Here is a 55,179-nt window from a genome sequence, read left to right as displayed (position 1 = left end):
GGCTCCTGCGGCACCGCCGCCTTCTACGGCGAGCCGGTGCTGGCGCAAGATCTCGACACCGATCCGCGCTGGCAGCCCTACAAGACGCGCCCGCTCGAAGTTGGCCTGCGCGCCTGCTGGTCGACGCCGATCAAGGCCAAGGATGGCCGGGTCATCGCCACCTTCGCCTTCTATTTTCGCGAGCCGCGCGCGCCGAGCAACTGGCACCGCCGCATCGTCGACGCCTGCGTCGATCTCGGCGCCTTCGCGATCGAGCGCAAGGAGGCGCGCGCCGAGATCGCGCGGCTTGCCTATCACGACATCCTCACCGGCCTGCCGAACCGCGCGCAGCTGCGGCATCTCATCACCACTGCGATCGATGCCTGCTCGACCGGCAGTCACGTCGCGCTGGCCTTCCTCGACGTCGATCATTTCAAGGACGTCAACGACACGCTCGGCCACGCGGCCGGCGACGAGCTGCTGATCCAGCTCGCGCAGCGCCTGCGCGAGCATATCGGTCCCGAGGACATGCTGGGACGGCTCGGCGGCGACGAATTCGTCATCCTGCTGCCGAAGCGTAACGCGCAGGACGCCGAGCGCGTCGCGTCAGGAATCACGGAGGCGTTGGCCGCACCCTTGAGGCTCGGATCGAAACTGATGCCGATGTCGGCCAGCATCGGCATCAGCCTCTATCCCGACCACGCCACCGACATCGACACGCTGATGCAGCAGGCCGACGCCGCCATGTACATGGCCAAGCAGGCCGGCCGCTCCACCCATCGCATTTTCAGCGTCGAGATGAACGGCCTCGCCGAGCAGCGGCTGGCGCTGATCGCGGCGCTGCGCAAGGCCATCGCCGAGGGCGCGCTCAGCCTCAGCTATCAGCCGCAGATCCGCAGCTGTGACGGCGCCATCCACGGCGTCGAGGCGCTGGCGCGCTGGCACGATGCCGTGCTCGGCGACGTCTCGCCCGCAAAATTCATCCCGCTCGCCGAGGAGTGCGGCCTGATCGAGCAGATCGGCCTGTGGTCGGTGCGCGAGGCCTGCCGACAGATGGCGAGCTGGCGCCGCGCCGGGCTCAACATTCCCAGCGTCTCGGTGAACCTGTCGCCGATCAACTTCCGCAACGTCACGCTGGCCGCGCGGCTCAAGGATATCCTCGCCGAACACGATCTGCCGCCGGATGCCCTCATGCTCGAGATCACCGAGGGCGCGTTCATGCAGGACAGCGTCGCCGCGCTCGAGACCATGAACGCGATCCGCGAGCTCGGCGTCGGGCTTTCGGTCGATGATTTCGGCACCGGCTATTCCAGCCTCAGCCGTCTCGCCCATCTGCCGATCCGCGAGCTCAAGATCGACCGCAGCTTCATGCGCGACATCGAGAAGGACGCGGGCGCGCTCGCGATCGCCACCGCCGTGGTCCGTGTCGGCCAGGGCCTCGGCATGACCGTCGTCGCCGAAGGCGTCGAGACCGAAGGCCAGCGCAGGACGCTGGCCGAGCTCGGCTGCGACGTCGTGCAAGGCTTCCTCTACGCCCCCGCGCTCGCGCCGGTCGCGTTGGAGCGCTGGCTGATCGAGCACTGCGCCGAGCAGGCGAGGGCGATGCTCGGCCGGCTCGATGTGGCGGCGGGACGCGAGGCGGTGAAGCGGTCGGCGTAGCGCGGCCTGAGAGGTCGGCTCAGGCGTTCGGCTGCAGGAACGTGCCGTATTGCTTGCTCGCTGCGACCCCCGCGGCGGCCTGTCCGATGACACGCATCGCTGCCATCATGGGCCACGGCCCGAGACTCACCCGCCGAACGCCGACGCGGGCGAGATCGGGGATTTCGGGAACACCTTGCGTCACCATGATGTTGACCGGCAGCGGCGTGAGCTGAACCAGCTTCTCGATCAGCGCGAGGTCGGTGAGGCCGGGAACGAAAATCCCGTCGGCGCCGGCCTCGGCATAGACCTTCGCGCGCCGAGCCGCTTCGTTCAGGCATTCCTCCGGCGATCCGAATTTCAGCAGAAACGGATCGGTCCTGGCATTGATGAACAGGCGAACGCCGAAATCTTGCGCGGCCTTTCGCACCGCCTTGATCTTCGCGGCGTGCTGTTCGGGGCTGACGAGTTGGCGCTTTCCGCCGGAGAGCCCGTCTTCGATATTGATGCCGACGGCGCCGGCTTGCAGAATTTTCGTCGCCGACGTCGCGGCGGCATCCGGTGTGTCGCCATATCCCGCCTCCAGATCGATTGATACCGGAACCGGGACGGTCGCGGTGATCCGCGACACCAGGCCGGCCACCACGTCGAGCGGGACATTTTCTCCGTCGGCGTAGCCAAGGGCGGAGGCGACCGCTCCGCTGCTGGTCGCGATGGCGGCCGACGCCTTCGCAATCGCCTTGGCGGTAGCGGCGTCCCACGCGTTGAACAGAACGAGCGGATCGCCTGTCCTGTGAAGACCAAGAAACGTCTCTGCGTATTTCTGCTGTGTCCCGATGTCCATTGCGTGCACTCCTGCTGAGAGAATGAGATCGATCGTGCGGCGTCGTCCGGCGTCCGCGATTGCTTTCAGGCGGATGCGTGCGTCCTGAACCAGTCCATGATCAGGCCGGTGACTTCAGCCTCACGCTCGAGGTGCGGGAAGTGCCCGACATCAGGCAGAACGACGCGCTTGTGCGGTCCCTTGAACAGCCGCTCCTCTTTCACCGAATATTTCGCTGTCGGATCGTTGCTGCCATAGATCGTCAGCGTCGGCGTGTGCATGTCATTGATCGGCAGCCGGCCCATGCGGCTCGCTTCGGTGAGGCCGCCATAATATTTGAGCGCCGCCGCCATCGTGCCCGGCGAGCTGAGCGTCTCCTTGACCGAACGGAGATGCGCTTCGTTGTCGAAGGCCGGTGACCACAGCTTCCAGAGATAGTCGACGAAGGGCAGTCCCTCGATATTGACCGCCGACTCGGCGCCGATCAGCTGGAAGAAGTAGACGTGGAAGATGGATCGAACGATTTCGGGATCGCGCCTGATGCTCGAGAACGTGATCGGGTGGGCCGTGTTCATCACCACGGCGGCCTTGATCGACGATGGCGCCGTGGCCAGCGCCTGAAAGGTCGACGTGCCACCCCAATCCATGCCGACGACGCAGGCTTGTCCGTCCTCGCTCAGCGCCGCAATGAGCGCTTCGAGATCCCTGCCGAGCGCGATGGGGTCGAAAACATCGTCCGCGGGAATCCCGGTCGGCGCGTAGCCGCGCAGGAACGGCGAGACCGCACGATACCCGGCATCGGCGAAGACCTGCAGCTGCTTGCGATAGGACCAGGCGTTGTCGGGAAATCCGTGCAGGAACATCACGAGAGGACCGGTCCCCTGTTCGAGATAGGCGAACCGCACGCCATTGGCCTCTACGTATTTCAGGGCGGGTTCACCGACGGTGGCCGTTGGTGTCGTCCGCGCAGCGCTGCTCGGATTCATCGTCATTCTCCATGTCGTCGTTTCTTGCGCGCGAATATGTGCGTAGCACACATGTCTGGTCAAGTTGTTTTTTGTGCGCAGCGCACATATTGTTGCGGGTATGGAAACGGGAATCGCGAATTTGCTGGGAGCGCTCTCGCTCGCGGTCATGGATCGGATCGAGCAGGGCGCGCGCGAGGTCATAGGCCGGGGTGGCGAGACGCCCGCGGCGCTCGTCGTCATCGGCTACGGCCAGGGCATGACCAACGACAAGCTGCGGCGCATCCTCGGCCTGTCGCATTCCGGCACCGTCCGCCTGGTGGACCGTCTGGTCTCGGATCGGCTCGTCGAGCGCCGCGCCGGAAAGGACGGCCGCGAGATCGCCTTGCACCTCACCGCCACGGGCGCGGCGATGCGGAACGAGTTGATGACCTCAAGGATTTCAGCCGTCGCGTCGCTTCTGGATGTGCTGTCGCCTGCAGAGACGAAGCGGCTTGAGACGCTGATCCACGAGCTGCTGGCGAGGCAGGACACATCCGAGATGGATCGCTTCACGATCTGCCGGATGTGCGACGACAGCGTCTGCACCAATTGCCCCTTGCCCACGAACAAGGGCAAAAGCGGCCGCTGAGCGAGCTGCTGCGAGGGATGTGAGGGGGATCTCCGCGAACTCGGAATCGTAGGGTGGGCAGAGGCGCACTGCGCCGTGCCCACCACCTGTCAATGATTTCGAGAGAAATGGTGGGCACGCTTCGCTTTGCCCACCCTACGATACTGACGCGAAGGTCGCCGAGCCGAAGGATCTAGCGTATCGTCGCTTCGATGCGTTTCTTCGAACGCCATCGGGCCGGGGTACTTTTTCCGGATCGGAACGTCCGGCTATTCCCCACGTTGTTGCGGCCGGGCGGCTACCATCCAACCAACCGGCACAAGAGCAGCAACATGATGAAGAAGACCGCCGCAATCCTGATCATGCTCTGCGCGTTGCCGGCTGCCGCCGGCGCGGAGAGCTGGAGCAGCTATCGCATTCCCGAGAGCGGAACCAGTGTCGACATTCCCGCGTCCATCTTCACCGAAGAAGCGGGCCGGCCCGACGGATATGGCGTGCAGTACCGGACAGGCGACGGCCGTGCGGACCTCACGGTGCAGGCCGTCCCGAACGACGGCGGCTCACCGCGGGCGTTCCTGGCCAGGAAGAACCCGCCGGCCGGCATCATCTACAAGCGCGTCACACCGCGCTTCTTCGTGGTCTCCAGCATCCGGCGCGGCAAGATCTGGTACGACCGCTGCAATTTCGCCAGCCGCTACGTCCACTGCGTGCTGATCAACTATCCGGCCGCCGAGAAGCGGCAATGGGATGCGATCGTCACCCGGATCAGCAATACGCTGAACGGCGGCTGATTCTCGCGCTGCCGGGTCGCTTCTGCTCGCACGCAGAGATCGCCCTATGCGTCCGCCGCCGGCTCGTCCGTCGCGCCGAGCACGCCGAGCCGTTCGGCAATCCGGACCAGCTCCACCAGCGACTGGATCTGAAACTTTTCCATGATCGCGCGCCGATGCGCCTTGATGGTGCGCTCGGAGCTCCCAAGCTCGCGCCCGGCATGCTTGCTGGTCTTGCCCCGCACGATGATCTGGAAGACCTGCCGCTGGCGCGGCGTCAGCGTCAATAGCCTGCGCCGAAGCACCTCCACTTCGCCGTCGAGCGCGCGCGCGTTGCCATGCCGCGCCATCGCGCGTGCGATCGCCCGCAGCAGATCATCCGGGCTGACAGGCTTGATGAGGAAGTCCTCCGCACCCGCCTTGATCGCCGTCACGGTGATGCCGATGTCCGCGTAAGCGGTCAGGAAGATGATGGGCAGCGTCGAGCCGCGCTGCATCAGGCGCTGCTGCAGCTCGAGTCCGGAAAGGCCCGGCATCCGGACGTCGAGAAGAATGCAGCCTTTGCTTTCGTCTGGCGCCTGGTCCAGCAATTGCTGCGCCGACGCATAGATCGCGACGCGGTATCCGCTCGCCTCGAGAAGTTGCTGGATGGTCGTCAGATACGATGCGTCGTCATCCACGACATGGACGATGCCGGGCAATGATGTCTCCTGGACGAAAAGTAGCGCGTCGCTTGCTTTTCTTGCTTGTTGTTGCAGCGCCTTCTCGCCCGGCCATTGCCGGATCACGTCGCCCTTGATCGGCAGTTACGTTTTGGAAGCGCAGGGGGCAAATTAATTCTGTGTCAGTCAACGGCACCAATGCCGACTGTGCTCTTTTGATTGCAAATGCCTCGCAACTGCGTGCGGACGCGCGTGTGGGCGGCCAGGGCGCGCTAGCATCAGGTCTGCTTGCTACGGCCTATCGCTTTCAATGCGGCAGGCCGCAGAAAAAGAGCCCCGCCGGGAGGCGGGGCTCGGAAGCGCGTCAGTACTTCTTGGCCGGCTGCCCTGACGTCGAAGGCGGCGGGGCATTGTTCTGGTTGGTTTGTCCAGTCGGCGTGTTCTGGCTGGTGCCGGGCTGACTGGTGGACTGAGTGTTGCTCTGGGCCGGGGCCTGGCCGGTGGTCTGGCCCGATGGCGGTTGCGTGCTGGCCTGGCCCGGGTTCGCCGGCTGGTTCTGCTGAGCCTGGCCGGTCGTGGACGGCTGGTTCTGCGGAGCCTGACCTGTGGTCTGGTTCTGCTGCGCCGGCGCGTTGCTCTGGCCGGTGCTTTGCCCGGTCGTGCTCTGCGGCGTCGACTGGTTGTTGCCGCCCTGGCCGACGGTGGTCGACTGACCTTGCGTGGCGCTGATCTGGTTCGACACGCCGAGCGCAGTGACCGTGCGGGTATCGATCGAGCCGGTGGCCTGGAAGCCTTCCTGTCTCTGGAAGGTCATCAACGCATTGCGCGTATCCGTCCCGAGAACGCCGTCGGCTTCGCCGGACAGCATGCCGCGTTCGATCAGGACGCGCTGAACGACGCGAATCTCGTCCGGGCTGAGATCCAGCGCGGCAACGCTGCCGCCGCCACCGCTAACGGTCGAGCTGCTGCTCCGAGCATAGTGCGTCCGCGGTCCGGCGGGAATGACGTCGACGATCCTGCGGCTCCGGTCGGTGACGACGATCTCGTCATCGACGACGAAGAAGCTGTCGTCGCGGTAGTCAGGATAGACGTCGATCAGCGCGGGATAGGCCGAGACCGAAACCACGGAGATGTTCCGCGGCACGACCACGCCGGCATTGACGCGGAAGTTGAGCGAATTGGTGTTGACCCTCACGCGGTCCACATTGCGTGAGCTCAGCACCGACTGCTGCAGCTGGGTCTGCTGCTGGGCATTCACCTGTACGCGGCCGGACATGCTCTGCGTAGCCCCGCTCTGGGTCTGTGCCTGGGCGTTGGCCTGTCCTTGCGTGTTGGCGCCGGTCGTTGCGCCCTGCGTGTTTTGGCCTTGGGCGTTCTGGCCTTGGGCGTTATTGCCAGTGTTCGCGCCGGTGGTTGTCTTGCTCGGATCCTGCGCGGTCTTGCTCTGGGCGTCATTCCTGGTGTTCGCGCCGGTCGTCGTGGTGCTCTGACCCTGCGCATTCTTGCCCTGGGCATTCTTGTCTTGTGCGTTCTTGTCCTGTGCGTTCTTGTCTTGCGCAGCCTTATCCCGGGCATTGTCCCTGGTATTGCGCCCGTGGTCGTGCTCTTGTTCTGCTCTGCGCCTTGCGACTGATGCGTACGGTCGCGGTCGCTGCGGCTCTGTCCGACGGTCTGATCCTTTCCGCTCTTGTCGCTCTCGGACTTGGACTGACGCGCCTGGTCGCGATCGCCACGGCTCTGACCGATCGTCTGGTCCTTGCCCTGCTTGCCGGGTTCGGATTGCGACTGACGTGCGTTGTCGCGCTCGCGGCCCTGACCGATCGTCTGCTTGTCGGCCTTGTCGGCGGCCCGGCTGCTGTCTTGCGTCGCGGAGGAACCCTCGGCCCGGCCACCGCCGGCGCGGCCCTGCGTCATTCCTTCGCTGTGCGAGGCGCCACCTGCACCGTGCGAGCTCGCGCCGCTGGAGTGTTCCGCAGCACCTCCGCTGGCACCGCCAGCTGCGCTGCCACTTGCGCTGCCGCCCGCACTCATTCCGCCGCCAGCACCTTCACGCATGCCTTGCGCCGATGCCAGGCTGACACCAGCGAGCAGCACTGCTGTCGTCAGCAGGAACTTGTTCTTTCCCATGTTCATCTGAATCTCCTTGGGGTTGCTTGGTTGCAGTTGCGCGGTTGCGTAACGACGCGACCGCGCGCACGAACGCTCTCGATCGAAGCCGGATGCATCGATCTGGTTGTTCGGTTTCCGAGGCTCAGCGTTCCGCGCCGGGCCTGTCTTGGCGCTTCACATCACCAGTGATGGTGCCAACGATGGTGGTAGAAGTGCCGCCGCGGGAACGGTGCGCCGTAATAGGCGAAAGCGGGACGCACGACGCGGCGATAGCGGTAGCCGTAATAGGCCGGGGCATAACCCGAGCTGTAGTAGGTCGTGGTGTAGCCGCCCCAGGGATACGGCTCGTAGCCGCCGTAATACGCCGGCGCGTAGCCGCCGCCGTAATAGCCGTAACCAGGGCCATAATAGCCGTAACCCGGACCATACGCGTAAGCGGAAGAGGCGAGGCCGCCGAATATGGCGCCTGCGATCAACCCGCCTGCCAGCGCCGGACCGAAGCCGCCACGCCAGCGGGCTTCCGCGGGCGTTGGCGCTGCCACGGCGCTCACGCCGAGCGTGCCGACGGTTGCCAGAACCAACGCGGTCTTCTTCATGTGCCTTCCTCCCAGTTGGTGTTGCGATGCCGGGCCAACAGCAACGACGGGCAAAAGTTGCAAACGCGCGTGCGGGAGAGAGAAAGAGTCATGAAGATAAACGGCGCGTTCATCTCGACGGCTGCGCGTCTTCCGACGGAGGCCTTGTCGCTGATCGCGGTGATTGAAGAGATCGGCACGTTCCGCTGTTCCGCGGCCGATTCAGACCGCGTTGCGCAAGGCGTTCCCCGACTGCGACGGATTAGCGCATGCGAAGATTCTAGTCCGACGCCAGTCCCGTCCTGCGGCGCAAATCAGTGATCGCGCGCAAGAAGCTGTCGGCCGGCGTGGTCTCGGGATCGATCAGCCGGTGCAGGCGGAAGCCGTCTTCCAGCGCCAGTACGACGCTGGCCATCCAGGGCGGGTTTAGCGTCTCGCCGCTCGGCTTGTTCTTCAAGGTCGCCTCGACGATGTCGGCAACCAGCTTGCGCCGCGCGCGCAGCCGTTTTGCAAGCTCGGGACGGCGCTTCTCGGCGCGCGCGACGAACAGGATCATCTCCATGTGGAGCAGGGGTGAGCGGCCGAGGGGATCCTGCTTGCTGCGGTCCATCGATTTCAGTGCCGCGATGAAATCGTCGAGATTGTCGTGCTGGGCCAGGATGTCCATATTGCGCCGGATCGACTGCTCGACATGGTCCTCGAGCATGGCGATGATCAATTCGTCCTTGCTTTTGAAGTTCGAATAAAACGCGCCGCGGGTGAAGCCCGCCGCGGCCGCGATTGCCTCGATGCTGGCGCCGCCGATGCCGTCCGCCTCGAACACGCGCGCGGCCGCCTCGAACAGCTTGTCGCGCGTGTCGTCCCTGGTCGGCCTGGTTCTTACCCTTGACATCGGCGCAGTTTAGGGCAGAATGCAACTCGATACAACAATGTATCGAGTTGATGATTTCAGGGATGGTTACGCTGCGCGAAAGAGGGGCTGCCGGCGTATTCGTGTCATGCGGCAACCGATGTGAGGTCACCATGAACGAGCAAGTGCAACCCGCAGGCGGACCGCTGTTCGATCCGCTGTCGCCTGACTTCATCCGCGATCCCTATCCGCATTACGACCGGCTGCGTACGATCGATCCGGTCCATGTGACGTCGTTCGGCCAGTTCGTCACCAGCCGCCATGCCGACGTCAGCCTCGTGATGCGCGACAAGCGCTTCGGCAAGGATTTTGTCGAGCGCACCAAGCGGCGCTACGGCCCGCAGATCATGGACGAGCCGATCTTCCGCAGCATGGGTCACTGGATGCTGCAAGCCGATCCGCCCGACCATACCCGCCTGCGCGGCCTCGTCGTGAAGGCGTTCACCGCCCGCCGCGTCGAGGACATGCGACCACGCATCCAGGAGATCGTCGACCAGACCATCGATGCCGTGATCGATCGCGGCCACATGGACCTGATCGAGGATTTCGCCTTCCGCCTGCCTGTCACCATCATCTGCGACATGCTCGGCATTCCCGAGGATCATCGCGAGGTCTTCTACAAGAGCTCGCGCGACGGCGGACGGCTGCTTGATCCGGTGCCGATGTCGCCCGAGGAGATCGCCAAGGGCAATGCCGCCAACATGATGGCGCAGATGTACTTCCAGCAGCTGTTCGAGCTGCGCCGCCGCAGTCCCGGAGACGATCTCACCACCCAGCTGGTGCAGGCCGAGGAAGACGGCAACAAGCTCACCAACGAGGAGCTGACCGCCAACATCATCCTGCTGTTCGGCGCGGGCCACGAGACCACCGTCAATCTGATCGGCAACGGCCTGCTTGCGCTCCACCGCAATCCGGACCAGCTCGCGCTGCTCAAGGCGCGGCCGGAGCTGATGGTGGGGGCGATCGAGGAATTCCTGCGCTATGATTCGTCGGTGCAGATGACCGGCCGCGTCGCGCTGGAGGATGTCGAACTCGGCGGCAAGACCATCCCCAAAGGCGAATCCGTGCTGTGCCTGCTCGGTTCGGCCAACCGCGACCCGGCGGTCTATCCTGAAGATCCCGACCGGCTCGACGTTACCAGGCCCAATGTCAGGCCGCTGTCGTTCGGCGGCGGCATCCATTTCTGCCTGGGGGCCCAATTGGCGCGGATCGAGGCCGAGATCGCCATCGCGACGCTGCTGCGGCGGCTGCCGGGCTTGCGGATCGACGACGTCGAGAACCCCGAATGGCGCCCGACCTTCGTGCTGCGCGGCCTGAAGCGGCTGCCGGCGAGCTGGTGATCGCTGCCAGGGTCCTCATCCTGAGGAGCGCGCCAGCGCGTCTCGAAGGATGACAGGCCCCGCTACATCTACGCGGCGATAGCCGGGCCTTGCCGTTCGCGACGGCCGCGTTTCCGCGGCCTGCTCACCATGAGGGTTTACCACCGGCGTTAACCTCCGCGCGCAACAGTCGCTGTGACTTCGCCACACTTGGCCCTATATAAGGGGGCTGTTCCGGCGCGCCTGAGGCCCTCAGGTTTGGCCCGGGCCGGTTTGGCCGAGGGGAGACCCGTGCAGACGACGCTGCTCGGATTAGCGATTGCCTTCATCATTGCGCTGCTGGCCGCGCTGATCGGGCCTTACTTCATCGACTGGAACCAGTTCCGGCCCCAGTTCGAGGCGGAGGCGAGCCGCATCATCGGCGTGCCGGTGCGGGTGGCAGGCGAGCTCGACGCGCGGCTCTTGCCGGCGCCGACCCTGCGGCTGCGCTCGGTCACCTTCGGCGGCAACAACGATCTCGGCCGCCTGCGCGCCGACAAGCTCGACGTCGAGTTCAGCCTGGGCTCCCTGATGCGCGGCGAATGGCGCGCCACCGAGCTTTCGGTCAATGGCATGGCGGTCGATCTCGGCCTCGATGCGCGCGGGCGGGTCGATCTGCCCTCGACCGCGAGCGGCACCTTCAACCTCGCCTCGCTCGCGATCGAGCGGCTCAACCTCACCGGCCGCATCGCCCTGCACGATGCCGCCAGCCGCTCGACGCTGGAATTGAACGACATCGCCTTCTCCGGCGACGTCCGCTCGCTCGCCGGCTCGGTGCGCGGCGACGGCAGCTTTACGGTCGGCCGCTCGCGCTATCCGTTCCGAATCTCGTCCGGTCCGAGCGCAGACGGCAGCGCCACGCGTCTGCATCTCAACGTCGATCCTGGCGAGCGCCCGATCCTCGCCGATCTTGAAGGCGTGCTCGCCTTCGACAACCGCCAGCCAAAATTCGACGGCGCGCTGACGCTCGCCGTGCCCGCGGCCAAAAAGCCGGGCGAGGCCGGGCCGACGCCGTGGAAGCTCACGACAAAACTCAAGGCCGATCCGGCCGGCGCCAAGTTCGAGCAGGTCGACGCCAGCTTCGGTGCGGAGGACAGCGCGCTCAAGCTCGGCGGCGTCGGCGATCTCAAATTCGGCGCCTCGCCGCTGCTGCGCGCGGTGCTGTCGGCGCGCCAGGTCGATGCCGACAAGCTCGCCGGCAAGGATGACACCGAGCCGCTGCGCATCCTGCCGGCACTGCGCGCCGGGTTAGCTGCGATCCCGCAGGCGCCGATCCCGGCGCAGATCGAGTTCAACTCCGACCAGATCATGCTTGGCGGCCGTCCGCTCCAGAACATCGCCGCGGAGCTTTCGACCGACGGACGGTCCTGGACCTTCCAGAAGCTCGAGCTGCGTGCGCCCGGCATGACGCAGCTCTCGCTCAACGGTGCGACGCCCGGCGCTGACAGTTTCAGTGGCCGCCTCAGCGTCGAGTCGTCCGATCCGGATACGCTGGTGGCCTGGCTCCTGGGCCGCAGCGAGATCAACCGCCGCAGCACGCGGCCGCTGCGCCTGTCCGGCGACGTCACGATCGCCGCCAATCATCTCGCCGTCGACAAGTTGAAGGCCGAGATCGAGGGCGGCGCGGTGGAGGGCCGCATCGCCTTCGTGCAGACCGGCGCGAGCAAGGGCTCGCACATCGACGCCGAGATCAAGGCCGATCGCCTCGACCTCGATGCCGCCGCAAGCTTCGTGCGCGCGCTCGCCGGCCCGCAGGGCGAATGGCCGGAGGAAGCAAGACTCTCGCTCGATATCGGCCGCGCCATCTCTGCCGGCCAGGAGCTGAAGCCGTTCGCGGCCAAGCTCGGCTACGGCCCGGCGGCGCTGTCGCTGGAGCAGTTGCGGTTCGGCCAGGCCAGCGGCGTGACCACGGAGGCGAGCGGCAGTTTCGATCGCACCAAGGCGACCGGCAAGCTCGCGCTGAAATCCTCCGCCAATTCGCTGCGCGAGCTGACCGCGCTGATCGAGCCGTTTGCGCCTTCGGCGCGCGCACGCTTCGATGCGCTCCCGTCGGTGTCGGGCGCGACGCGCCTCAAGCTCGACCTCAGCCTCGACAAGAACGCCGAACATGCCGATCGCAGCAACGCCCGCGCCGTGTTCGACCTCGACGCGCCGCAGCTCAAGGCGAGCGCAACGCTGACCGCGCAGACGCCGGTCGCCGCCGTGAGCGGCATCGATATCGAGACGTTGCGGAGCAGCGACTTCACGCTGGACTCGAAAGTCTCGACACCGCAGGCTGGCCCCTTGCTGGCGCTGCTCGGGCTCGACCGCATCGTGGCCGCAGGCGAGGGCGCTTCGCAGTTCGAAGGCAAGCTGAGCGGCGCCTGGCGGCGGCCGCTGCAATTGAACGCAAAGCTCAACGGCGGCGGGCTGGACGCGGATGCGCAAGGCAATGTCGAACTCTCGGAGCCCAAAGGCAGCGTGAATTTGCGCGTGCGCAATGCCAATCTGGCACCGCTGTTCGGCACCAGCCCGACCGACAAATCGGTGCAGAGCGTCAACCTGTCCGCGCGCGTCGCCCTGTCAGGCAACCGCCTGACGTTCGACGATCTCGACAGCAGCGCGGCCGGCTCGCATCTGCGCGGCCATCTCGCGGTGACGCTCGACCCGGAGAAGAACGTCGAGGGCGAAGTCGGCCTCGACTCACTCGATCTCATGCCTGCGCTCGCAATGGCCGTTGGTGCTGCCGGGCGTGATGCCGGCGAGCCGCTCAGCGCGGGGCTCATCAGTGGCTGGCGCGGCCGGATCGCCTTCCAGGCGCTGCACGGCAATTTGCCCGGCGGCATCGAGCTGCGTCCCGTCGGCGGCATCCTCAGGAGCGACGGCCAGTCGCTCGCGCTCGACGGCCTCAAGGGCGGTCTCGGCGGCGGCGAGATGTCGGCGAGCTTTGATGCGCGCAACGGCGCCAATGGCCTCGCGCTGAGCGCGCGCATCGAGCTTGCCAATGTCGATGCGGCGAGCTTGCGCTACCGCGATCTCGCGCTGCCGAAGGGGCGCGCCTCGGTGCAGATGGCGCTGACGAGCCAGGGCCGTAGCATCGCGGCGCTGACCGGCGCGCTCGCCGGCAACGGCACGGTGACGCTGGAGTCCGCCGAGATATCCGGTCTCAATCCGCGCGCCTTCGAGATCGCCATCCGCGCCAGCGACGGCGGCCAGGTCAGCGACGACAACCGCCTGCGGCAACTGGTCGAGCCCGCCTTGTCGGCAGCTCCCATCGCGGTTGCCTCGGCGCAGATCCCCTTCACGATCCGCGACGGTCGGTTGCGGGTCGGCGCAACGCCGCTGGAAGCGAAGAATGCGCGCGCCATCGTCTCCGGCGGCTACGACATTCCCGCCGACCAGGCCGACATCCGCGCCAGCCTGACCCCGATCATGACCGGGCTCTCCGGCGCGCCGCCGGAGATCCAGCTGTTCGCGGCAGGCCCCCCCGACAGGCTGAGCCGCACCGTCGATCTCGCGCCGCTGTCGTCATGGCTCGCCGTGCGCACCATCGACCGCGAGACGCGCCGATTAGATGCGATCGAGCGCGGCGAGCCGCCGCCGGCGACCGCGGCGCTGCCGACGCTGGTGTCCCCCGATCCGGTGCCGGAGCCGTCGCTGACCGACGTGCCGCTGCCCGGCCGCAGCGCCGGGTGAGGGCTCTCTCCTCCAGGGGGCTATCCCATTGCAGAGACACCCTCTCCCCAACCCTCTCCCGCAAGCGGGAGAGGGGGCGCACCTCCCGTGCGGCGGCTTCCCGTCCTGCTCGCCAGTTAACCCATTCCCTCGCATTTGAATGAATTTTGGTCGGCAAAACTGATTTGCTGATTTTACTGAATTCTCGCATCTCAGCTCTAGTGTTGTTCCCAGAGGAATTCGGCGTCCTGCCAGCACAGGCAGGACGGCGCGCCAAGGACGACCAAGAACTGGGGTTATCGAGATGAACGGGGCGAAATCGCTTCTACAGGATCTGGACGACGCGATCGCGCGCGGCACCGACGAGAGCCGCGCCAAGGCGTTGTGGCATGCGACCGACATCCTGATCACGGGCCGCTACAGCGACGACGAGATCAGCATGTTCGGCGAGGTCATCGGCCGGCTCGCCGACGAAATCGAGGTGGCGGCGCGGGCGCAGCTCTCCGAGCTGATGGCGGCCTGCGATCACGCCCCGCTCAACGTCATCGAGAAGCTCGCCCTCGACGACGAGATCGAGGTCGCCGGTCCCGTGCTGCGCGATTCCAATCGCATCGACGAGAAGATGCTGGTCGAGAGCGCCCTGACCAAGGGCCAGGCGCATCTGCTCGCGATCTCGCAGCGCCAGCAGATCGGCGAGGCCGTGACCGACGTGCTGGTCAAGCGCGGCAACCAGGAGGTCGTGACCTCGGTTGCCAGGAACGAGGGCGCGCGCTTCTCCGGCTCCGGCCTGTTGCACATGGTCCGCCGCGCCGAGGGAGATTCGATCCTCGCCGAGCAGCTCGGCCTGCGCAAGGACGTGCCGCGGCACATCTTCCAGCAGCTGATCTCGAAGGCGTCGGAAGACGTGCGCCGCCGCCTCGAGACCGAGCGTCCCGAGATGATGGCGCAGATCCAGAGCTCGGTGACCGAGGTCACCGGCGACCTTCAGTCCAAGTTCGGTCCGTCCTCGCGCAGCTATTTCGTCGCCAAGCGCGTGGTGACGACGCAGTACCGCCAGGGCAATCTCAACCAGGATTCGATCTCGAATTACGCGCGACAGCACCGTTTCGACGAGGTGCAGATCGGCCTGTCGCTGCTGTCGGCGCTGCCGGTCGACGTGATCGAGCGCGCGCTGATGGACCGCAACCGCGAGATGCTGCTGGTGCTGTGCAAGGCGCTCGACTTCGCCTGGGATACGACGATGTCGCTGCTGTTCCTCGGCGCCAAGGATCATCTGATCACGGCGCGCGAGCTCCAGGACAATGAACGCGAGTTCGGCCGGCTCAAGATCGAGACCTCGCGCAGCATCTTGAAGTTCTACCAGTCGCGCAAGACCGGCGCGGGTGCCGATGCGGGCCGTCAGCCCGAGCTCCAGGTTCACTGAGCGGGAAATCGAGGGAGTATTTGCAATGTTGCCTCAATTCGGCACCGCGGTTCGCAAGAACAAGAACCTCACCAAGGCCGTCACCGCCGATGTCGGCGACGGCGCACCGGACAAGGCGTCGGTGGACGCCGCCTGGCTCGTTCTCGAAGCCGCCAACGATCTCGGCGACCACGCCGCGATCGAAGCCTGCCGCCGCGTCATCGACGCCGAGCTGACCGGCACCGCGGCCCGCAGCTCGGACATCGATCTCGTGCTCGGGTATTTCAGGTAAGACGTCGCAGGATGGGCATCGTCTGCCCATCGGACAAGTTGCAGGATGGCTTCCGTCGTCATTGCGAGGCGCCCGTGCGACGAAGCAATCCAGATTTCCGCAAGGCTCTCCCTCGATTCCGGGCGGGCAATCGCCGAACCGGCGCGGTCGAAAGCGTGCTATCGTACCACCTGGGATAGCACGCGCTATCCCCAGGATATGGGAGAGATAGCCATGAAGACCTTGTCGTTCCTCGTCGTCGGGCTCGCTGTCGCAACCCTTTCGACGTCGCCTGCAAGTGCCGAGTACAAATGCTCCTGGAGCGGCGGCACCATTTCACCGGTGCCGTGCGCCAAGCGCTATGCTGCCAATTACGAAGCCTGCCGGAAATACGTCATAGAGCGCGGCACCAGCGCGGCCGACGCGATGTGGTGGTGCACGAGCCAGGGTTACACCAAGTGATTTGATGCGTATCGCAATGAGGAGGCCGCCGCGGTCGGCGGCCTCTTCTTTCGTCCAAATGCAAAAAGGCCCCGCCGCAGCGGGGCCTCCTTGCTCACTTGTACTGGTCCGCACTAATCATCCCAGTCGTGATGTCGGCGAATTACGAAGCCGCGGTCATAGTCGCGGTCGCGGTGGTACCAGCCATGATGCCAGCCGCGGTCGTGCTCGTAGATGCGGGCGCGCGGGCCGTCATAATAATCCCTGTCGCCGCCGACATAGACGCCGAAGCCGGCCGCATTGGCGATGGTGGGGGCACCGATTGCAAGCGTCGCTAGCGCCGCAAGAGCGTAAGTCAGCTTCTTCATCTGTTCCTCCTTGGTCTGCATCGTCGCGGAGTCAACGACTGCCGCCATCACCTGTTGCAGGAACAGTAGCGAAACTTTCTTGAATGGCTGTTCAGGTCGGTTGCATTCGCGAGCTCCAGCGAACAAGTTGCAATGGAACTGCAAGAGCAAGCGAGGCACCCATGGATGAACGATCAGACGGTGGAACACGCGCACAACAAGCAGGCTTTGCCGGCGTCACACGCAAGGTTCTCGAGCGTCTTCCCTTGCCCGGCACGCAGCAGGAGCTGATGGTCGTCGAGGTCACCTATCCGCCGGGCGGTGTTGCGCCTCTGCACCGGCATCCCGTCGCGGGCGCGATCTATATCGTCGAAGGCGTTGCCGAGTCTGCTTACGGCAGCGACGAGCCGCGGCAATACCGGGCGGGCGAGACGTTGCAGGACCGAGCGGATCTTCCACACACATTGTTTCGCAATTGCGATCCGGACCGACCGCTCCGCTTCCTGACCATCTACGTGCTCGAACCCGGGCGTTCCTACACGATGGAGCCGTGAGGTAGCCCGTAGGATGGGTAGAGCGAAGCGAAACCCATCATTGCCTGCCGAGCGTACTGAAGCGCGATGGGTTTCGCTTCGCTCTACCCATCCTACATGCTGTCGCTCGCTGTCCACGAACACGCGCATCGCACGCAGCTGTGATCTGTGAACCAGCCAGGCGCGGGTAACACCGGAAGCTCCTCTCCGTATAGCCGGTAAGCGAACGCTTTCGTTCGCCAGCAGATGCGCGCGCAGTCCGGGGAGACATCGTCACATGCAAGGGTTCAATGTCGCCGAGAGCGGTGGCGGTTCTTATCGTCCGCTCGCCATCCTTCGCTGGGTCATGGTGATCATCTTTATCTCGTTTGGAATGCAGAAATTCACGCTGCAATCCGCACAGGGCATCGCCCAGTTCATCACCAACAGCCCGTTCATCTCGTGGCTGTCGGTGTTCGGCCTGAGGGGCGAGGCCTATTTCCTCGGTGTCGCCGAATTCGTGATCGCGGCGCTGCTCGTGGCCGGCAGCTTCAGTCCGATCTTGTCTGCGGTCGGTTCATTCATGGGCGTCGTGACCTTCGCGATCACGTGGTCATTCTTCTTCACGACGCCGGGCGTCGTGACATGGAGCCTCTCAACCGATCCGATGGCCTGGAATCTGGCCGGAGAGTTCCTGTTCAAGGACATCGTGCTCTTGTGCGTCTGCGTCGTGCTGTTTCTCGCTTCGCTGCCGCAATCAATCGTTCGGTCGCGCACCGGCTGAGGGTGAATCCGCCTTTCACCGCCGGATACGGTAGATCACCACGTCCTCGCCGCGATGAATCGTGCTCTTCTCCAAAACGTAGTTCGCCTTCTCCAGCACGCGGCGGGAGGCGCCGTTTGCGAGGAAGACCAGGCCGATGAGGGACGACAGCTCGAGTTGCGACAGCCCGATCTCCGTCAGTGCGGTCGCGATCTCGCTTGCCAGTCCCTGGCCCCAGAACTCGCGCTTGAACGTGTAGGCGATCTCGATCTCGTCGATGTCATCGACGACGATGTGCCGGATGCCCGCCCGTCCGGCGAAGGTCCCGTCTTTCGTGCGCAGGACCCACAGCCCAAAGCCGTGCTGGTCCCAATGCGCCATGTTGACGGCGAGGTATTGCTTCGTCGCCTCCGCCTCCCGCACCCCGCCGAGATAGCGGGACACCTCGGGATCGAGATGCAGCGCGACGAGATCGTCGATGTGATTTTCGTTCAGCCGCTCGGCGGTCAACCTCATCGTGCTGAAGCCATTCATGGAAAAAGACTGCCGCTTTGGAGATGGCCAGCGATGCCGAGGCCGACGCTGCCATCTGCCCCTGTTTTGCCCGGCGGGTCAATCGGCGCGCTCAGCCCGCCGTGCCTTGCTGATGGCCAGGCCCCGCCACTCTCAGGGCACTGGGCCGCAGGCCGTATCTGCGCATCATGGCCTTGCTCAGGGCGCTTTCGGACGCGTACCCGACCTCGCTGGCGATCTTTGCGATCGGATCGGAGGTGCCGGCCAGCCGCTTGCGCGCGATCGTCAATCTCAGATCGGCCAGGAACGTCATGGGCGCGACCCCGGCGCGCTTGCGGAACGCCCGCACCAACGTCGCGCGCGACGAGATGGCGACCGTCGCCATCTCATCGAGCGTCCAGTCCCTGGCGAGATCGTTGAGGATTGCGGCTACCACGCGGGCCGTGGTGCGGTCCCGCAACAGCGACATCGTCCCGTCCCCGGAGGCTTCGTCGGCGAGATGGTCGCGGAGCATCATGACGAACAGCGCCCGCGCAAGGTCGGCCGCGACCATCTCCGCTCCAACGCGCCCGGCGTCGAGCTCGTCGCGGATGTCGATCAATAGGTGCCGGAACCTTTCCAGCAACGGCTCTCCCGCCGTGCGCAGCACGATCTCGTCGGGAAGGGCCGCGATCAGCGGGTTCTCGTCCGAGGTTTCGAACAGGAAGCGGCCACACAGGAGTTCGGTGTCGACTTCGGCATCGACCGTCGCGCGCTGCCGGACGCCGTTCCGGAGCTCGGTCGAAATCCGCCCGGCAGCACCGTCCCTCTGGCTTCGGACCGCGTGACTGTCGCCGTGCGGCAGCAGGAGGATGTCGCCGGCCTCCAGCCGCTGCGGGCCGAGGCCCGGCCGCTCGACCACGCAAGAGCCGCGGGTGACCATGTGGAATTGCGCCCAACCCTTGCCGTTTGGCGCGTGTAGCGACTCCCAGCTGCCGCCGAACTTGCAGGAATCCTCGATCACGGGACGGATCCTGAACAGCGGCACCATCGCCTTCAACAACTCCGCCGCGTCCGCCTCCGACATCCTTCTCCCCTTGATCCTCGCGGACATGAGTCCGAGCCGCCCGGCCATTCCACGGAGCGGCAGATCGCATCTAACCTAACGGCATCACGATGAGAAGGAAGCATCTCATGGCCATGCTCGACTGGAACAACTATCGCCGCCAGATCGTCGCCGGTGTCGGCGAGATCGGCAAGCTCGCGCCCGATACGGTCAAGGGCTACGCGACCCTGAGCGGCGCAGGCGCCAAGACAAATCACCTCGATGCGAAGACGCGTGAGCTGATCGCGCTTGCGGTCGCCATCAGCCTGCGTTGCGACGGCTGTATCACCGTCCATGCGGCCGAGGCGAAAAAGCACGGCGCGAGCGAAGCAGAGATTGCCGAAGCGCTCGGCACCGCCATCTCGGTCAATGCCGGCGCCGCGCTGGTCTACGCGACTCGCGCGCATGAGGCGTTCAAGGAAGCGTGAGCCAACGCGCCGACGCTCATTCCTTCTAACACAACCTAACGCGCAATCGTCGCAGCGTCATGTCAGTGTCGCGACATGAGCGTTGCCGTCATTTCGAAAAAGCACGGTTATCGACGGGAGAGCCCATGACGTCCAGAACGCCAACCGAATTGTCACCGCGGCCTGCGAACGTGTCGCGCCGCGGCTTCGTGGGAGGCCTGTCGGCGGGCATCCTTGGCGCGGCCGCAACTGAAGCTGCCGCCGCCGAGACTCTGGCCGACGTGCCCGATCGCGGGCCCGGCGCCGATCTCAGCGCACACAGCGAACGCTCCCGCTTCGCAAAACTCGATCGCATTCCCGAGGCGACGCCCGGCAAGCGCAACGTCGATCCCGGCGATGCCATCAATTCCAAGACGCCGCACCAGAAGCTCGTCGGCAACATCACGCCGACCGACCTGCATTACGAGCGCAGCCATTCGGGTGTGCCCGACATCGATCCCGCGCAGCACCGGCTGCTGATCCACGGCATGGTCTCGAAGCCGCTGGTGTTCAGCGTCGAGGACCTGAAGCAGATGCCGTCGGTCACCCGTGTCGTGTTCATCGAGTGCACTGGCAACGGCTGGGAGAACTGGAAAAAATCCGACCCTGATATCACGGTGCAGAACACGCACGGCCTCGTCAGCACCAATGAATGGACCGGCGTCCCGCTGAAATTCCTGATCGACCTCGTCGCCAAGGACAAGGGTTCGAGCTGGATGCTGGCGGAGGGCGGCGACGGCGCGGGCGTCGATCGCAGCATTCCGCTCACCGACGAGATCGTGAACGAGGCTTTCGTCGCCTACGGGCAGAACGGCGAGCCGCTGCGGCCCGCGCATGGTTTTCCGATGCGGCTGGTGATGCCGGGCTTCGAGGGCAACCTCAACATCAAATGGCTGCGCCGCCTCAAGTTCGGCAACGCGCCCTGGATGACGCGCTGGGAAACGGCGCGCTACACGCAGTTGCTCGCGAATGGCAAGGCGCGGCAGTTTCAGCTGCGGATGGAAACCAACTCCGTCATCACCCAGCCCTCGGGCATGATGCAGATCCAGCCTGGCTACAACCGCATCTCCGGCCTTGCCTGGAGCGGCCACGGCAAGATCGCCAAGGTCGAGATCTCGACCGACGGCGCGAAGACCTGGAAGCCGGCGCAATTGAGCCAGCCGGTGCTGTCCAAGGCGCAGGTGCGCTTCCAGATGGATTGGGTCTGGGACGGCAAGCCGACCAAGATCGTGAGCCGCTCGACCGACGAGAAGGGCAACGTCCAGCCGGACCGGCAGTCCTTCATCGCCGCGATGGGGACCAATGCGCTGTTTCACTACAACGCGCAGCAGACCTGGAGCATCGACGAGGCCGGGAGGGTCCGCAATGTCCTCGCATGACAAGCTGGTTTTCGTTGGCATCCTCGCCGCCGGACTGCTCGCGGCTCCCGCACTGGCGTTTGATTTCGGCCGTACCGCGACGCCTGCCGAGATCAAACTGTGGGACATCGACGTCGGGCCCGATGGCAAGGGCCTGCCTGACGGCAGCGGCACCGCGGTCCAAGGTAAGCAGATCTTCGCCGACAATTGTGCGGCCTGTCACGGCGACAACGGCCAGGGCGGCATCAAGGATCGCCTCGCCGGCGGACAGGGCACGCTCGCCTCCAACATGCCGGTCAAGACGGTCGGCAGCTTCTGGCCCTATGCGACGACCTTGTTCGACTACATCCATCGCGCGATGCCCTATCCGACGCCGGGCTCGCTCAGCACCGACGAGACCTATGCCGTCACCGCCTACATATTGAGCCTCAACGGCATCGTTCCCGCCGATGGCAAGATCGACAAGGAGTCCTTGCCGAAGATCAAGATGCCCAATCGCGACGGCTTCGTTCCGGAGCCGGAATTCGATCCCGCCAAACTGTTCCGCAACAAGTGAGCGGACAATGAGGCTTTCGGCACTGATCAGGATGCTCGCTCTGATCGCGGCGACATGTTCATGGGAGACGCAAGTCATGGCTGCAGACGGACTCATCACCATCAAGAGCAGTTTCGGCCCCGAAGACACCATGAAGCGGCTAGAGGCGGAAGTGAAAGCCAAGGGTCTCACGGTGTTCGCCCATGTCGATCACGCCGCGGGTGCGGCTGCGGTCGGGATGAATTTGCGGCCGACGGATTTGCTGATCTTCGGCAACGCCAAGGGTGGCACGCCGTTGATGCAGCAGGCGCAGACCATCGGTATCGACCTGCCACTGAAGGCGCTGGTCTGGCAGGACGAGCAGGGCGTAACCTGGCTGTCGTACAACGATCCCGCCTTTGTGGCGGGGCGTCATGGCGTTGGCGAGCCGGCGAGGGCTGCCATTACCACAATGACCGGCGCGCTGCATGCAATCGCAACCAAGGCCACGGCACAGTAGGCGTGATGCCGTGGCCCTCCTCAGGCACAAAAGGAGAGATCCATGAGTGTTACACATGATCAACCGGCACCATCCAACCCGCAAGACGGCAAGCTCGCCCGATGGCTGGTCATCGCGGTGCTGTGCGCGTTGCTCGTCGGCGCCGGCGCGCTCGGCTATCTCGGCTGGGTCAGCACGGATACCAAGGTGCCGGAAGCGGGCTATGTCGCGCTGGTGCTCGGCGTCGTGTTCTCGCTGATCGTCGGCGTCGGCCTGATGGCCTTGGTGTTCTACAGCAGCCGCGCAGGCTATGACGAACCCGCGGTGCTGATCCAGGAGCCGGAAAGCGATCCGGAGGATGGACGCAGCGACCTGCGCTGATTGGACGGCAATTTGCGCCGATGCAGACCGGTTGATGCCGTTTGCTCTGTATTGTCCGGGGGCATCAAATTTGATCTGAATCAAGCAGGCGGATGCCAGTCGTACCACAACGCGTCACTGAGGGTTGGTGACAGTTGGTGCAGCGCAATGATTGCAACGTGGTACGTTACCTTTGAGGTGCAACAGCGGGGCATTCTTCCGAGACAGCGGAGCCCTCGCGAGACAAGGACTTTTCCGACAGAGCAGGAGGCCAAACTCTTCGCGCGCGAAAAGCGCGATGCGGGATGCGCCGTCTTTGCAGGCACGATCAACCCGCACCTTCCAAGGCGATTGATCCCGTCCTCCGGCATCAATGCGTGGCTCGCCGACGAACAGGATGGCGCCGCGACGAGCGGCACTTCGGACACCGACTAAGCACTTTTGCATGCATAGCGATGGCGCTTAGGTGTTGCCATTTTGTTACGGGTCAACACTCCCCCCGCGCGTAAACTTCAGGCTGTTCGCAGACTTTTATGCACGCCAGCCTGCATAAGGGTCTTGCGTCGGACGTAAGAAACTTGAGCAAAGGGGACGAAACGATGAAAAAACTTTCGATCGCGGCGATCGGTTTCGCGGCGCTGAGCATGTCGGCTCCGGCCTTGGCGGCCGATATGGCCGTCAAGGCGCCGCCGCCCGCGCCGGTGGTGGCGGTTTACAACTGGACCGGGTTCTACATCGGCGCCAACGGAGGCTGGGGACAGAGTCACGGTTGCGCGGATTTCATAACGCCCGCAGGCGCCGTCGGAAGCGGTTGCGCCGATCGCTCCGGCGGCCTCGCCGGCGGGCAGATCGGGTATCGCTGGCAAACCAATCAGTTTGTGCTCGGCCTGGAAGCCCAGGGCGATTGGGCCGAGATCAAGAACACGCGCGTCAGCCTGATCGATCCGTTGATCTCGACCACGGGCAAGATCGACGCCATCGGGCTGTTCACAGCCCAGCTCGGCTGGGCATGGAACGCCTCGCTGCTCTACGTGAAGGGCGGCGCCGCCGTGACGCGCAATCGCTTTGACATCTTCAACAATGTCACCGGCGTCGGCCTCGCCTCGGCAGGCCACACGCGCTGGGGCGGCGCGCTGGGTGTCGGTTGGGAATATGGATTCTCGCCGAACTGGTCGGTCGGCGTCGAGTACGACCATCTCTGGATGGGACGTGACAACACCACCTTCGCAGGGGTCGTGACGCCCGGCGGGTTCACCCTGACTGGCAGCGGGGTCACGCAGGATGTGGACATGGTCACGCTTCGGTTGAACTACCGCTTCGGCGGTTTCGGTGCGCCGGTCGCGGCGCGCTATTGATCTGATGTCTTCCCAGTGAACTCAGGCCCCGGCATCGACCGGGGCCTTTTTCATTGGAGGTCGCAACGAGCAGGGATGCCTGTTGCTGCCAGAGTCAGTTCTGGCGGTCGAGCCCGGCGAGTTGCTGCCTGTCCACGAGAACAATGTGGCGCTGGCTATTGTCGATGAAACGAAGGATGCCGAGCTCGCGCAGATGCGACAGCGATCGCGAGACGGTCTCGATCGTCAGGCCGAGATAGTCTGCTATGTCGCGCCGAGTCATGGGCAGCGCCAGAATGCCTGCGGTGGTGAGCCGCTTGTCCATTTCGATCAGGAAGGCGGCGACCCGCTCCATCGACGTCTTGCGTCCGAGTAGCAGCATATGATCCTCCGCATGCCCAAGATTCGTAGCCGCCATGCGGAGCAGATCTCTGGTCAAGGTGCCGTCATTCTCGGCGGCGGCATCGAGGCTCTCACGCCTGACGCGATGCACGATCGTGTCGACCATGGCTTCCATGCTGAAGCGGTGGACATCGCCGTTCTCCAGCCCAAAGAAGTCGCCGGCAACGTGGAAGGCACCGATGTGGCGACGTCCGCCGGACAGCAGTTTGCAGCTTCGTACCGCGCCCGACTTGACTTGATAGACAAATTCGATCGGCTCTTTTTCGCTGTAGATCTCGCTGCCACGTGTGTAGGTGAATTCGCTCAGGCTGATCGTCGGATTTGAGGCGGAGAGTATTCCGAACTCTATGAGCGTATGTGGGCGGGGAAGCGAGGCCGAGGTCTGGTGCATCGGCATTGATCCAACTCCTCAATCAGGTGACGATCGGGTTTGTCAGCCATGGCGCATGTGACACCGGCCAGTGCCGACCGCTCGAGGTCCGCGCAAAATTCGAGCTTGTTCCAGCGCGGAACTGGTGACTATCGTCATAAGGTTCATTGTACCAAGGGACAGCACGATGCTGCCTTCGACGGCGCGACGTCGGTCGACGCACTCCTTCTGCTCGTCGGGCTCGAGCGTGACGAAGCGGCTGGAGCGATTACGCCGCTCGTAACGGTCTCGGCTGCACGCCGGGCACGCTCGTCAAGGGCGGCGATGGGATCATGTATGTTTGCCAATAAGTGAGCGAGACCGGAGGCGCGCCGTGCGCGCCTCGCAACCAATTACCAGTATCTGTACCCGAACCATCCGAACTGCCCCTGCCGAGCCGCCAGCACCATTTGGGGCGGCGTGTGTCGCTTCGACCGCACAGCGGCGTGTTGGGACTTGCGCGCTCGCTTGCGATCGACCGCCTCGCGTGGCGGCGAGTCCGGGCGCGCCATGGCGAGTGCGTTGGCAACCGCCGGAGTTTGGGCCCGGATCATCGGCGGTTCTGCGCGGTCGAGAGGGGCCGCGGCTTGCGCGACCGACACCGCGGGCGCCGCTGCGACGATGACCGGCATGCTTGTATCGAGGATGACGCGTTCGGGCAATTTGCGATCCGAGTGAATGCGTATCGCCGGCCGGTCTGCGGCGCTCTTCTCGGCGATCGGGGCTTTCGGGAGACAAAAGTCCGCAAGGAAGAGCAGGGCGAGCAACACTGCACCGACCTTCCAGAAGTACGCCAGCAACGACATCTCGCTCGCTCCGCGCCCCCCACAATGGGCCCAGCTTGCGACGACGTTACGCCATTTTGCAATGCGCTGTGAGAACGGGCTTGATTCAAATCAAGCGCGCGAAGAAATCTCCGATGCGGTTACGAAGTTTCTTCGACAACTCCATCGTGCCAGTGTTTTGCCCGACGAAGTAGTACAGTCGTCATGCCACTTTTCGATGATGCCATTATGCCGGTGTTTTGCCCGACGTGTCAAATGTATTTCGGATAATACGTAAGGCCCCTGATATCGCAGCGCCGGTCTACTGTGCATGGGGTTGTTTTCGAAGTTTGGTTTCGAGGGGCTATCCCGCCCCGAGCGCCACCGCGATGTTGTACGTCACGAGGCTCGCGGCATAGGCCAGCACCAGCATGTAGGCGAAGGTCGCAGCCATCCATCCCCAGCTCCCGGTCTCGCGCCGGATCACGGCGAGCGTGGAGGCGCATTGCGGGGCGAAGATGTACCAGGCCAGCATCGATAAAGCGGTTGCGAGCGACCATTTCGTCGCCAGCACCTGGCCGATCTGCTCGGCCGCTTCCTTGCCGCCTTCGATGGCATAGACGGTGCCGAGCGCCGCGACCGCGACCTCGCGCGCTGCCATGCCCGGGATCAGGGCGACCGCGATCTGCCAATTGAAACCGACAGGGGCGAGCAGCGGCTCCAGCGCCTTGCCGATGATGGCAGCAAGGCTGAAGTCGATCGCGGGCTCGGTTGCGCCCGCGGGCGGCTGCGGGAACGAAGCCAGGAACCAGATCAACACCATCATCGAGAAGATCGTGGTGCCGGCGCGGTACAGGAACATCTTGGCGCGGGTGAAGATGCCGATCGCGATCGATTTCAGCCGGGGCATCTTGTAGTCCGGCAGCTCCAGCATGAACGGCGCCGGCGCATAGTCGCGCAGCATGAAGAATTTGATCAGGAACGAGACGGCAAGTGCGCTGACGATGCCGGTCGCGTACAGGCCGAACATCACGAGGCCCTGCAGGTTGATGAAGCCCCAGACGTCCTTTGCCGGAATGAAGGCGGAGATGATCAGCGTGTAGACCGGAATGCGCGCCGAGCAGGTCATCAGCGGCGCGATCAGGATCGTGGTCAGCCGGTCGCGCTTGTTGTCGATCACGCGCGTCGCCATGATGCCGGGAATGGCGCAGGCAAAGCTCGACAGCAGAGGAATGAAGGCGCGGCCGTGCAGCCCCGCGCCGCCCATGATGCGGTCCATCAGGAACGCTGCGCGCGCCATGTAGCCGAAATCTTCCAGGAGCAGGATGAACAGGAAGATGAGGATGATCTGCGGCAGGAACACGATCACGCTGCCGACGCCCGCGATCGCGCCGTTCTGCAAGAAACTCTGCAACAGGCCGTCGGGCAGGGTGGCTTGCACGAACTCCCCGAGCGTGTCGAAGCCGGACTTGAGCAGGTCCATCGCCGGCTGCGCCCAGGCGAACACCGCCTGGAACATCACGAACAGGATCAGCGCCAGGACGATCAGCCCGCCGACCGGATGCAGCACCACCGCATCGATCCGCGCGGTCCAGGTGTCGGGCCTGGCAGGCAGGCTGACGCAATCGGCGATGATGCGATCGGCCTCGCGCTGGGTGGCGCGCAGCTCGGAGACGCTGAGCGCGCGCCAGCTGTTATCCTGCGGCGGCTCGGCGGCGAGTTTTGCAGAGATCTCGTCGGTCAGCGCCAGCAGGTCGGCGGTGCCGCCCTTGCGCACCGCGATCGAGGTGACCACGGGCACGCCGAGCTCCTTGGCCAGCCGCTCGACGTCGACGGTGATGCCGCGGCGGCTCGCGATATCGAACATGTTGAGCACGAGGATCATCGGCCGGCCGGTGCGCTTGAGCTCCAGCAGCAGGCGGATGGTCAGGCGCAGATTGGTGGAATCGGCGACACACAACACGAGGTCGGGCACGGTCTCGCCGGAAGCCTTGCCGAGCACGAAGTCGCGGGTGATCTCCTCGTCCGGGCTGCGGCCGCGCAGCGAATAGGTGCCGGGCAGGTCGACCACCGAGACCTGACGCCCCTGGGGCGTGACGAAGAAGCCTTCCTTGCGCTCGACGGTGACGCCGGGATAGTTCGCGACCTTCTGCCGGCTGCCGGTCAGCGCGTTGAACAGCGAGGTCTTGCCGCTGTTGGGCGTGCCGACCAGGGCGAGATGCAGCAGGGGTAATTCCATGTGATCAAAGGCCTTGGGAGCAGATGTCCGGTCGCCAATTAGGCGACGATGATGGCCATGGCTTCGCGGCGGCGCACCGCGATCGTGATGTTGTCGACCCGCACGGCGATCGGGTCGCGCCCGACCAGCCCCTCGTGCAGGACCTCGACCCGGGCGCCCTCGACGAAGCCGAGCTCGATCAGCCGGCTCTCGAGCTCGATATCCGAGAGCGCCGAGCCTGCGTCCTTGGCGGAGAGGTGCTGGATGACGCCGGTATAGCCGCGCTGGGCCAGGCCCAGCGGCATCTCGCGGCGCGTGTCATGGGTGTCGGTCATGCCCTGTATTTTCAACGCAGGGCAGTGAGGTCAAGCGCACGGGTCGGCCGAAGCTGCACCTTAGAGTGATTTTAAAGTGCAGATGCCGAAAGCGTGAGGAAACGCCTCGGCCGCTACTGGGCCGGGACCTTGTCCGGCTGGAGGGCGGCCATGGCGCGGCTCTTGAAGTAGTCGAGCACGAACAGGCGGATCGCCGAGGACAAATTGCCCTGCTGGCGGTTGCTGTCGATCTCGCCGACCAGCTCGGACAGCGTCATGTTGCGCAGGCCCGAAATCTCCTTCATGCCGTTCCAGAAGGCCTCTTCCAGGCTGACGCTGGTCTTGTGGCCGGCGACCACGATCGACCGTTTCACGACGGGCGACTTCATGGCTGCTCCTCGCGATCGATCTGATGCTGGTCCAGATGCGCCTTCGCTTTGTCCGCGCGCGTCTCCTCCGCCGACCGCTCCGCCTTCGAGCGGCCGAACTTCGCCCGGTTGGCGTCCGCCTGCTTCGCCGAGGCTTCCCGCTCGGCGCGCTTCCTGAAACGATTCAGGTTGATGACGTTCCCCATGCCGCGTCTCCATCATCCGATCCTCATCAGGCAGGATGAAACATTCAGAAACAGGGTGGCGCGCTGCGCCCCACAAGACTTGATCGTCATTCGCTCATCCTCGTCAATCGGCCCCTCGGGCCATCAAACGATGAATTTCGCCCGTCAAGGGCAGACGGCGGGCGTAACACGCCGTCCGGCCATTTCATTGACGGTAATCAAATCCCGTCTCTAAAACTGCATATTTCTGAGCGTCGAGCGTCCGTATCATTACGGATGACTATCGGAATTCGGAATTTATCCCGGGCTGGTCATCTTCTCGGGGCGCACCAGGCGGTCGAACTCGTCCGCCGAGACGAAGCCGAGCCGCAGCGCCTCCTCCTTCAGCGTGGTGCCGTTGGCATGCGCCGTTTTGGCCACCTTGGCGGCGTTGTCGTAGCCGATCTTCGGGGCCAGCGCCGTGACCAGCATCAGCGAGCGCTGCATCAGCTCACTTATGCGTTTCTCGTCGGCGCGGATGCCGCTGACGCAATGTTCGGTGAAGGAGCGCGCCGCATCCGCCATCAGGCGGATCGAGTGCAGCATGTTGTAGGCCAGCACCGGCTTGTAGACGTTGAGCTCGAAATGGCCCTGGCTGCCGGCGACCGTGATGGCAGTGTGATTGCCGAACACCTGGCAGCACACCATGGTCATCGCCTCGCACTGCGTCGGATTGACCTTGCCCGGCATGATCGAGGAGCCCGGCTCGTTTTCCGGCAGGATCAATTCGCCAAGCCCCGAGCGTGGGCCTGATCCGAGCAGGCGGATGTCGTTGGCGATCTTGAACAGGCCGGTCGCGACGGAATTGATGGCGCCGTGCGCCAGCACGTAGGCGTCGTTCGAGGCCAGCGCCTCGAATTTGTTGGCGGCGCTGGTGAAGGGCAGCTTCGTAATCCCGGCAACGTGCTTTGCGAACAGCTTGGCAAAGCGCGGCTTCGAGTTGAGGCCGGTGCCGACGGCTGTGCCGCCCTGCGCCAGCGGATAGAGGTCCTTCACCGCGACCTTCAGCCGCGCGATGCCGCTCTCGACCTGCGCGGCATAGCCCGAAAATTCCTGGCCGAGCGTCAGCGGCGTCGCATCCTGGGTGTGGGTGCGGCCGATCTTGACGATCTTGCCGAACTCTTTCTCCTTCTTGCGGAGTGCCCCGAGCAGCTCGCCGAGGGCGGGGACGAGGTCGGCATTGATGCGGCTCGCGGCTGCGATGTGCATCGCAGTCGGGAAGGAGTCGTTCGACGACTGGCTCATATTGACGTGGTCGTTGGGATGCACCGGCTTCTTGGCGCCGAGCTCGCCGCCGAGCAGCTCGTTGGCGCGGTTGGCGATCACCTCGTTGAGGTTCATGTTGCTCTGGGTGCCGGAGCCGGTCTGCCACACCACGAGCGGGAAATGGTCGTCCAGCTTGCCCTCGATCACCTCGCGCGCGGCGCGGATGATGGCATTGGCCCGGCGCTCGTCGAGCAGGCCGAGCTCGAGATTGGACTGCGCCGCGGCGAGCTTGACGATGCCGAGCGCATGCACGAGCGAGATCGGCATGCGGTCGGCGCCGATGCGGAAATTCTGCCGCGAGCGCTCGGTCTGCGCTCCCCAATAACGATCGGCGGGGACCTCGATCGGACCGAAGCTGTCGGTCTCGGTGCGAGTTTCGGCGTTGCGCGCGGGGCGGGTCGTCTTGGCCATGAGCATATCCATCCTGTCGCGCGAAACGCCGCGCGGCCTTCTGATATGCCTCTCTATATAGACAGTTTGGGCGGACGCGACGGCCTAGCGCCCAACCTAGATCATTTCTTGCGGAAACGATCGAGCCGCACGACCTCGGCGCCGCCCTGGCTCGGCGGGGTCGGCTCGTCCGCAGCTTCCGCCGTCTCAGCGGCGGGCGCGGGCACCGACACAGCGGCAGGAGCGGGGGCTGCCGGCAATGTCTCCGGTGCGACCTCGGCAACGTCGGAGGTGTCGAACTGGAGGCCGAACTTCACGGACGGATCGAGGAAGCTCTTGATGGCGCTGAATGGCACCACCAGCCGCTCAGGAATGCCGCCGAAGGACAGGCCGACCTCGAAACGGTCCTCTAGCACGGTCAGGTCCCAGAACTGGTGCTGGAGGATGATCGTCATCTCTTCCGGATATTGCGCGAGGAGCCGCGACGACAGCTTCACGCCCTCGGCCTTCGACACGAAGGTGATGAAGAAATGGTGCTCGCCCGGCAGGCCATGGGCCGCGGCATCGGTCAGCACCTTCCGCAGCACGCCGCGCAGCGCGTCGCGGGCCAGCACATCGTATCGGATATGATCGGTCGCCATGGTGGTCCTGTTGCATCCCCGGAGCCGGACCCCGCCGGCCCGACTCGCCAAGCCGCGATAGTACTGCGCCTGACGGGTCAGCAGGAGTCCCCGCCGGAGAGGAAATCAAAAAGTTAAAGTGGAGGCTTCTGTTGCCAGGTGCCTCCGAACCCCGCCTAGCGGAGCTTAACCCGCTAGGACTTTAGAGTGGTCTTTCAAACTGCGTTACGCAGCCTGAGCAACCGGAGCAAAGTTGTCGTTGGCAACTATTGCAGTAGCCCGATAACGGCGGAACAATACCGGGAAAAAGCACGCCCTTTACGCCCTCGTCGATCCTATTTCGCCCCCGCCAAAACTCACCTTGAAGGACTGGAGTCCGATGAGCTTTGGTGGAGGCGCCGGGTACCGCCCCCGGGTCCGAATGGTTTATTACGACGACCGTTTATTTCCATAGCCGGCGAACCGGCACCCCCAATATAGGGGGCAAAGGTTTCAAAAAACAGAGGTTTCGAGCGGCGATCGCGCTGTTCCCTTTGGATAGGTTCCGGACCGTCCGCCTCTGACCTTGGCCGCGCGGCCGCGGCCGTTCTAAGCTCCTGACATGCCCCCGGATTCAGCACCGGCCGTCCAAGAGCCGGATATCCCTGTCGCCCACGCCCCACCGCCCGGCTTGCTGGCGCTGTTCCTGGCCTTCGCCCGGATGTCGCTGGCCGGTTTCGGCGGGGTCTTGGTGTTTGCCCGCCACGCCATCGTCGACCAGCACCGCTGGATGACGGCGGACGAGTTCAACGAGACCTTTGCGCTCTGCCATTTCCTGCCGGGGCCCAATATCGTCAACCTGTCGATGGTGTTCGGCTCGCGCCTGCGCGGGATCGCGGGCGGCGTTGCCGCCTTCAGCGGGCTGCTGCTGCCGCCGACGCTGATCATGACCGTGCTCGCGATCATCTATGCCCGGTTCGGCGACGTCGAGGTGCTGCGCCGGGTCCTCGCCGGCATCTCCTGCGCCGCGGTCGGCCTCCTGATCGCGGTGGTCTTCCGCATGATGACGCCGCTGCTGAAGCGGATGGATGTTGTGGTGCTCCTCCTGATGCTCGGCGTGTTCATCGCCATCGGCGTGCTCCGCTTGCCGCTCCAGGCGGTGCTGCTGGTCGCGATCCCCGTCAGCATCGGCGTCACATATCTGATGCGGCGGAAGGTAGCAGCATGAACAGCGAGAACCCGATCTGGGCGCTGATCTCCACCTTTGGTCTAATGTCGCTGTTCGCGGTCGGTGGCGCCGCGGCGGCGGTGCCGGAGATGCACCGCATCGCGGTCGACGTGCATCATTGGATGACCGACAAGCAGTTCGCCGACGCGTATGCGATCGCGCAACTCTCGCCGGGTCCGAACGTGCTTATTGTCACGTTAATCGGCTATGCCGTTGCCGGCATCCCCGGCGCTCTGGCGGCGACGCTGGCGATGTGCCTGCCGACCGCGTTGCTTGCCTATTATGTCAGCCGTCTCCTGAGCCGGCCCAGCCAATCGCGCTGGCCCGGCCTGATCCAGGCTGCACTGGTTCCGCTGTCGATCGGATTGATGGCAGCGAGCGCCCTGATCCTGGCCCAGTCGACCGATCGCACCGTTGCTGCACTGCTTCTGACCGCCATGGTTGCGGTGATCGCCTCGATCTCGCGCATCAATCCACTATGGCTTTTGCTCGCCGGCGGCCTGTTGGGTTTTGCTGGCATTGTGTGATGAAAATCGCTAGGCAGTGATGCGGCCCGGGGATCCCTTTCCAGCCGATTTAGAACAACAGTGCTCGTGACTTACGGGTCGCGGAGGAGACATGCATGGCCGATACGATGGGCCACTCAGCGACAGCCACCCGAAACACCTCGGTGGCGCTCGGCTTTTGCCTGCTGGCGATTGCGCCGCAGATTTTCGAATTCATCTGGTCGATCGGCACGATCTTCGGCTGGGGGGCGGGACGCGGCCCGGCCACCGTCCTGATCAGCCACGCCACCGCGCTGGTCGCGGGCGCGCCCGGTGCGCTGATCGGAGCAGTCGGCGGTGAGACCAAGAAGGCGTCATCCGATGTGCTGCTGGCGCTGATCTATTCCTATCCGATCTTCGCGGTGGCGATCGTCACGCTGTTCATGACCATCCGCTCGGCGCAGGACTATGTCGGCGGCGTCATTCTGATGGCGCTCGCCCTGTTTGCGCTGTGGGCTTCCAGTGATTTGCAGGGCATGCGCGGCTTCTCCTTCGGCGCAGGCACCGCGCCGCGGATGTTCGGCGGGCTTCTGGTCGCGCTGTCCGCTGGCATCGCCCTAACCGGCCTTCTGACGGACGGGGCGGGAATGTCGCATTATTCCTGGCGCGGGCCGTTGTTCGTGATGGTCGCGATCCTGTTCTTCGCGCTCGCGATCCGGCCGCTCGGCCTCGTGGTCACGGCCTTCGTCAGCTTCATGATCGCCGCGACCGGGTCGCATGAGACGCGGTGGCTGGAGGCGGCCATCGTCGGCGCCTGCCTGACGCTCGGCTGCGCGATCCTGTTCCCCTATGTGCTCGGACTACCGATGCCGATGTTCCCGCGTTTCCTGGTCCAGTGAGGGTGTGATGGATATCTTTGCCAACCTCGCTCACGGTTTTGCCGTCGCGCTCTCTCCCATCAACCTCCTGATGTGCCTGATCGGCGCCCTCGTCGGCACGCTGGTCGGCGTTCTCCCCGGCATCGGCACCATCGCAACCGTCGCGATGCTGCTGCCGATCACCTTCGGCCTGCCGCCGGTCGGCGCGCTGATCATGCTCGCCGGCATCTATTACGGCGCGCAATATGGCGGCTCGACCACGTCCATCTTGGTCAACATTCCAGGTGAGGCGACATCGGTCGTCACCGCCATCGACGGTCACCAGATGGCCAAGCAGGGCCGTGCCGGCCCGGCACTGGCGATCGCGGCGATCGGCTCGTTCTTTGCCGGCTGCGTCGCGACCGTTTTGATCGCCGTCCTCGGCGCGCCACTCACAAAGCTCGCGCTGGCGTTCGGTCCGGCCGAATATTTCTCGCTGATGGTGCTCGGCCTGATCTTCGCGGTCGTGCTGGCCAAGGGCTCGGTGCTGAAGGCGATCGCGATGATCGTGTTCGGCCTCCTGCTCTCGATGGTTGGTTCGGACATCGAGACCGGCGCCTCGCGCATGGCCTTCAACATTCCGGAGCTCGCCGACGGTCTCGGCTTTGCCACGGTGGCGATGGGCGTGTTCGGCTTCGCCGAGATCATCCGCAATCTCGACGCAGGCGCCGAGATGAACCGCGACCTCGTGCAGCAGAAGATCACCGGCCTGATGCCGACCAGGAAGGACCTGGTCGACTCGACGCCACCGATCCTGCGCGGCACCGTGCTCGGCTCGATCCTCGGCATCCTTCCGGGCGGCGGCGCGGTGATCGCCTCGTTCGCGGCCTACACCCTCGAGAAGAAGCTCGCGAAGGATCCGAAGCGGTTCGGTCGCGGCGCGATCGAAGGCGTGGCGGCGCCGGAAAGCGCCAACAACGCCGCAGCGCAGACCTCCTTCATCCCGCTGCTCACCCTCGGCATCCCGCCGAACGCGGTGATGGCGCTGATGGTGGGCGCGATGACCATCCACGGCATCGTGCCGGGTCCACAGGTGATGCAGAAGCAGCCGGATCTCGTCTGGGGCATGATCGCCTCGATGTGGATCGGCAATCTGATGCTGATCATCATCAACCTGCCGCTCGTGGGCATCTGGGTCCGCCTGCTGCGCGTGCCTTACCGGCTGATGTTCCCCTCGATCGTGATCTTCTGCGCGATCGGCATCTACTCGGTGAACAACGCGCCGGTCGACGTCATCCTCGCCGGCGTGTTCGGTCTGGTCGGCTACTGGCTGATCAAGCACGATTTCGAGCCGGCGCCGCTGCTGCTCGGCATGGTGCTGGGACCGCTGATGGAAGAGAACCTGCGCCGCGCGCTGCTGATCTCGCGCGGCGACTGGAGCGTGTTCCTGACGCGGCCGCTCTCGGCGGTGCTGCTGGCGATCTCGCTCGGCCTTCTGGTGCTGACGGTGTTGCCGACGCTGCGTGCCAAGCGCGACGAGGTGTTCACCGAGTCCGAGAACTGATCGCGTCCGCGCGGCTCTGCGTCCGCGCGGCCCTGCGTCCGCGCGGCGCCCTGCGTCCGCACGCCGCATTCGGAAGTCGAATCGACGTGTGTGATGTCTTCGTGACATGAAAATGCCGGCCCTTGTGGCCGGCATTTTTTTGTTTGTGTCCCGGGGAAAACGATATGACCTCTCTTCGCGCGCTTGCTACGGGCGCATGTGCTGCCGCGCTCGCATCGCTGTGCGCCTTTGTCGCACCGGCGAAAGCGCAAAACTATCCGACGCGCAGCATCACCATGATCGTGCCGTTCGCAGCGGGCGGCCCGACCGACGTCATCTCGCGCATCGTCACCGCGCATATGGCGCAGACGCTGGGGCAGAGCATCATCATCGAGAACGTGGTCGGCGCCGGCGGCACCACCGCAACCACGCGCGCCGCACGCGCGACCAATGACGGCTATACGCTCATCACCGGGCATATGGGCACGCACGCGGCATCCGTGCCGCTCTATCCCAAGCTCGCCTATCATCCCGAAAAGGATTTTGAGCCGATCGCGTTGCTCGCGGGCACGCCGATCCTGATCCTCGCGCGCAAGGATTTTCCGCCGAAGGACCTCAAGGAGTTCGTGACTTACGTGAAGGCCAATGCCGAGAAGGTGAACGCTGCGCATGCCGGCGTCGGCTCGGTCTCGCATGTCTCTTGCGAGCTCCTGCACTCCATCCTCGACATCAAGCCGGTCGGCGTGCCCTTCAACGGCACGGGTCCTGCGATGAACGCGCTGGTGGCGGGGCAGGTCGACTACATGTGCGATCAGATCGTCAACGCGGTTCCGCAGATCAACGCCGGCACAATCAAGGCCTATGCGATCGCAACGCCCGAGCGCAATCCGTCGCTGCCGAACGTGCCGACGACCGCGGAAGCCGGCCTGCCGAACTTCCAGGCCCAGGCCTGGAACGCAATGTTCGCGCCGAAGGGAACTTCGCCCGCGATCATTGCCAGCCTGAACGCCGCCGCCATCAAGGCGCTCGACGACGAGACCGTGAAGAAGCGCTTGCTCGAGCTTGGCAGTGTCATCCCGGCCCCCAAGGACCGGACGCCGGAAGCCCTCGCAACCCTCGTCAAGAACGAGATCGCGAAGTGGAGCCCGGTGCTCAAGCCGGCGACTTAACCAGCACTTTCAAGCCGATAGGCGAGGGGCGGGACTTAAGTTCCGCCCCTTGTCGTTTGCCGCGGGAACGCTCACCTTTTCCGGGTATAATCTGTGGGAGCAGCGAATCGCTGCTGTCGCAGCGCGGGGGCGGCCGTTAAGTTCGCCGCCTCCCCAAAGGCTCATTGGCACATGCACCAGTATCAGGACCTGCTCGAGCGGATTCTTTCAGACGGCGCCGAGAAGACAGATCGGACCGGCACCGGCACGCTGTCGGTGTTCGGCCATCAGATGCGATTCAATCTGTCCGCCGGCTTCCCGATGCTGACCACCAAGCGGCTGCCGCTGAAGGCGATCGTGCATGAGCTGCTGTGGTTCCTGAAGGGCGACACCAACATCAAGTATCTCAAGGACAACGGCGTCACCATCTGGGACGAATGGGCCGACGCCAACGGCGACCTCGGCCCGGTCTACGGCCATCAATGGCGCTCCTGGCCCACGGCCGACGGGCGCAGCATCGATCAGATCGCCAATGTCATCGAGATGATCAAGCGCACCCCGGATTCGCGCCGGCTGATCGTCACCGCCTGGAATCCGGCCGACGTCGAGAAGATGGCGCTGCCGCCCTGCCACCTGCTGTTCCAGTTCTATGTCGCCAACGGCAAGCTGTCGTGCCAGCTCTATCAGCGCTCGGCCGACGTCTTCCTCGGCGTGCCCTTCAACATCGCCTCCTACGCGCTGCTCACCATGATGGTGGCGCAGGTCACGGGATTGAAGCCCGGCGATTTCGTGCACTCGCTCGGCGACACCCACCTCTATTCCAACCATCTGGAGCAGGCGCGGCTTCAGCTGACGCGCGCGCCGCGCGCGCTGCCGGTGATGCGCATCAATCCCGATGTGAAGGACATCTTCTCCTTCCGTTACGAGGATTTCGAGCTCGTCGGCTACGACCCGCATCCGCACATCAAGGCGGAAGTCGCGGTCTGACGCATGATCCGGAAAAGTGTGCAGCGGTTTTCCGATATGATCATGCGGGCTCTTTAAAGCGATGTCTCTCAGCATCCGCCGCGCGCGCCCGGACGAGGCCGGGCTCGTTCTTGCCTTCATCCGCGAACTCGCCGAGTACGAAAAGCTTTCGCACGAGGTCGAGGCGACGGAGCAGACGATTGCGGAGGCGCTGTTCGGCAGCAACCCGCGGCTTTATTGCGCAATCGGCGAATGGGACGGCGAGGCTGTCGGCTTCGCGGTGTGGTTTACGAATTTCTCCACCTTCAGCGGCCGTCACGGCATCTATCTCGAAGATCTCTATGTGCGGCCGTCGCATCGGGGCAAGGGCCTCGGCAAGGCGCTGCTGGTCTATCTCGCCAAGGAATGCGTCGACAATGGCTGGTCGCGCCTGCAATGGGCGGTGCTCGACTGGAATGCGCCGTCGATCGCGTTCTACAAATCGCTCGGCGCGGTGATGATGGACGACTGGACGCTGTGCCGCGTCTCTGGTCCTGCCTTGAGGCGGCTTGCCGGGAGCGCTAACTGATGGAGATCGTCTTCGTCGTCGCGATCGCGGAGAACGGTGTCATCGGCGCCGGCAACGCGATCCCATGGCGGTTGAAATCCGACATGGCGCGCTTCAAGGCGCTCACCATCGGCAAGCCCGTGATCATGGGCCGCAAGACGTTCGAGTCCCTGCGTAGGCCGCTGCCGGGACGCACCAACATCGTGATCACGCGCGATGCGGATTATCGCGCCGCGGGTGCCATTGTCACGACATCGGCCGCGGATGCGGGCGATGTCGCGCGCGGCGATGCCCTGCGGCGTTCGGTCACTGAAATCGCGGTGATCGGCGGTGCCGAGATCTATCGGCAATGGCTCGATCGCGCCGATCGCCTCGAAATCACCGAAGTGCATGCGCGCCCCGACGGCGACACGTATTTCGAGATCGACAAGGCGGACTGGGAGGAGACGGCGCGTGTCCGCCATCCTGCCGGTCCCGACGACGGCGCCGACTACTCCTATGTGACATATCGTCGGCGGTCGCCCCATTAACCGCTTTCGCCAATGTTTACATTGACTTTTTCGTGCCCGAGCATAGCTCGGAAGGCGGCGAGGGCTGCGTTGTAAGGGACCTGCCGGTCCCCTATAAAGCCGGACCGGACAATGCGGGCCGGGTTAGTTCTAGTCCCGGTCTGCCGAGGAGAGCGTCGAATGCCGTGGAAGAATCAGGGCGGTGGCCCATGGGGCTCGGGTCCGAAAGGACCATGGGGCACGGGCCCGCAACCGGTCGGGCCGAGGCCGCCGGATCTGGAAGACCTTCTGCGCCGCGGCCAGGACCGTCTCCAGCAGATCATGCCGGGCGGCTATTTCTCCGGCATCGGCATCACGCTGATCATCCTGATCATCGTTGCGTTCTGGCTGCTGTCGGGCTTCTTCCGCGTGCAGTCCGAAGAGCTCGGCGTCGTGCTGCGCTTCGGCAAGCACGTTCGCACCGTGCAGCCGGGCCTGAACTATCATCTGCCCTATCCGATCGAGACCGTGCTGCTGCCGAAGGCGCTGCGCGTCAACACCATCTCGATCGGCATGACGCTGATCGACGATCCGGCGCGGCGCGGCCGCTCCATTCGTGACGTGCCGGAAGAGAGCCTGATGCTGACCGGCGACGAGAACATCGTCGACGTCGACTTCACCGTGCTCTGGCGCATCAAGCCGGACGGGGTCGGTGACTTCCTCTTCAACATCCAGAACCCCGAAGGCACCGTGAAGGCGGTCGCCGAGAGCGCGATGCGCGAGGTGATCGGCCGATCGCAGATCCAGCCGATCCTGACCGGCGCGCGCAACGTCACCGAGCAGGGCGTGCAGGAACTGATCCAGAGGACCCTGGACGGCTACGGCTCCGGCATTCTCATCACCCAGGTGCAGATGCAGAAGGTCGACCCGCCGGGCGAGGTGATTGCTGCCTTCCGCGACGTCCAGGCGGCACGCGCCAATCTCGAGCAGCTGCAGAACGAAGCCCAGACCTACGCCAACCAGGTGGTGCCGCAGGCGCGCGGACGCGCGGCGCAGATCCTCCAGGCTGCCGAAGGCTACAGGGAGCAGGCGATCGCCGAGGCCAAGGGCCAGAGTGCGCGCTTCCTGAAGGTTTACGAGGAATACAAGAAGGCGCCCGACGTGACGCGTGAACGGATCTATCTGGAGACCATGGAGCGGGTGCTCGGCGGCGCGGACAAGCTCGTCTATGATGGCGGCCCCTCGGGCCAGGGCGTCGTGCCCTTCCTTCCGCTCAATGAATTGACGACCAAGCGGCCGCCGACCAGCGGCCAGCAGTCGGGCGGAGGCAACCGATGAGGTCTCCGGTCACAGGTATCGTCACGCTGCTCGCGCTCCTGCTCGTCGTGATCGTCGGCTACATGTCGTTGTTCACGGTGCAGCAGACCGAGCAGACCATCGTGCTGCAGTTCGGTCGGCCCGTCGACGTCGTCACCGCACCCGGCCTGCACTTCAAGGCGCCGTGGAATTCGGTGATCAACATCGACAAGCGGATCCTCGACCTCGAGAACCCGTCGCAGGAAGCGATCGCGTCCGACCAGAAGCGGCTCGTGGTCGACGCCTTCGCGCGCTACCGCATCAAGGACGCGCTACGCTTCTACCAGAGCGTCGGTTCGATCCAGGCCGCCAACATCCAGCTCACCACGCTCCTCAACGCGGCGCTGCGCCGTGTGCTCGGCGAGGTCACCTTCATCAACGTGGTGCGCGACGACCGCGAGAAGCTGATGCTGCGTATCCGCGACCAGCTCGATCGCGAGGCCGACGGCTACGGCATCCAGGTGGTCGACGTCCGGATCCGTCGCGCCGATCTGCCGGAGCAGAACAGCCAGGCGGTCTATCTGCGCATGAAGACCGAGCGCGAGCGCGAAGCTGCCGAGTTCCGCGCCCAGGGCGGCCAGAAGGCACAGGAGATCAAGTCGAAGGCCGACCGTGAGGCGACCGTCATTGTCGCGGAAGCCAATTCGCAGGCCGAGCAGACCCGCGGCGCCGGCGATGCCGAGCGCAACCGCCTGTTCGCCGAGGCCTACAGCAAGGATGCCGACTTCTTCGCCTTCTACCGGTCGATGACCGCCTACGAGAACGGGCTGAAGGCGAGCGACACACGCTTCCTGCTGCGGCCGGGCTCGGACTTCTTCCGGTATTTCGGTAGCCCGTCCGGCAGGACGGCGACCGAGACGCCGGCGAAACCGTAAGCTAGACGAGGGCGGCAGGTCTGCCGCCCTGCGTCCACACAAGAACAGCACAACGGGAGGTTCCAATCCGATGAGGTCCATTGCGTTCGCCGACTTCCTCATCGGCCTAGGCATCCTGTTCGTGCTGGAAGGCTTGATGTTCGCGGCAAGTCCGAACTGGATGCGCAAAGCCATGAAGAGCGCCATCGCCACACCGGACAACATCCTGCGGGCGGTCGGGATTGGCTCGGCTGTGGCCGGTCTGATCCTGATCTGGGTTATGCGCCGCCCGGTTTAAGCGTCACGACAACGCCAAAGTGAAGGCGAAGAACCGGTTTTCGCCGTATTATTCGGGTCCTGAGGCCCGTTAAGCTCCGTGCTTGCGCCGTCCCCCCGTTCGAGCGCAGTCTTGGAGCCGAATTCTTGGCGCCGATTCCTTTTCTCTGGAGAAACCAATGACCGCTGCCACCATTGCCCGGACCCGCTTGCGTTTAGGGCTGGCCGCGCTCGCCGTCAGTGCATTCAGCGTGTTCGGCACGCCGGCTTACGCGCGCGGACCGGAGGGCATTGCCGACGTCGCCGAGAAGGTGATCGACGCGGTCGTCAACATCTCGACCTCGCAGACCGTCGAGGCCAAGGGCGGCGCCAACACCATGCCGCAACTGCCGCCCGGCTCGCCGTTCGAGGAGTTCTTCGACGACTTCTTCAAGAACCGCAAAGGCCCCGGTGGCGGCAGCAAGGGCGGCGATAATGGCAGCGGGCCGCCGCGCAAGACCAACTCGCTCGGAAGCGGCTTCATCATCGACACGGCGGGCGTCGTCGTCACCAACAACCACGTCATCGCGGATGCCGACGAGATCAACGTCATCCTCAACGACGGCACCAAGATCAAGGCCGAGCTGGTCGGCGTCGACAAGAAGACCGACCTCGCCGTGCTCAAGTTCAAGCCGCCGAAGCCGCTGGTCGCGGTGAAGTTCGGCGACAGCGACAAGCTGCGCCTCGGCGACTGGGTGGTCGCGATCGGCAATCCGTTCAGCCTGGGCGGCACGGTGACCGCCGGCATCGTCTCGGCCAAGAACCGAGACATCTCCTCGGGACCCTATGACAGCTACATCCAGACCGACGCCGCCATCAACCGCGGCAATTCCGGCGGCCCGCTGTTCAACCTCGAAGGCGACGTCATCGGCGTCAACACCCTGATCATCTCGCCGTCCGGCGGCTCGATCGGCATCGGCTTCGCCGTGCCGTCGAAGACGGTCGCGGGTGTCGTCGACCAGCTGCGCCAGTTCGGCGAACTCCGCCGCGGCTGGCTCGGGGTGCGCATCCAGAGCGTCACCGACGAGATCGCCGAGAGCCTCAACATCAAGCCGGCGCGCGGCGCGCTGGTTGCGGGGGTCGACGACAAGGGCCCGGCCAAGCCCGCCGGCATCGAGCCCGGCGACGTCGTGGTCAAGTTCGACGGCAAGGACGTCAAGGACCCGAAGGACCTCTCCCGCGTCGTCGCCGACACCGCGGTCGGCAAGGAGGTCGACGTCGTCATCATCCGCAAGGGCGAGGAGCAGACCAAGAAGGTCACGCTCGGCCGCTTGCAGGATCCCGAGAAGGTGCAGGCCGCGGTGAAGACCGACGAGCCCCCGCCCGAGAAGCTGGTGACGCAGAAAGCGCTCGGCCTTGATCTCGCAGCGCTCAGCAAGGACCTGCGCTCGCGCTACAAGATCAAGGACAGCGTCAAGGGCGTGGTCGTCACCAATGTCGATGCCAATTCGGATGCGGCCGAGAAGCGCCTCTCCGCGGGCGACGTCATCGTCGAAGTGGCACAGGAGGCCGTCTCCAGCGGCGCCGACATCCAGAAGCGCGTCGACCAGCTCAAGAAGGACGGCAAGAAGTCCGTGCTGCTGCTGGTCTCGAACGGCGATGGCGAATTGCGGTTCGTCGCGCTGAGCGTGCAGTAACCTCATCTGTCATTCCGGGGCGGTGCGAAGCACCGAACCCGGAATCTCTAGGTTCCGGGTCTGGTGCTTCGCACCATCCCGGAACGACGACTGTGTCAGGTCTCCACGAACTCGTCGCGCCGATACCCCTGCGCATAAAGCAGGGCGGTGAGATCACCGTGATCGATCCGCGCCGCCGCAGCCGCGGCCACCGCCGGCTTGGCGTGATACGCAACGCCCAGTCCCGCCGCCTGGATCATCGCGAGGTCATTGGCGCCGTCGCCGACCACGACGGAGTCGATGTCGTCGAGATCGAACGATTCCATCAGATCCACCAGCGTCGCCAGCTTTGCCGCGCGGCCGAGGATCGGCTCCTTGACCTCGCCGGTGAACTTGCCGTCACGCACGACGAGCTCGTTGGCGCGGTTCTCCTGGAAGCCGATCTTGGCGGCGACCGCGCTGGTGAACAGGGTGAAGCCGCCGGAGACGAGGCAGGTGTAGGCGCCGTGCTTGCGCATGGTCGCCACCAATTCGCGGCCGCCCGGGGTCAGCGTGATGCGCTTGGCCAGCACCTCGTCCACCACGCTGGCGGGAAGGTCTTTCAGCAGCGCGACGCGCTCGCGCAGCGCCGGCTCGAACTCGATCTCGCCGCGCATCGCGCGTTCGGTGATTGCTGCGACATGGGCCTTCATCCCGACGAGATCGGCGAGCTCGTCGATGCATTCCTGGCCGATCATGGTGGAATCCATGTCGGCGAGAAAAAGCTTCTTGCGCCGGAAGCCGACAGGCTGCACCACGATGTCGATCGGCAGGTCGCCGCGCAGCTCGCGGAGCCGCTGCTCGATGGCGTGACGGTCGCCTTCGAGGTTATCCTGCGCGCCGAAAGGAATATCGACCGCAACCCCGTCGAACAGCCAGTGCGCCGGTTGCGCTTTCGGCAGCACGGCGCGGGCGCCGTCGACGATGGTCGAGTCGAGCGCGGGATTGTCGGGGTTGCAGATCAGCGTCGCGACGAGGGACATTTGAGGTTTTCGTGAGCGAGGGACGTACGAGCAAGGCCGTGCTTATCGCAGGCCCGACCGCCAGCGGCAAGTCGGCGCTGGCGCTGGAGCTTGCCCTCAGCGCGGGCGGAATCGTCATCAATGCCGATTCCATGCAGGTCTACCGCGACCTCCGCATCATCACGGCACGCCCCACCCATGGCGAGGAGGCGCGCGCGCCGCACCGGCTCTACGGCCATGTTGATGCGGCCGTGAATTTCTCGGCCGGTGCCTGGGTGAGCGATGCAGCCAAGGCGCTCGAGGAGGCGCAAGCCGAAGGCCGCCTAGCGATCTTCATCGGCGGTACCGGGCTCTATTTCAAGGCGCTGACGGCGGGCCTTTCCGTGGTGCCCCCGATCCCTGCGCAGGTGCGCGAGGACGTACGGGCGCGGCTGGAGCAGAACGGCGTCGAGGCGCTGCATGCGGAACTCGCACGCCGCGATCCGCGTGCTGCCGAGCGATTGAACCTGCGCGACCGGACCCGGATCTCGCGCGCGCTCGAAGTGATCGAGGCGACCGGCCGCTCGCTGCTGGACTGGCACCATGAGGGCCAGCCGCCGCTATTGCCCAAGGACAGTTATCGTGCGGTCTTCCTCGCGCCCGAGCGCGACGAGCTCTATGCCCGCATCGATGCCCGCTTCGACGCGATGCTGGGTGCCGGCGCGCTGAAGGAGATCGAGCGGCTGGCCGCCCGCCAGCTCGATCCGCTGCTGCCGGCGATGAAGGCCCATGGCGTGCCGGCGCTGATGCGGCATCTGCGCGGCGAGCTCAGCCTGGAGGACGCCGCCGCGATCGGCCGCGCCGACACCCGCCACTATGCCAAGCGGCAATTCACCTGGTTCCGGCATCAACTCCCCGAATTCGAGTGGGTGAAGCTGGCGGAGGCGAGGGGATGGCTCGCCGCCGCCGTGAACGCGGCGCGGGACGAGGAATAAGAGCCTCGCTCGGTCGTCGTTCCGGGGCGCGCGCAGCGCGAGCCCGGAACCCATACCCCCAAGCGCTCGTGTGGCGACGGCATTCTGCGATCCCTCGGACCCCAGCGAGGCTTGTGGCTATGGATTCCGGGCTCGATGCTGCGCATCGCCCCGGAATGACGGGCTGACGCGCTTTTGTGTTCGGGTTCCCGCATTTACCTCTCGCCGAACCCCGGGAACACCGCTACACTTCCTAAATCGCGCGGGAACGGCCGCTTTGCCTTGACATCTAGGCTTTGGCCGTTATGTTTCGCGCAACCTTTGGGAAGCCGAGCGCCCGCCATGCGTAACATTATTACCAAACTCCTTATCGCCGTCGTACCCAGGCACACCGCCGGGGGTGGCTAGCTGCCATCCACAAGACAGGCGGTGTGCATGGGCCCTCTTCGGGGCCTTTTTTATTTCCCGAACCCAGAACGAAAGCCGCTGACAACAGCGCATCCGGAGCAAGCCAATGACCGACAAGAGCCACGATCCGAACCAGATGACCGGCGCCGCGATGATCGTCCGCGCGCTCATCGACCACGGCGTGACCGACATTTTCGGCTATCCCGGCGGCGCGGTGCTTCCGATCTATGACGAGATCTTCCAGCAGAGCGAGGTCCAGCACATCCTGGTCCGCCACGAGCAGGGCGCGGGCCACGCCGCCGAGGGCTATGCGCGCTCGACCGGCAAGCCGGGCGTTGCGCTGGTGACCTCCGGTCCGGGCGCCACCAACATGGTGACGCCGCTGACCGATGCGCTGATGGACTCGATCCCGCTGGTCTGCATCTCCGGCCAGGTGCCGACGCATCTGATCGGCAACGACGCGTTCCAGGAATGCGACACGGTCGGCATCACGCGGCCCTGCACCAAGCACAACTGGCTGGTCCGCGACGTCAACGATCTCGCCAAGGTCCTGCACGAAGCCTTCTATGTTGCCACGTCGGGCCGTCCAGGCCCGGTGCTGGTCGACGTGCCCAAGGACGTGCAGTTCGCAACCGGCACCTATCATCCGCCGCGCAAATCCGACGTGCACCGCTCCTACGCGCCGCGCGTGAAGGGCGATGCGACGCAGATCCGGAAAGCCGTGTCTCTGCTCGCCAATGCCAAGCGTCCCGTGATCTACAGCGGTGGCGGCGTCATCAATTCCGGCCCGGAGGCGACCAAGCTCTTGCGCGAGCTGGTCGAGGTCACCGGCTTCCCGATCACGTCCACGCTGATGGGCCTCGGCGCGTATCCGGCCTCGGGCAAGAACTGGCTCGGCATGCTGGGCATGCACGGCACCTACGAGGCCAACATGACGATGCATGATTGCGACGTCATGCTGTGCGTCGGCGCGCGCTTCGACGACCGCATCACCGGCCGCGTCGATGCGTTCTCGCCCGGCTCGAAGAAGATCCACATCGACATCGATCCGTCCTCGATCAACAAGAACATCCGTGTCGACGTGCCGATCATCGGCGACTGCGGCAACGTCCTCGGCGACATCATCCAGGTGTTCAAGGCGGAGGCGAAGAAGCCGGACATCAAGTCGTGGTGGCAGCAGATCACGCAATGGCGGGCCCGCAATTCGCTCTATTACAAGAAGAGCAACGACGTCATCCTGCCGCAGCACGCGATCCAGAGCCTGTTCGAGGCAACGCGTGGCAAGGATACGTACATCACGACCGAGGTCGGCCAGCACCAGATGTGGGCGGCGCAGTTCTACGGCTTCGAAGAGCCGCATCGCTGGATGACGTCGGGCGGGCTCGGCACCATGGGCTACGGCCTGCCGGCCGCGGTCGGCGTGCAGGTGGCCCATCCCGACAGCCTCGTCATCGACATTGCGGGCGATGCCTCGGTGCAGATGACGATGCAGGAGATGTCGACGGCGGTGCAGTACGAGCTGCCGATCAAGATCTTCATCCTCAACAACCAGTACATGGGCATGGTGCGGCAGTGGCAGCAGCTGCTGCACGGCAACCGGCTGTCGCATTCCTACTCGGAGGCGCTCCCCGATTTCGTCAAGCTCGCGGAGGCCTATGGCGCCGTCGGCCTGCAGGTGCACAAGCCTTCTGATCTCGATGGGGCCATCAAGGAGATGATCTCGGTCAAGCGCCCGGTGCTGTTCGACTGCCGCGTCGCGGCGCTCGAAAACTGCTTCCCGATGATCCCCTCCGGCAAGGCGCACAACGAGATGCTGTTGCCCGAGCAGGCCAACGACGAGGCGACGGCGAAGGCGTTCGCCGGCGGCAAGGCGCTGGTGTGAGCGCGATGGTCACAAACTCCGCTGTCATCGCCCGGCTTGACCGGGCGATCCAGTACGCCGCGGCCTCTCGATCAATCTCATGGGCCTCTGGAATACTGGATCCCCGCCTTCGCGGGGATGACGGCTGCATGAGATGGTCGATGGAAGGACCACAATGTTCGACCTGACGGAGCTCGAGCGCGCAGATGTGATCGTGGGGCAGGCGGTGCCGGCAACGCCGGCGCGCGGCTGGCCGCTACTCGCTGAGCGCCTCGGCACCGAGGTCGTGGTCAAGCACGAGAACCATACGCCGATCGGCGCCTTCAAGGTGCGCGGCGGGCTGGTCTATCTCGACCGCCTGAAGCGAGAGCGGCCGAACACGCCAGGTATCATCTCGGCGACGCGCGGCAATCACGGCCAGAGCCTCGCATTCGCGGCGAGCCGACACGGCATGCCCGCGGTGATCTACGTGCCATCAGGCAACTCGGTCGAGAAGAACCGGGCGATGAGGGCGTTCGGCGCCGAGCTGGTCGAGCATGGCGAGGACTTCCAGGCCGCCCGCGAGGAGGCCGAGCGCCGCGCGCAATTCGCCGGCCTCCACATGGTGCCGTCGTTCCATCCGGACCTCGTGCTGGGCGTTGCGACCTATGCGCTCGAGCTGTTCAGGGCCGCGCCTGATCTCGACATTCTCTATGTGCCGATCGGGCAGGGCTCCGGCATCTGCGGCTGCATCATGGCACGCGATCTCCTGGGCCTGAAGACCGAGATCGTCGGCGTGCAGTCGACGGAAGCGCCATCCTATGCGCTGTCGTTCGCAGCCGGCACGATCGTGACGACTGAGACGGCCAATACGCTCGCCGACGGCATGGCAACGCGTATCCCTGACGAGGATGCGCTGGCGCTGATCCGCAAGGGCGCTTCGCGCATCGTTCAGGTCACCGACGACGAGGTCGCCGCCGCAATTCGCGCCTACTGGACTGACACGCATAATCTCGCCGAAGGCGCCGGCGCAGCCGCGCTCGCTGCGGCACTGCAAGAAAAGAGCAAGCTGAAGGGCAAGCGCGTCGGTCTCGTGCTGTCCGGCGGCAATATCGATTTCGATCTGTTCCGCCGTTGGGTCGGAACGGACGCGCCGGCCATGGCGTGACGGAGAGACAAGAGGGGACGACAATGAACCAGCCTGCATCCGCCTACTTCATCGAGGACCGTCACGATCCCAACGAGACGCACACGCTCGCGGTGCTCGTGCAGAACGAGCCCGGCGTGCTCGCGCGCGTGATCGGCCTGTTCTCGGGGCGCGGCTACAACATCGAGAGCCTCACCGTCTCGGAGACCGAGGCCCAGAAGCACCTGTCGCGCATCACCATCGTCACGACGGGCACGCCGATGGTGATCGAGCAGATCAAGCACCAGCTCGACCGCATGGTCCCGGTCTACCGCGTCGTCGACATGACCCAGACCAAGCGCTCGATCGAGCGTGAGCTGGCGATGGTCAAGGTGCGCGGGCAGGGCGAGCATCGCGTCGAGGCGCTGCGGCTGGCGGATGCGTTCCGCGCCCGCGTGATCGACGCCACCACCGAGAGCTTCGTGTTCGAGATCACGGGCAACACGGACAAGATCAACCAGTTTATCGACCTGATGCGCCCGCTCGGACTTGTCGAGGTGTCGCGCACGGGTGTTGCCGCGATCGGTCGCGGGCCTGAAGGGATGTGAACCATGCTGGCGCGCGACTGGTATTACAACGAGCGGAACCGGATGGGGATCGAGCCCGCTGTGGCCTCGATCTACGACAACCATGACGATGCCGACCTGCGGGCGCGCGCCGCGCTGAAAATGCTCGGAGTGCAGCGCGGCTGGCGCATCGCCGATATCGGCTGCGGCAACGGCGTGCTTGCCACCGAAGCAGCGCTGATGGGCGCCGAGGTCGACGCCATCGACATCTCGCCGGCGATGCTGGCGCTCGCCGAGATCTACGCCCGCGACCGCAAGGCGCCCGTGCGCACCCAGTCCGCCGGCTTGCTCAGCTTCGCCTACCGGCCGGAATCCTACGACCTGATCGTCAGCGAGTTCACGCTGCACCATCTGCCGGATTTCTGGAAGGCGGTGGCGATGTCGCGGATCTATCGTGCGCTCAAGCCCGGTGGCAGCTTCTATTTGCGCGACATCGTCTACGCCTCGATGCCCGATGCGATCGAGCGCGACGTCGAGCAATGGGCCGATTTCCAGATCAAGAACCACGATTTTTCCCGCGGGGGCGTGGTGACGCATATGCGCGATGAATATTCCACCTTCGGCTGGGTGATGGAGCGGATGCTGACCGATGTCGGCTTCACGCTGGTCTCAGCCGATTACCACGCGCCGATGCACGGCACGTATCTGCTGCGGAAACCCAATTCTTCCACGTAAAGGCCGGCGAGCAAGGCTAGACCAGAACAACAAACAGGGCTGCACGACAAGGCAGAACCGGAAACAACAATGAAGCCGGCCGACATCCTCATCGCCGTCATGGTGGCGATCATCTGGGGGCTTGCCTTCGTGGCAAGCCGGATTGCGCTCGACGAGTTGTCACCGGAGCTGATGACGGCGTTGCGCTTTACGATTGCCGCGGTGCCGTGCCTGTTCATCCGCAAACCGAAGGTCGCCTGGTCGCTGCTGATCGCGATCAGCTTCACGCTGTTCCTCGGCCAGTTCCTGTCGCAGGCCTACGGCATCGCCCACGGCGTGCCGGTGGGGCTGACCTCCGTCGTCGTGCAGAGCCAGGCGCTGTTCACCATCGGCTTCGCCGCGATCGCCTTCGGCGAACGCCCGACGCCGGTGCAGACGCTGGGCATCGTCATCGCCGCCGCTGGCCTCCTGATGATCTGCGGCACCGTTGGCTATGATTTCACCGTCAGTGCCTTTGCGGTGCTGATGATCTCGCCGGTCAGCTTTGCTGTCGGCAATCTCCTGCTGCGTGGTGCCCGCGGTGTGCCGATGTTCGACCTGTTCGCCTGGCTGTGCCTTGCCTCGGCCGTGCCGCTGTTCGTGCTGGCGTTGGTCGCCAACGGTCCCGCTCCCACCTGGACCTCGCTGACACACATGTCGCTGACGTCAGCGCTCTGCATGCTGGCGCTGGGCGCCATCTCCACCAGCATTGCCTACTGGCTCTGGGGCCGATTGCTGCGCGATTACCCGGCGGCCCAGGTGGTGCCGTTCGCGCTGCTGGTGCCGTTCGTCGGCTCGGCGGCCTCCAGCATCGTCTTCGGCGAGCGGTTCGGGCCGCTGCGCCTGGCCGGCATGGTGACTGTGATCGCCGGCATCGCCGTGATGGTGCTGGCTCAGCGTCCCCGGGCGCTGCCGAAGACCGCGTGAGGTGATGATGGCCTACTCGCTGTTCTACGCCTTCCTCGCCTTCATGGTCGTGATGTACTTCACGCCCGGGCCGAACAACATCATGCTGCTGTCGTCGGGCCTCACCTACGGCTTCCGCCGGACCATCCCGCACATCGTCGGCATCGTCCTCGGCTTTGCCTTCATGGTCGCCACCGTCGGCCTCGGGCTCGGCACCGTCTTCCTGGCCTATCCGATCCTTCAGACCATCCTGAAATATGCCGGCGCCGCCTACCTGATTTACCTCGCCGTCGTGATCGCCTTCTCGGGTCCGGCCAAGCCAGGCGAGGAGAGCGCCCGCGGGCCGATGACCTTCTGGGGCGCGGCCATGTTCCAGTGGATCAACGCCAAGGGCTGGGTGATCGTGATTGGCACCATCACCGCCTATGCGGCGATCGCCCAATTCCCCCTGAACATCGCGATCCAGACCTTGATCAGCCTGCTGGTCGGCACGGTCTCGACCGTGGTCTGGGCCTTGTTCGGCACTGCCTTGCGGCCCGTCCTGACCTCCGAGCGGCTGGTGCGCGCCTTCAATATCCTGATGGCGATCCTGCTGCTCGCCTCCCTCTACCCCGTTTTCATGGATGCATGATGCCGCGGATTTCCATGCAGAAACGGGTTTCCCTAAGGGGCCGAAATGCTCTAGACAGCCCCCGAAATCCGCAAATTTCACCCTTCGGACACTGACCAACGGCCGATTTCGGCCCGCAACGAGGAAACGACTATGCGTGTTTATTACGATCGCGACGCCGACCTGAACCTGATCAAGGGCAAGAAGGTCGCCATCGTCGGCTATGGCAGCCAGGGCCACGCCCATGCGCTCAACCTGAAGGACTCCGGCGTCAAGGAAGTCGCCATTGCGCTGCGCAAGGACTCGGGCTCGGTGAAGAAGGCGGAAGCCGCCGGCTTCAAGGTGATGGAAGTTGCCGAGGCCGCCAAATGGGCCGACCTCGTCATGATGCTGACCCCGGACGAGCTCCAGGGTGACATCTATCGTGACCACCTTCACGACAACATGAAGAAGGGCGCCGCCCTGGTGTTCGCGCACGGCCTCAACGTCCACTTCAACCTGCTCGACCCGCGCGCCGACCTCGACGTGCTGATGATCGCGCCGAAGGGCCCCGGCCACACCGTGCGCTCGGAGTATCAGCGCGGCGGCGGCGTGCCCTGCCTGATCGCGATCGCCAAGGACGTCTCGGGCAACGCCCATGACCTCGGCCTGTCCTACGCTTCGGCCGTCGGCGGTGGCCGCGCCGGCATCATCGAGACCACCTTCAAGGAAGAGTGCGAGACCGACCTGTTCGGCGAGCAGGTGGTTCTGTGCGGCGGTCTGGTCGAGCTGATCAAGGGTGGCTACGAGACCCTGGTCGAAGCCGGCTACGCCCCGGAGATGGCCTATTTCGAGTGCCTGCACGAAGTGAAGCTGATCGTCGACCTGATCTATGAAGGCGGCATCGCGAACATGAACTACTCGATCTCCAACACCGCCGAGTACGGCGAGTACGTCACCGGCCCGCGCATCATCACCGACGAGACCAAGAAGGAGATGCGCAAGGTTCTCGCCGACATCCAGGGCGGCAAGTTCGCCCGCGACTGGATGCTCGAGAACAAGGTCAACCAGACCTCGTTCAAGGCGACCCGCGCCAAGCTCGCCGCGCACCCGATCGAGGAAGTCGGCGCCAAGCTGCGTGACATGATGCCCTGGATCAAGAAGGGCGCGCTGGTCGACAAGTCGAAGAACTGACGGCATCGCCGTCATTCCGGGTTCGCGCGAACGCGCGCCCGGAATGACGGGTGAAGCACAAGTTTCGCTCGCCAAACCAAATCTTAAACCTTCGTCCCTACAAACGAGCGAGATCGCAAATGGCGGTCTCGCTCTCTCCATCTCGCGCGAAGCTTTGCTGCTTCATTCAAATTCTTCGCGAGCTGAATTGCTCTCTGAGCAGCAAGAACTGACGCTTAAACCACATTCTTGACCTCGCGTCGTTTCTCAGAACTTTTTCAGACATACCGATCGCCAAAAGCCCAGCGTCTTCAGAGTCAAAGATTCGGCTCTTCATCCGCGGTCTCATCGCGCTCGTTATCTCGCCGAGCGCCGTTCGCGTGCCGCTTCATTCTAAGATTCCACATCCGCTACACCTTCTTTGCGGCGCCTCACTCGCACGAAAAGCGCCGTCGTTGCGCGGCCTGAGAACCCCGTCCATTGCACTGGCGTACCCTTCTCCTGCATGATCCCGGGAACTCGAGGGGGAGGGGACCATGCGATCCGTCGTCATCACCGGCGCATCCACCGGCATCGGCTGGGCCGCTGCGAAATTCCTGATCGGGCGCGGCTATCGCGTCTTCGGCAGCGTCCGCAAGCAGGCCGATGCGACCGGCTCAAGGGTGAGTTCGGCGACAACTTCACGCCGCTGCTGTTCGACGTCACCGACGAGTCCGCAGTCCTCGCTGCAGCGCGACAAGTTCGCGAGGCGCTCGGCGGTGAGACGCTGGCCGGCCTCGTCAACAATGCCGGCATCGCGGTCGCCGGCCCCGTGCTCGAATTGTCGGCCGACGACTTCCGCCGCCAGATGGACATCAACGTCATTGGCCCCGTCATCGCGACGCAGGCGTTCGGGCCGCTGCTCGGCGCCGACCCGTCGCTGAAGGGGCCGAAGGGACGGATCGTGATGATCAGCTCGATCGCGGGCAGGAACGGCAATCCGTTGTCGGCGCCCTATTGCACGTCCAAGCACGCCGTCGAGGGGCTGTCGGAGAGCCTGCGCCGCGAGCTGATGCTGTTTGGCATCGACGTCATCATCGTCGCCCCCGGCGCGGTGAAGACGCCGATCTGGAGCAAGGCGGAAGAGATCGATCTGTCCGTCTACCAGAACTCGCCCTACCTGCCGGCGCTGAACAAGGTCATGGCGTTCATGATGGAGATCGGCGCCAAGGGCCTGCCCGCCGAGCGCATCGCCGAAATCGTGTTCGAAGCGCTGACTGCGGCAAGCCCCAAGGTACGTTACCAGATCACGCCGGATCCGCTGCGCCATCTGATTGGCGCCGTGCTGCCGAAGCGGATGCTCGATCGCATCATCGCCAAGCGGCTCGGGCTGTTGCCGCACTAAAGCATGATCCGGAAAAGTGCGAAGCGGTTTTCCGAAAAGATCATGCTTAAACAACAACCTAAAGCGCGATGACGATTCATCCCAATCTCATCGCGCTTTAGGCGGGCCCCTCAGCCCGCCGCCACGGTTTGCCCGCGCGGACGCGCGGCCATCGCGATCAGCCGCAGCGCCATTACCGCGAGCAGCGGAACGAGGAACGCGGCATAGAGCGGCATCGCCGGCACGCGCTTGCCGAACGACACCATGAACTGGAACCAGAGGTAATAGCCCCCGACAAGGTGCAGGGCGCGCCAGGCGCGCGGCCCGACCAGCGCCGCGGTGCGGTCGAACGAGGTCGCGCTCATCGCGACGATGAAGCCATAGCCGATGCCGCCGAAGATGTAGGAGGCGGCGGAGGTGGCCCCGGCAAAGCCGGCCGGATCCATGTTGGCAAAGGCGACGATCGCCGCCGCATGGATGGCGTGGGAGGCCGCAAAGCTCAAGCCCAGATAGCGGCGGTTGCGGCGTTGCCATCGCGTCCAGGGGTTGGGCCGGAGCCGGGCCAAAGCCGCGGCGCTGAAGGCGAGGCAGAACAGCAGCAGCGAGCTGCGCGCCGTGAAGCGGATCACCATGCGTACGCCCTCGACCTCGAACTGCCGCATCGAGGCGATCCACAGGCTGAGCGCGAGCAGGCTCAGGGTGAGTACGGCGAGCAGCCGCCAGCCTTCGAACCAGCCTTGACGTTGTGACATGGCAATCTCCTCCGTTATGTAATCATCGATTACATTTCGCTACCGCGAGGCCGTCAACCGTGTAATCGCTGCTTACATTCACGTTCGGGTGATGCTAGGAAGCGCCATGACCGCCCGACAGCCGCCCAAACCGCGCGCCCGCCGCCAGACGCCTGAAGCTCGGCCCTATCATCACGGCGACCTCCGCCGCGTGCTGATCGATGCTGCGTTGCAACTGGCAGAAGAGGGTGCCGAGGTCTCGGTGCGCGAGGCTGCCCGCCGTGCCGCTGTGTCGCCGGGGGCGCCATTCCGGCACTTCCCGAACCGCGATGCCCTCATGGCGGCGGTGGCCGAGGAGGCACAGCGGCGCTTTCGTATCGAGATCGAGGCGGCCCTGGGCGAGGCACCGGCGGCCGATCCACTCGGCCGCTTCCGCGCCTTCGGCCTTGCGTATTTGCGCTGGGCGATGCGCAACCCCGCGCATTTCGAGATCATCTCCACCGGGCGCTATTTCGCCCATGGCAGCTCCAAAGAGCTGACCCGCGACAATGCCGAGCTGATCGCGCTGACCGAGCAGATGCTGGCTGACGCCGCCAGCCAAGGCCTGCTGCGATCGGCCGACCTCAAGCGCATCCAGATCGCCGGCCGCGCCCTGGTCTATGGCTTCGCCCGGATGAATCTGGACGGCCACTTCCCGCGCTGGGGCGTGGCGGCGGGCGAGATCGACCGCATGGCGGAGGGGGTGATCGATCTGTTCATCGCCGGGATCGCGAAGGCCTAGCCATCCGACCCTCATGGTGAGGAGGCGCGCAGCGCCGTCTCGAACCATAGAGGCCCCAGTCCCCCCGCGCGCTTCGCGGGCTCCTCGGGTGAGCCGATAGAGTTGAAGGCAGCGCGCCCAAGCGTGCGGCACATTCGCGCGTTGCTAACATTAAGCGAAGGTCGGACGCCGGATCGCGTTGCCTGCCCGTGACGGTTCCGTTACAGTTTTGTGACACGGTGCAGGCTTCCGGCTGCGCCGGACGCCGCAGCCGTCCTGGGGCCGGCTCGACGGCTTGGCATCACCGCGCCGGACCAGAAGTTGCGTGCCCGTCGATGGCGTCCGCGCCCAATCCAGGTCCTTCTGCCACCACCGCCGTACTGGCGAGCGTCGCCGCGCTCGGCATCTGGCGGTTGCTCGCGGTTGCGGTGCCGCATCTCGCCGCGCTGGCGCTGATGTATGAGACTGAGACCGATTTCGGCTCGCGTCTCGCCTTCGCGCTCGCCTGGGGCATCCTCAACTTCTTCTGGATCACGCTGCTGCGGCGGCCGGCGTTGTCGGGCGCGCTGTCGCTGACCATGGTCGTCGTGCTGGTGCTGCTGTCGCGGCTGAAGCACGACGTGGTGCAGATGACGGTCAACTTCATCGACCTGATGATGATCGACCGCGACACCGTCGCGTTCCTGTTCACGATCTTCCCGAATTTGCGCTGGTCGGTGATCGGGGCCGGTCTCGTCACGCTGCCGCTGATGTACG

The 55,179-nt window shown here is 64.8% G+C and carries 57 protein-coding genes, 1 other RNA gene and 1 pseudogene (2 of these 59 running past the window's edge); 39 read left to right on the top strand and 20 right to left on the bottom strand.

The genetic code is table 11. From position 1 onward, the window contains the following. Positions 1-1,638, top strand: partial view of an EAL domain-containing protein gene (locus FOM02_RS05440; protein WP_027560558.1) — the 3' portion only. Its footprint begins 945 nt before the window's first position; only the last 1,638 of its 2,583 coding nucleotides appear in the window; its start codon lies beyond the left edge, outside the window; it ends in the stop codon at positions 1,636-1,638. Positions 1,639-1,657: 19 nt separating this feature from the next. On the opposite strand, the gene FOM02_RS05435 is transcribed toward FOM02_RS05440, so the two are convergent. After that, complete coding sequence (locus FOM02_RS05435; RefSeq protein ID WP_027560557.1) at positions 1,658-2,461, bottom strand: isocitrate lyase/PEP mutase family protein; 804 nt, start codon at positions 2,459-2,461, stop codon at positions 1,658-1,660. A 65-nt stretch (positions 2,462-2,526) separates the two neighbouring features. After that, positions 2,527-3,426, bottom strand: a complete 900-nt coding sequence (locus FOM02_RS05430) for an alpha/beta fold hydrolase (protein WP_027560556.1) — start codon at positions 3,424-3,426, stop codon at positions 2,527-2,529. A 121-nt stretch (positions 3,427-3,547) separates the two neighbouring features. Between FOM02_RS05430 and FOM02_RS05425 the strand changes: the two genes are divergently transcribed. Continuing rightward, a complete protein-coding gene (locus FOM02_RS05425; protein WP_231164102.1) occupies positions 3,548-4,036 on the top strand; it encodes a MarR family winged helix-turn-helix transcriptional regulator in 489 nt (162 codons plus the stop codon). 314 nt (positions 4,037-4,350) lie between these two features. Next, positions 4,351-4,806, top strand: coding sequence for a hypothetical protein (locus FOM02_RS05420; RefSeq protein ID WP_027560554.1), 456 nt, complete (start codon positions 4,351-4,353; stop codon positions 4,804-4,806). Positions 4,807-4,850: 44 nt separating this feature from the next. Here the strand turns inward: FOM02_RS05420 and FOM02_RS05415 are convergent, their stop codons facing one another. The 4 genes from FOM02_RS05415 to FOM02_RS05400 all read right to left on the bottom strand — a co-directional run bounded on the left by FOM02_RS05415 (position 4,851) and on the right by FOM02_RS05400 (position 9,023). Continuing rightward, positions 4,851-5,486: a response regulator transcription factor gene (locus FOM02_RS05415; protein WP_027560553.1), complete on the bottom strand. Its 636-nt coding sequence runs from the start codon at positions 5,484-5,486 to the stop codon at positions 4,851-4,853. Between the two features lie 325 nt (positions 5,487-5,811). Continuing rightward, on the bottom strand, positions 5,812-6,723 hold the full coding sequence (locus FOM02_RS05410; protein ID WP_265441493.1) for a peptidoglycan-binding protein: 912 nt from the start codon (positions 6,721-6,723) through the stop codon (positions 5,812-5,814). Between the two features lie 1,012 nt (positions 6,724-7,735). Continuing rightward, positions 7,736-8,152 (bottom strand): hypothetical protein, encoded by a 417-nt coding sequence (locus FOM02_RS05405; RefSeq protein WP_036055976.1) that lies wholly within the window; start codon positions 8,150-8,152, stop codon positions 7,736-7,738. 259 nt (positions 8,153-8,411) lie between these two features. After that, a complete protein-coding gene (locus tag FOM02_RS05400; protein WP_027560551.1) occupies positions 8,412-9,023 on the bottom strand; it encodes a TetR/AcrR family transcriptional regulator in 612 nt (203 codons plus the stop codon). Between the two features lie 131 nt (positions 9,024-9,154). Here FOM02_RS05400 and FOM02_RS05395 point away from each other — a divergent pair, with 131 nt between their 5' ends. The 5 genes from FOM02_RS05395 to FOM02_RS05375 all read left to right on the top strand — a co-directional run bounded on the left by FOM02_RS05395 (position 9,155) and on the right by FOM02_RS05375 (position 16,188). After that, entirely contained in the window at positions 9,155-10,381 is a 1,227-nt protein-coding gene (locus FOM02_RS05395; RefSeq protein ID WP_027560550.1) for a cytochrome P450, read from the top strand. Between the two features lie 270 nt (positions 10,382-10,651). Further along, positions 10,652-14,074 (top strand): AsmA-like C-terminal region-containing protein, encoded by a 3,423-nt coding sequence (locus FOM02_RS05390; protein WP_265441492.1) that lies wholly within the window; start codon positions 10,652-10,654, stop codon positions 14,072-14,074. A gap of 283 nt (positions 14,075-14,357) precedes the next feature. Continuing rightward, complete coding sequence (locus tag FOM02_RS05385) at positions 14,358-15,476, top strand: DUF2336 domain-containing protein (protein WP_027560548.1); 1,119 nt, start codon at positions 14,358-14,360, stop codon at positions 15,474-15,476. Between the two features lie 25 nt (positions 15,477-15,501). Further along, positions 15,502-15,747 (top strand): hypothetical protein, encoded by a 246-nt coding sequence (locus tag FOM02_RS05380; protein WP_027560547.1) that lies wholly within the window; start codon positions 15,502-15,504, stop codon positions 15,745-15,747. Positions 15,748-15,960: 213 nt separating this feature from the next. Further along, positions 15,961-16,188, top strand: coding sequence for a hypothetical protein (locus FOM02_RS05375; RefSeq protein WP_027560546.1), 228 nt, complete (start codon positions 15,961-15,963; stop codon positions 16,186-16,188). A 113-nt stretch (positions 16,189-16,301) separates the two neighbouring features. On the opposite strand, the gene FOM02_RS05370 is transcribed toward FOM02_RS05375, so the two are convergent. Further along, complete coding sequence (locus FOM02_RS05370; protein ID WP_051377665.1) at positions 16,302-16,583, bottom strand: hypothetical protein; 282 nt, start codon at positions 16,581-16,583, stop codon at positions 16,302-16,304. 113 nt (positions 16,584-16,696) lie between these two features. On the opposite strand from FOM02_RS05370, the gene FOM02_RS05365 reads away from it, so the two are divergent. Together FOM02_RS05365 and FOM02_RS05360 are read left to right on the top strand one after the other, a co-directional pair. Next, on the top strand, positions 16,697-17,068 hold the full coding sequence (locus FOM02_RS05365; RefSeq protein ID WP_027560544.1) for a cupin domain-containing protein: 372 nt from the start codon (positions 16,697-16,699) through the stop codon (positions 17,066-17,068). Between the two features lie 256 nt (positions 17,069-17,324). After that, entirely contained in the window at positions 17,325-17,810 is a 486-nt protein-coding gene (locus FOM02_RS05360; protein ID WP_027560543.1) for a YkgB family protein, read from the top strand. A 15-nt stretch (positions 17,811-17,825) separates the two neighbouring features. On the opposite strand, the gene FOM02_RS05355 is transcribed toward FOM02_RS05360, so the two are convergent. Further along, entirely contained in the window at positions 17,826-18,323 is a 498-nt protein-coding gene (locus tag FOM02_RS05355; RefSeq protein WP_027560542.1) for a GNAT family N-acetyltransferase, read from the bottom strand. A gap of 91 nt (positions 18,324-18,414) precedes the next feature. After that, the gene (locus FOM02_RS05350; protein ID WP_028146183.1) at positions 18,415-19,368 is read right to left on the bottom strand and encodes an AraC family transcriptional regulator; all 954 of its coding nucleotides are present in this window, start codon (positions 19,366-19,368) and stop codon (positions 18,415-18,417) included. A 113-nt stretch (positions 19,369-19,481) separates the two neighbouring features. Between FOM02_RS05350 and FOM02_RS05345 the strand changes: the two genes are divergently transcribed. From FOM02_RS05345 to FOM02_RS05315, 6 genes are all read left to right on the top strand, one after another. Continuing rightward, on the top strand, positions 19,482-19,814 hold the full coding sequence (locus FOM02_RS05345) for a carboxymuconolactone decarboxylase family protein (protein WP_027560541.1): 333 nt from the start codon (positions 19,482-19,484) through the stop codon (positions 19,812-19,814). Positions 19,815-19,939: 125 nt separating this feature from the next. Next, positions 19,940-21,211 (top strand): sulfite dehydrogenase, encoded by a 1,272-nt coding sequence (gene soxC / locus FOM02_RS05340; protein ID WP_027560540.1) that lies wholly within the window; start codon positions 19,940-19,942, stop codon positions 21,209-21,211. After that, positions 21,198-21,746, top strand: coding sequence for a c-type cytochrome (locus FOM02_RS05335; protein ID WP_027560539.1), 549 nt, complete (start codon positions 21,198-21,200; stop codon positions 21,744-21,746). The genes soxC and FOM02_RS05335 overlap by 14 nt, the downstream gene beginning before the upstream one ends. Positions 21,747-21,753: 7 nt before the next feature. After that, positions 21,754-22,224 (top strand): DUF302 domain-containing protein, encoded by a 471-nt coding sequence (locus tag FOM02_RS05330; RefSeq protein WP_027560538.1) that lies wholly within the window; start codon positions 21,754-21,756, stop codon positions 22,222-22,224. 42 nt (positions 22,225-22,266) lie between these two features. Continuing rightward, entirely contained in the window at positions 22,267-22,584 is a 318-nt protein-coding gene (locus FOM02_RS05325) for a hypothetical protein (RefSeq protein WP_027560537.1), read from the top strand. Positions 22,585-23,162: 578 nt separating this feature from the next. Further along, positions 23,163-23,918: an outer membrane beta-barrel protein gene (locus FOM02_RS05315; protein ID WP_027560535.1), complete on the top strand. Its 756-nt coding sequence runs from the start codon at positions 23,163-23,165 to the stop codon at positions 23,916-23,918. Positions 23,919-24,012: 94 nt separating this feature from the next. Here FOM02_RS05315 and FOM02_RS05310 read toward each other — a convergent pair whose 3' ends face one another. From FOM02_RS05310 to ssrA, 9 genes are all read right to left on the bottom strand, one after another. After that, positions 24,013-24,690 carry a helix-turn-helix domain-containing protein gene (locus FOM02_RS05310; RefSeq protein ID WP_416207759.1) on the bottom strand — a complete coding sequence of 226 codons (678 nt, stop codon included), beginning with the start codon at positions 24,688-24,690 and terminating at the stop codon, positions 24,013-24,015. A gap of 371 nt (positions 24,691-25,061) precedes the next feature. Continuing rightward, entirely contained in the window at positions 25,062-25,514 is a 453-nt protein-coding gene (locus tag FOM02_RS05305; RefSeq protein ID WP_027560533.1) for a hypothetical protein, read from the bottom strand. 322 nt (positions 25,515-25,836) lie between these two features. Further along, positions 25,837-27,711 carry a ferrous iron transporter B gene (feoB, locus tag FOM02_RS05300; RefSeq protein ID WP_027560532.1) on the bottom strand — a complete coding sequence of 625 codons (1,875 nt, stop codon included), beginning with the start codon at positions 27,709-27,711 and terminating at the stop codon, positions 25,837-25,839. Positions 27,712-27,749: 38 nt separating this feature from the next. Then, positions 27,750-28,025, bottom strand: coding sequence for a FeoA family protein (locus tag FOM02_RS05295; RefSeq protein ID WP_027560531.1), 276 nt, complete (start codon positions 28,023-28,025; stop codon positions 27,750-27,752). A 113-nt stretch (positions 28,026-28,138) separates the two neighbouring features. Next, on the bottom strand, positions 28,139-28,393 hold the full coding sequence (locus FOM02_RS05290; protein ID WP_027560530.1) for a ribbon-helix-helix domain-containing protein: 255 nt from the start codon (positions 28,391-28,393) through the stop codon (positions 28,139-28,141). Beyond that, on the bottom strand, positions 28,390-28,578 hold the full coding sequence (locus FOM02_RS05285) for a DUF4169 family protein (protein ID WP_027560529.1): 189 nt from the start codon (positions 28,576-28,578) through the stop codon (positions 28,390-28,392). The genes FOM02_RS05290 and FOM02_RS05285 overlap by 4 nt, the downstream gene beginning before the upstream one ends. 276 nt (positions 28,579-28,854) lie before the next feature. Further along, entirely contained in the window at positions 28,855-30,285 is a 1,431-nt protein-coding gene (fumC, locus tag FOM02_RS05280; RefSeq protein ID WP_027560528.1) for a class II fumarate hydratase, read from the bottom strand. 89 nt (positions 30,286-30,374) lie between these two features. Then, on the bottom strand, positions 30,375-30,893 hold the full coding sequence (locus FOM02_RS05275; RefSeq protein ID WP_027560527.1) for an SspB family protein: 519 nt from the start codon (positions 30,891-30,893) through the stop codon (positions 30,375-30,377). Positions 30,894-31,010: 117 nt separating this feature from the next. Beyond that, positions 31,011-31,378: a transfer-messenger RNA gene (gene ssrA, locus FOM02_RS05270) on the bottom strand. Positions 31,379-31,473: 95 nt separating this feature from the next. Here ssrA and FOM02_RS05265 point away from each other — a divergent pair. The 12 genes from FOM02_RS05265 to FOM02_RS05210 all read left to right on the top strand — a co-directional run bounded on the left by FOM02_RS05265 (position 31,474) and on the right by FOM02_RS05210 (position 42,275). Continuing rightward, positions 31,474-32,079, top strand: coding sequence for a chromate transporter (locus FOM02_RS05265; protein ID WP_027560526.1), 606 nt, complete (start codon positions 31,474-31,476; stop codon positions 32,077-32,079). After that, positions 32,076-32,606, top strand: a complete 531-nt coding sequence (locus FOM02_RS05260; protein ID WP_027560525.1) for a chromate transporter — start codon at positions 32,076-32,078, stop codon at positions 32,604-32,606. The genes FOM02_RS05265 and FOM02_RS05260 overlap by 4 nt, the downstream gene beginning before the upstream one ends. 95 nt (positions 32,607-32,701) lie before the next feature. Continuing rightward, entirely contained in the window at positions 32,702-33,463 is a 762-nt protein-coding gene (locus tag FOM02_RS05255) for a tripartite tricarboxylate transporter TctB family protein (protein ID WP_027560524.1), read from the top strand. Between the two features lie 7 nt (positions 33,464-33,470). Next, positions 33,471-34,985, top strand: coding sequence for a tripartite tricarboxylate transporter permease (locus FOM02_RS05250; RefSeq protein ID WP_027560523.1), 1,515 nt, complete (start codon positions 33,471-33,473; stop codon positions 34,983-34,985). 164 nt (positions 34,986-35,149) lie between these two features. Beyond that, positions 35,150-36,133, top strand: coding sequence for a tripartite tricarboxylate transporter substrate binding protein BugD (locus FOM02_RS05245; protein WP_027560522.1), 984 nt, complete (start codon positions 35,150-35,152; stop codon positions 36,131-36,133). 171 nt (positions 36,134-36,304) lie between these two features. Further along, the gene (locus FOM02_RS05240; protein ID WP_027560521.1) at positions 36,305-37,099 is read left to right on the top strand and encodes a thymidylate synthase; all 795 of its coding nucleotides are present in this window, start codon (positions 36,305-36,307) and stop codon (positions 37,097-37,099) included. Between the two features lie 61 nt (positions 37,100-37,160). After that, a complete protein-coding gene (locus FOM02_RS05235; protein ID WP_027560520.1) occupies positions 37,161-37,646 on the top strand; it encodes a GNAT family N-acetyltransferase in 486 nt (161 codons plus the stop codon). Continuing rightward, positions 37,646-38,155, top strand: a complete 510-nt coding sequence (locus tag FOM02_RS05230; RefSeq protein ID WP_027560519.1) for a dihydrofolate reductase — start codon at positions 37,646-37,648, stop codon at positions 38,153-38,155. Before FOM02_RS05235 ends, FOM02_RS05230 begins: the two co-directional genes overlap by 1 nt. 159 nt (positions 38,156-38,314) lie before the next feature. Then, on the top strand, positions 38,315-39,451 hold the full coding sequence (gene hflK, locus FOM02_RS05225; protein WP_027560518.1) for an FtsH protease activity modulator HflK: 1,137 nt from the start codon (positions 38,315-38,317) through the stop codon (positions 39,449-39,451). Beyond that, positions 39,448-40,344, top strand: coding sequence for a protease modulator HflC (gene hflC, locus FOM02_RS05220; RefSeq protein WP_027560517.1), 897 nt, complete (start codon positions 39,448-39,450; stop codon positions 40,342-40,344). Before hflK ends, hflC begins: the two co-directional genes overlap by 4 nt. Before the next feature lie 70 nt (positions 40,345-40,414). Then, positions 40,415-40,621 carry a DUF2065 domain-containing protein gene (locus tag FOM02_RS05215; protein WP_027560516.1) on the top strand — a complete coding sequence of 69 codons (207 nt, stop codon included), beginning with the start codon at positions 40,415-40,417 and terminating at the stop codon, positions 40,619-40,621. A 157-nt stretch (positions 40,622-40,778) separates the two neighbouring features. Next, on the top strand, positions 40,779-42,275 hold the full coding sequence (locus tag FOM02_RS05210) for a Do family serine endopeptidase (RefSeq protein ID WP_027560515.1): 1,497 nt from the start codon (positions 40,779-40,781) through the stop codon (positions 42,273-42,275). 95 nt (positions 42,276-42,370) lie between these two features. Here FOM02_RS05210 and serB read toward each other — a convergent pair whose 3' ends face one another. Then, positions 42,371-43,276: a phosphoserine phosphatase SerB gene (gene serB, locus FOM02_RS05205; protein WP_027560514.1), complete on the bottom strand. Its 906-nt coding sequence runs from the start codon at positions 43,274-43,276 to the stop codon at positions 42,371-42,373. 11 nt (positions 43,277-43,287) lie between these two features. Here serB and miaA point away from each other — a divergent pair, with 11 nt between their 5' ends. The 9 genes and pseudogenes from miaA (at position 43,288) to FOM02_RS05160 (ending at position 52,953) form a co-directional block, all read left to right on the top strand. Beyond that, a complete protein-coding gene (miaA, locus tag FOM02_RS05200; protein ID WP_027560513.1) occupies positions 43,288-44,229 on the top strand; it encodes a tRNA (adenosine(37)-N6)-dimethylallyltransferase MiaA in 942 nt (313 codons plus the stop codon). A 493-nt stretch (positions 44,230-44,722) separates the two neighbouring features. Next, positions 44,723-46,498 (top strand): acetolactate synthase 3 large subunit, encoded by a 1,776-nt coding sequence (locus FOM02_RS05195; RefSeq protein WP_027560512.1) that lies wholly within the window; start codon positions 44,723-44,725, stop codon positions 46,496-46,498. Between the two features lie 154 nt (positions 46,499-46,652). Further along, positions 46,653-47,624, top strand: coding sequence for a threonine dehydratase (locus tag FOM02_RS05190; protein ID WP_265441491.1), 972 nt, complete (start codon positions 46,653-46,655; stop codon positions 47,622-47,624). A gap of 23 nt (positions 47,625-47,647) precedes the next feature. Continuing rightward, on the top strand, positions 47,648-48,190 hold the full coding sequence (gene ilvN / locus FOM02_RS05185; protein ID WP_027560510.1) for an acetolactate synthase small subunit: 543 nt from the start codon (positions 47,648-47,650) through the stop codon (positions 48,188-48,190). 3 nt (positions 48,191-48,193) lie between these two features. Continuing rightward, complete coding sequence (locus tag FOM02_RS05180) at positions 48,194-48,883, top strand: class I SAM-dependent methyltransferase (protein ID WP_027560509.1); 690 nt, start codon at positions 48,194-48,196, stop codon at positions 48,881-48,883. A gap of 69 nt (positions 48,884-48,952) precedes the next feature. Then, positions 48,953-49,828, top strand: a complete 876-nt coding sequence (locus tag FOM02_RS05175) for an EamA family transporter (RefSeq protein WP_027560508.1) — start codon at positions 48,953-48,955, stop codon at positions 49,826-49,828. 7 nt (positions 49,829-49,835) lie between these two features. Beyond that, positions 49,836-50,438, top strand: coding sequence for a LysE family translocator (locus FOM02_RS05170; RefSeq protein ID WP_027560507.1), 603 nt, complete (start codon positions 49,836-49,838; stop codon positions 50,436-50,438). Positions 50,439-50,570: 132 nt separating this feature from the next. Then, complete coding sequence (gene ilvC, locus FOM02_RS05165; RefSeq protein WP_027560506.1) at positions 50,571-51,590, top strand: ketol-acid reductoisomerase; 1,020 nt, start codon at positions 50,571-50,573, stop codon at positions 51,588-51,590. Positions 51,591-52,105: 515 nt separating this feature from the next. Continuing rightward, positions 52,106-52,953: pseudogene (locus FOM02_RS05160) on the top strand (SDR family oxidoreductase). A 110-nt stretch (positions 52,954-53,063) separates the two neighbouring features. Here FOM02_RS05160 and FOM02_RS05155 read toward each other — a convergent pair. Continuing rightward, complete coding sequence (locus tag FOM02_RS05155) at positions 53,064-53,684, bottom strand: hypothetical protein (RefSeq protein WP_027560504.1); 621 nt, start codon at positions 53,682-53,684, stop codon at positions 53,064-53,066. A gap of 106 nt (positions 53,685-53,790) precedes the next feature. On the opposite strand from FOM02_RS05155, the gene FOM02_RS05150 reads away from it, so the two are divergent. Then, positions 53,791-54,444, top strand: a complete 654-nt coding sequence (locus FOM02_RS05150; RefSeq protein WP_027560503.1) for a TetR/AcrR family transcriptional regulator — start codon at positions 53,791-53,793, stop codon at positions 54,442-54,444. 314 nt (positions 54,445-54,758) lie between these two features. Continuing rightward, a protein-coding gene (locus FOM02_RS05145; RefSeq protein WP_027560502.1) for a sulfatase-like hydrolase/transferase crosses the window boundary here: on the top strand, positions 54,759-55,179 show its 5' end (the start). 1,292 nt of this gene lie beyond the right edge of the window; only the first 421 of its 1,713 coding nucleotides appear in the window; its start codon is at positions 54,759-54,761; its stop codon lies beyond the right edge, outside the window.

Origin of the sequence: Bradyrhizobium sp. SEMIA (assembly GCF_014844175.1) — a bacterium.
GTDB lineage: Bacteria > Pseudomonadota > Alphaproteobacteria > Rhizobiales > Xanthobacteraceae > Bradyrhizobium > Bradyrhizobium arachidis.
Note: the sequence above shows the minus strand (reverse complement) of the source record. Positions and strands in the feature narration are given on the sequence as shown.

Excerpts from the sequence above, each read along its gene's own strand:
- FOM02_RS05170 (WP_027560507.1), top strand. The coding sequence starts at position 49,836 with ATGGCCTACTCGCTGTTCTACGCCTTCCTCGCCTTCATGGTCGTGATG.
- FOM02_RS05155 (WP_027560504.1), bottom strand. The coding sequence starts at position 53,684 with ATGTCACAACGTCAAGGCTGGTTCGAAGGCTGGCGGCTGCTCGCCGTA.
- FOM02_RS05275 (WP_027560527.1), bottom strand. The coding sequence starts at position 30,893 with ATGGCGACCGATCATATCCGATACGATGTGCTGGCCCGCGACGCGCTG.
- FOM02_RS05375 (WP_027560546.1), top strand. The coding sequence starts at position 15,961 with ATGAAGACCTTGTCGTTCCTCGTCGTCGGGCTCGCTGTCGCAACCCTT.
- FOM02_RS05380 (WP_027560547.1), top strand. The coding sequence starts at position 15,502 with ATGTTGCCTCAATTCGGCACCGCGGTTCGCAAGAACAAGAACCTCACC.
- FOM02_RS05310 (WP_416207759.1), bottom strand. The coding sequence starts at position 24,690 with ATGCACCAGACCTCGGCCTCGCTTCCCCGCCCACATACGCTCATAGAG.
- FOM02_RS05355 (WP_027560542.1), bottom strand. The coding sequence starts at position 18,323 with ATGAATGGCTTCAGCACGATGAGGTTGACCGCCGAGCGGCTGAACGAA.
- FOM02_RS05350 (WP_028146183.1), bottom strand. The coding sequence starts at position 19,368 with ATGTCGGAGGCGGACGCGGCGGAGTTGTTGAAGGCGATGGTGCCGCTG.
- FOM02_RS05265 (WP_027560526.1), top strand. The coding sequence starts at position 31,474 with ATGCCCCCGGATTCAGCACCGGCCGTCCAAGAGCCGGATATCCCTGTC.
- FOM02_RS05250 (WP_027560523.1), top strand. The coding sequence starts at position 33,471 with ATGGATATCTTTGCCAACCTCGCTCACGGTTTTGCCGTCGCGCTCTCT.
- FOM02_RS05330 (WP_027560538.1), top strand. The coding sequence starts at position 21,754 with ATGAGGCTTTCGGCACTGATCAGGATGCTCGCTCTGATCGCGGCGACA.
- FOM02_RS05260 (WP_027560525.1), top strand. The coding sequence starts at position 32,076 with ATGAACAGCGAGAACCCGATCTGGGCGCTGATCTCCACCTTTGGTCTA.
- FOM02_RS05335 (WP_027560539.1), top strand. The coding sequence starts at position 21,198 with ATGTCCTCGCATGACAAGCTGGTTTTCGTTGGCATCCTCGCCGCCGGA.
- FOM02_RS05400 (WP_027560551.1), bottom strand. The coding sequence starts at position 9,023 with ATGTCAAGGGTAAGAACCAGGCCGACCAGGGACGACACGCGCGACAAG.
- ilvN (WP_027560510.1), top strand. The coding sequence starts at position 47,648 with ATGAACCAGCCTGCATCCGCCTACTTCATCGAGGACCGTCACGATCCC.
- FOM02_RS05370 (WP_051377665.1), bottom strand. The coding sequence starts at position 16,583 with ATGGCGGCAGTCGTTGACTCCGCGACGATGCAGACCAAGGAGGAACAG.
- FOM02_RS05430 (WP_027560556.1), bottom strand. The coding sequence starts at position 3,426 with ATGAATCCGAGCAGCGCTGCGCGGACGACACCAACGGCCACCGTCGGT.
- feoB (WP_027560532.1), bottom strand. The coding sequence starts at position 27,711 with ATGGAATTACCCCTGCTGCATCTCGCCCTGGTCGGCACGCCCAACAGC.
- FOM02_RS05150 (WP_027560503.1), top strand. The coding sequence starts at position 53,791 with ATGACCGCCCGACAGCCGCCCAAACCGCGCGCCCGCCGCCAGACGCCT.
- FOM02_RS05180 (WP_027560509.1), top strand. The coding sequence starts at position 48,194 with ATGCTGGCGCGCGACTGGTATTACAACGAGCGGAACCGGATGGGGATC.
- FOM02_RS05210 (WP_027560515.1), top strand. The coding sequence starts at position 40,779 with ATGACCGCTGCCACCATTGCCCGGACCCGCTTGCGTTTAGGGCTGGCC.
- FOM02_RS05435 (WP_027560557.1), bottom strand. The coding sequence starts at position 2,461 with ATGGACATCGGGACACAGCAGAAATACGCAGAGACGTTTCTTGGTCTT.
- FOM02_RS05325 (WP_027560537.1), top strand. The coding sequence starts at position 22,267 with ATGAGTGTTACACATGATCAACCGGCACCATCCAACCCGCAAGACGGC.
- ilvC (WP_027560506.1), top strand. The coding sequence starts at position 50,571 with ATGCGTGTTTATTACGATCGCGACGCCGACCTGAACCTGATCAAGGGC.
- FOM02_RS05295 (WP_027560531.1), bottom strand. The coding sequence starts at position 28,025 with ATGACCGACACCCATGACACGCGCCGCGAGATGCCGCTGGGCCTGGCC.
- FOM02_RS05420 (WP_027560554.1), top strand. The coding sequence starts at position 4,351 with ATGAAGAAGACCGCCGCAATCCTGATCATGCTCTGCGCGTTGCCGGCT.
- serB (WP_027560514.1), bottom strand. The coding sequence starts at position 43,276 with ATGTCCCTCGTCGCGACGCTGATCTGCAACCCCGACAATCCCGCGCTC.
- FOM02_RS05395 (WP_027560550.1), top strand. The coding sequence starts at position 9,155 with ATGAACGAGCAAGTGCAACCCGCAGGCGGACCGCTGTTCGATCCGCTG.
- FOM02_RS05360 (WP_027560543.1), top strand. The coding sequence starts at position 17,325 with ATGCAAGGGTTCAATGTCGCCGAGAGCGGTGGCGGTTCTTATCGTCCG.
- FOM02_RS05195 (WP_027560512.1), top strand. The coding sequence starts at position 44,723 with ATGACCGACAAGAGCCACGATCCGAACCAGATGACCGGCGCCGCGATG.
- FOM02_RS05385 (WP_027560548.1), top strand. The coding sequence starts at position 14,358 with ATGAACGGGGCGAAATCGCTTCTACAGGATCTGGACGACGCGATCGCG.
- FOM02_RS05345 (WP_027560541.1), top strand. The coding sequence starts at position 19,482 with ATGCTCGACTGGAACAACTATCGCCGCCAGATCGTCGCCGGTGTCGGC.
- FOM02_RS05255 (WP_027560524.1), top strand. The coding sequence starts at position 32,702 with ATGGCCGATACGATGGGCCACTCAGCGACAGCCACCCGAAACACCTCG.
- soxC (WP_027560540.1), top strand. The coding sequence starts at position 19,940 with ATGACGTCCAGAACGCCAACCGAATTGTCACCGCGGCCTGCGAACGTG.
- FOM02_RS05285 (WP_027560529.1), bottom strand. The coding sequence starts at position 28,578 with ATGGGGAACGTCATCAACCTGAATCGTTTCAGGAAGCGCGCCGAGCGG.
- FOM02_RS05240 (WP_027560521.1), top strand. The coding sequence starts at position 36,305 with ATGCACCAGTATCAGGACCTGCTCGAGCGGATTCTTTCAGACGGCGCC.
- FOM02_RS05365 (WP_027560544.1), top strand. The coding sequence starts at position 16,697 with ATGGATGAACGATCAGACGGTGGAACACGCGCACAACAAGCAGGCTTT.
- FOM02_RS05230 (WP_027560519.1), top strand. The coding sequence starts at position 37,646 with ATGGAGATCGTCTTCGTCGTCGCGATCGCGGAGAACGGTGTCATCGGC.
- FOM02_RS05215 (WP_027560516.1), top strand. The coding sequence starts at position 40,415 with ATGAGGTCCATTGCGTTCGCCGACTTCCTCATCGGCCTAGGCATCCTG.
- FOM02_RS05235 (WP_027560520.1), top strand. The coding sequence starts at position 37,161 with ATGTCTCTCAGCATCCGCCGCGCGCGCCCGGACGAGGCCGGGCTCGTT.
- FOM02_RS05290 (WP_027560530.1), bottom strand. The coding sequence starts at position 28,393 with ATGAAGTCGCCCGTCGTGAAACGGTCGATCGTGGTCGCCGGCCACAAG.
- FOM02_RS05315 (WP_027560535.1), top strand. The coding sequence starts at position 23,163 with ATGAAAAAACTTTCGATCGCGGCGATCGGTTTCGCGGCGCTGAGCATG.
- FOM02_RS05405 (WP_036055976.1), bottom strand. The coding sequence starts at position 8,152 with ATGAAGAAGACCGCGTTGGTTCTGGCAACCGTCGGCACGCTCGGCGTG.
- fumC (WP_027560528.1), bottom strand. The coding sequence starts at position 30,285 with ATGGATATGCTCATGGCCAAGACGACCCGCCCCGCGCGCAACGCCGAA.
- hflK (WP_027560518.1), top strand. The coding sequence starts at position 38,315 with ATGCCGTGGAAGAATCAGGGCGGTGGCCCATGGGGCTCGGGTCCGAAA.
- FOM02_RS05245 (WP_027560522.1), top strand. The coding sequence starts at position 35,150 with ATGACCTCTCTTCGCGCGCTTGCTACGGGCGCATGTGCTGCCGCGCTC.
- FOM02_RS05175 (WP_027560508.1), top strand. The coding sequence starts at position 48,953 with ATGAAGCCGGCCGACATCCTCATCGCCGTCATGGTGGCGATCATCTGG.
- hflC (WP_027560517.1), top strand. The coding sequence starts at position 39,448 with ATGAGGTCTCCGGTCACAGGTATCGTCACGCTGCTCGCGCTCCTGCTC.
- FOM02_RS05305 (WP_027560533.1), bottom strand. The coding sequence starts at position 25,514 with ATGTCGTTGCTGGCGTACTTCTGGAAGGTCGGTGCAGTGTTGCTCGCC.
- FOM02_RS05190 (WP_265441491.1), top strand. The coding sequence starts at position 46,653 with ATGTTCGACCTGACGGAGCTCGAGCGCGCAGATGTGATCGTGGGGCAG.
- FOM02_RS05410 (WP_265441493.1), bottom strand. The coding sequence starts at position 6,723 with ATGTCCGGCCGCGTACAGGTGAATGCCCAGCAGCAGACCCAGCTGCAG.